Genomic DNA, 47,634 nt, shown 5'->3' on the forward strand with positions numbered 1-47,634 from the left:
CAGCCACCCGGCGCGGCCGACCGCCCCGCCACCGACGGGTAGGCGGCCCGTCCCACCGCGGCGCTGGCATTCGGTCCCGCGTCAACGGAGGATCGCCGTCACCCGCTCACATCAGCCCGGTGCGCCAGACGTGGCGGGACGGCAACCACCACTGGGATCCGACGCGCCACCCCGGGAGCGGATCGTCGCGTTCCTCGACGCGGTGCTCACCGTCAAGCCGCACCACCGCCACCTCACGCCGCGCACGCGGTGACCGCCACCGTGCCGCGCTGACGCGTCCGGCCGCATCCCGCAACCTACCCTGACGGTTCTGTACCTACTAGTTTGTACACTGCCCGGACACGACCCGGGGAACGCCCCACAGGAAGGAACCAGCGCGCCATGCACGTCCACGACACGCCCGCCACCGGCGACACCCCGCCGATCACCCGCTCGGTCCTGCTCGACCAACCACTGCCGGCGGCCCGCGCCACCCACCGGGTCGAGATCCGGCGCATCACCATCGCCCCCCACCACGCCGGGGGCCTGCACGTGCACAACTGCCCGGTGTTCGGCAGCGTCGAAACCGGGTCCGTGGTCTACCAGATCGAGGGCGAGCCGGCGTCCGTGCTCGGCCCGGGTGATGTCTTCTACGAACCGCAGGGCGTGCGCATCGCCCGCTTCGACGCCCAGGAGGACGGCGTCACCTTCCTCGGGTACTTCCTGCTCGACGCCGACGAGTCACCCGAGATCGACTTCCCGAGTCCGTGATGGCTTGGTCAGGCTCGGTGCCCGAGGCCGACTCGTTGGCCTGGTCGTAGTCGCGGCACAGGCGCAGGACCGTCGCCGGCGAAGGACGTTGGCTTAAAGGCGGACGACTGCCCGGCTCATTGCACGTTCCGGGTGTCGCCGGTGAGGGCTCGTCCGATGAACGAGGCGTACATCCGTACGAACAGCCGCCGGGGTAACAGATACTTCGCCATGAGGTCGGCGATGGTGTTGGCGGCTCCGGGGATGACGTGGGCGCGTCGGCCGAGACTGGTCAACGCGGTCCGCGCGACCCGGGAGGACGCCATCTTGGTACCCGGGATCTTGCTGAAGTCGATACCGGCCGCTTTGTCCAAGCCCTCGGTCTGTGTCTGCCCAGGGGAGACGACCAGGACGTCAACCCCATCCCTTTTCAGTTCATAGTTCAATGCCTGTCCCAGGGACAGGACGTAGGCCTTCACCGCGGCGTAGTTGGCCTCGAAGGGAACCGGGCCGGCAGCGATGACAGAGGACACCAGAATGATCGCTCCGCGTCCTCGCCGCGCGAACTGGCCGCCGAAGCGGTGCGCCAACTGCAGGGGCACCGCCCCGTGCAAGGTGAGGACGTCGAGTTCGGCGGTCAGCGTATTGGCTACCAGTGCGCCGCCGAAGTAGACCCCGGCGGCCGCGACGACGATGCCGACATCGAGGTCGGCGGCCTGCTGCCACAGGTCGTCGACGGCTCCGGAGGTAAGCAGATCGAGAGCGACGACTTTGTTGGTGGTGCCGTGTGTGCGGGAGAGTTCGGCCGCCAAGGCATCGAGGCGGTCCTTGCGGCGTGCCACCAGGACGACGTTGACGCCGGCTGCGGCCAGCTCACGGGCGAATTGTTCGCCGATGCCAGAGGAGGCACCGGTGACGACCGCATAGCGGCCGTAGGTGCTGCGCAGGTCCTTCATGGTGTCTCCACTTCCTCAGCGGCACACGTGGGAGCCGAGCCGTGGATCAGTGGCGATCTCGGCCAAGTTCTCCGGTGGTGAAAAGGGAGCTGTAGCTCGCGGGTGTCTGGTCAGCCGGCCGGCAACTCGGTCGGGAGGGTGAGGGTCAGGGGTGTGACGAGGGCCTGGTGGGCCTTCCGGAGACCGGTGGCGGTAGCGGTCGGCTCGCCGGTGCCGAGGTTGCGGTTGTAGTAGGGATGGGCGCCGCTGGCGACCAGCAGACGGAGCCGGTGGCCCGGGGCGAAGCGGTGGCCGGCCGGGCCGAGGTCGATCTCCACGGGTACGCCGTCGGCGAGGCCCGCGTCGGTGATGCGCAGGTAACCGTCGACCACGCTGCGCACCTGGCCGTCTTCGTGGACGTCCAGGAGTCGCAGGAAAAGGTCAGCGCTGACGGCGTCCGAGCAGAAGGTCGTGGCGGCGCGGACGCGACCGGCGAGGTCCATCGGCTCGGACAACGGCTCGCTGGTGAAGGCACGCACGTCGGGCCGTCGCTCAAGAGGACCGCTGTCCCAGACGCCGCCGACGTCACCCGCGCCGAGGGTGGCCATCGCGACGGAGGGGGTGGGGTCTGCCGGGTCGTAGGTCCATTCGACTCGGGAGAACGCATCGTCGGGGGTGTCGACCAGTCGGCCGCCTGCAGCGACGTGGAAGGTCGTGGTCCCGGGCTCTCGCCAGTCCGCGCACTCCACCCAGCCGGGCTCCGCGCCGGTGCGGTAGTAGCGCAGGACGCCGGAGCGGGCGCTACCGACGCCGCGTACGTGGGTGTTGAACCAGGCCAGCCTCTCGGCCATCGAGATCCGGGAGTCGAGGGCGGCGTGTGCCCACGGGCCGATGACGAACCGATGCGGCAGGCTGCTGCCGCTCTTGTTGAGGCGTTCGAAGTCCTGCCAACTGTAGGTGCGGTGGTAGTCGTACCAGCCGCCGATGTGCAGGACCGGCGCCGGCGGGTCGTCCAGCAGCGCGGAGTAGTCCAACGGGCGCCAGTGCGGGTCGCCGCCGTCGTGGGCGAGGCGCTCCTGGTAGAAGTCGAGCGTGGAGCCGGTGGCGGCAACGTCCGCCTCGTTGAGGGGCAGCCGGTTGTAGGGGTTCTGATCAACCCGGGTGCCTCCGGCTTGCTGCATGGCGGTCCAGCTCAGCGCGAGTTCGAGCGCGAATCCACCGCCCGGATACCAGGAGCTGACCCGGTCGGTGCTGTACATCGCGGTGGCGATCGCTTTCAGGCTGGTCGGCCGGGTGGAGGCGGTGGCCCATGAGCTGAAGGCGTGATAGCTGGCACCGGTGAGGCCGAGGGCCCCGTTGAACCACGGCTGCCGTTCGATCCACCGGACGGTGGCGGCGCCGTCGGCGGCCTCGTCGAAGTACGAGGTGCTGGTGCGGGTGCTTTGCACCAGGCAGGCGTATCCGTGGGACGCCCAGGCGATCACCTCGCCCAGGAAGAAAGCGGTGACCTCCGGCGGGAAGGACGCCGGGTCGTAGGGCGTGCGGATGAGTACGGCCGGCACCTTGGCCACGCCCACCGGGAGCGCCAGGATGCCGGTGAGTTCGAAGCCGTCGTCGGCGGCGACGATCACTGGGTCGGTGAGTTCGACGGTGTGTGGACCGAGTGGACCGTAATGCTGCTCGACGGTCTTCCGGCGCTGATCGTCGACGATCGTGACGGCCATCATTCTCCTTGCTGCGCTTTTGAGGGTCAGGCTCCGTCCGGGCCACTCAGGGGCGAGGCCCGGACGGGTTTCTTCGTTGCGGTGGCGTCAGTCGGCCGTGATGATCAGCTTGCCGCGCTTGCCGAGGCGTTTCTGTTCGAGTTCGGTGAGGGCCGGGATGGCCTGAGAGAGCGGGACCGTGCGGGCGATCGGCAGCTGCAACGTTCCTGCGGCGGCGGTCGCCACGACGGTTTCGAGGTCGGCCGCGTTCGGCTGGGTGGCAAAGACGTGGAAGGGTCCGGGCAACGCGCTCCGCAGGTAGTTGCCGAGTGAAGGGTGGACGCCGACGATCCGGCCGCCGGGCCGTAGCATTTTCCGCGCCTCGCCGAGCGGGAGCGTGCCAGGGACGCCCGCGGCGTCGAGGACGAGGTCGAATCGGCCGGCCAGCGCCTGGGGGTCGAAGTCGAAAGCGACGACCGGGTCGACACCGAGTTCATGCGCCTCGGTCGCCGCGGTGTCGCGGCAGCTGCCACCGACCTCTGCTCCACGCGCCAGGGCGAGCTGCACGGCGCAGCGGCCCACCGCGCCCAGGCAGCCGTGGATGAACACGGCCTGTCCCCGCTGAAGCTTCCCCCGCGTGACCAAGGCCTGCAGGGCGGTGACCCCCACGATCGGAAGCGTGGCGCCCTGTTCGAAGGACAGGTCTTCCGGTTTGCGCACGACGTCGTCCTCGTGCGCGACGATGACGTCGGCGAACGCGCCCGACGCCTTGATCCGGGTACCGCCGACGACCGGGTCCCCGACGCGAACCCGGGTCACCCGCTCACCGACCTCCTCGACGACACCGGCGAAGTCATAGCCGAGTGCCCGCGGGAATTTGCGACCGGTCACGAATTTCAGACGGCCGGCGCGGATGCCCCAGTCCATCGGATTGGCCGAGGCCGCACGCATGCGGACCAGGACCTCGTTCGCCCCAAGGGGTGCGGGCTCGAACTCCTCGAGCCGCATGACCTCCGGCCCGCCGTACTCGTGGTACTGGATGCGCTTCATGATCGTTCTCCGACCTCTGACGGGACTTAGTTCCATCAACGTAGCACGGGTGATGAAACCAAGTCCTGTAAGGTGGGTCTCATGCCTCGCTGGAAACCGAACGCCCGCGCGCGGCTCGCCGCGGCAGCGCTCGACCTGTTCGAGGAACGCGGGTACGAGAACACCAGCGTCATCGACATCGCCCAGCGCGCCGGATTAGGAAAAACCACGTTCTTTCGGCATTTTCAGGACAAACGTGAGGTGCTCTTCGGCGACGGGACGCTGGACGCGATACTCGTCGACGCCATCACGTCAGCGGCTGAGACCGCCACACCGCTTGAGGTCATGGCGCGCGCCCTGGAGATCGTTGGACAGTACGCGTTCACGTCGGAGCGCCGCGCGTTCGTCGCCCGTCGACAGAAGGTGATCGACGCCAACCCGGAACTGCGAGAGCGGGAGGCACTCAAGAACCTGGCCCTCACCGCAGCGGTCACCGACGCGCTCAAGCGACGCGGCGTATCGGACCTGAACGCCCGCGTCGCCGCGGAACTGGGCGCGCTGGCCTTGAGGATTGCCTACGAGCGATGGAGCGAAACCACCGGCGACGAGGAATTCGGCGTGATCGCCCGCCACGCTCTCGACGAGGTACGGGCGGCGACCCTGCGCTGACGCCCGAGGTGCGGGTGCCGACACCGACTGCTGATCGTTCACCCCGACGGACCGGATGCCGCTCGCCGGGTTGCCGCACCGGTTACCCGGCCGGCACCTGCGCCGGCTTGTGCCGCTGGTGCGGCCAGACACGATCCTCCGCTGGCACCGCGACCTGCTCAAGCGTCACCACGCCGCGACGTGTGCACCGAAACGGTGCGGGCGCCCACTCCCGTAGCCCGGTCGATTCGCGTCCTGCGCCTGGTTCGGGAGAGCTTGTCCTGGGGTGAGGGGGACTATCTTTTGTTGACACTGAAACTATAGTGGACAAGTCCCCATTTGAACGATCACCGGTTGCGGTCCCTGCCCTCGCCGCCACCAAGATCCGACCGCGTTTCCGGGCGGCGCCTCAGGCGCTGCCCGGGGACGGCTCGTCGAGCACGCCCAGCAGGGCCGAGGCGATGAGGGCGACCGCCCGGTCACCGTCGTCGGCCAGCTGCCGCAGGACACCCCGCGCGAGGGGCGCCGGCAGCTCAACGAGCGCCTGGGTCAGGCGTATCCGCACCGCCGTGTCCGCGGTGCCCGCCGCGAGTTCGGCGACCAGCGCGGCCGTGATCCGCTCCGCGCACCCCGGGTCCAGGGACAACGTGCCCAGGACCTCGGCCGCCTCGACGTCGTTGGTGCCCCCGACCACCATGTCGACGAGCGCCGGCACGGCCGCGGTCGCGCCACGCCTGCCCAGTGCCAGGGCAGCGTGCCCCCGCACCGTCGGGTCCGCATCCCCCAGCGCGTCCGCGAGCACCGCGGTCGCCTGGTCACCGGACATCTCGGCGATCGCCAGGACCGCGCGGCGCCGGATGTCGACGTTGTCCGAACGCATGCCGGGCGCCACGCTCGCCACGCCCTCGCCGCCGGTCCGCGCGAGCGCCCACCGCAGGGCGCCGGCGACGTTCGGGTCGGATTCGGCGAGGACCGCCCTGGCCAGCAGCTCGGTGGGAACCGGCCCGTCCTCGGTCGGCGCCAGGACGACCTGCTGACGACGCGCGGCCCGAGGCGAGTTGAGCCCGTGCAGGAGTTCGACCACACGCAGGACGCCCTGCCAGCCGAGGGGCGCCGAGGTTTCGATCGCACGGAGTCGGTCGAGCAGCTCCTGCTCCCGCCTCAGGCGGTCTTCGGTCCGTCGGATGAGGTCGCCGACCAGTGCCGACGGCGCGAAGTCGGGGTCTTCCAGCGCGCGTGCGATCTGCCGCAGCGACAACCCCAGCGACCGCAGGCCTTCCACGTGGAAGATCCGGCGGATGTCGTCCTCGGAGTACTCGCGGTAGCCCCCCACGGTGCGGCCGGTCGGCCGCACCAGCCCCAGGGAGTCGTAGTGCCGGAGCATCCGGGTGCTCACCCCGGAGCGCCGGGCCACCTCGCCGATCAGCACGCTGCTCCCCCACCCCCTTCCCCACCGAGCGCGACGATCCGCCTCGCCTCGTCGACGGCCGCGTCGAAATCCGCCTCCGGGTCGCGGAGCAGCCGCTCGGTGGCACGGGCGTGCGCGCGCACCGCCGGGTCCGCACTCGCCAGCCCGGCCCGCAGGGCGGGCTCGACCACGTCTCCCAGCGCGACCAGGGCCCGACTGAGGCTCAGCCGCACGTCGCGGTCGCCGCGGCCGAGCTGCGCGGCCAGGTCCTCAGCCAGCCCTGCCCGCTCCTGCGGCGGCACGAGCACCACAGCGGCACGCCACGCGCTGCGCGCGACCTCGTCGTCGGCGTCGTGCAGCAACGACCGGGTGATCGCGGGCCAGGCGCTCCTGTCCCCGATCTTGGACAGCGTGTGCAACGCCTGGCTGCGGGCCTGCGCGCGCTCGGACCGCAGCTCCGCGACGAGACCGGGCACCGTGATCTGCGCCGGGAGCCGGGTCAGCGCCCAGGTGAGCATGTCGCGGACGTAGAAGTCCGGCTCGATCGCGCACCGGGCCACGAGCGCGTCGACGAGACCGGGGTCGGCCTGGGTGCCCGCCGCCAGCGCCGCCCGCAGGCGCGTCGACGGGTTGTCCGCGCCCAACGCGTCCAGCAGGCGCGTGTCCTGGGAATTCCGGGGTGTCGAGTTGATGGGGACCACCTCCTGGAGGCAGTGAAGACCTTGTCACAGTGTCAAGGTCAAGCGCGTGCTGCCCCCGGAGGCGGCCCGAGAGTTGAGCAGCCCGGCCCGGGCCCGCGGCGGCCAGGAACGAGCCGGGCCCCGCGGGGGCTCAGCGCCTCCTGGCCAGCTTCGCGCGCAACTGCTCGGCGTCGGCGGTGCGGTGCTGCTCGTCCAACAGGGACAGCGCTGTCCGCCACGCCGCGCGGGCCTGCTCACCGCGGCCGGCGGCGGCGTGGCTGTCCCCCAGCCGCTGCAGGGTGTCCACGTAGTCGTAGGTCGCGCCCACCTCGACGAATCCGACCAGGGCCTGCTCGTAGCGCTCCACCGCGTGGTCGTGCCGGCCCGCGCGGTGCGCCAGGTAGCCCAGGCTGTCCAGGGTGCGGGCCTCGGCGTCGCGGTCGCCGTGGCGCCGGGCCAACTCCAGGGCGGCCTCGCAGTAGCGGGCCGCCCGGTCCAGGTCGTTGAGCCTGGCCGCGTACCAGCCGGCCTGGTTGAGCGCGTGCGCCTCGCGCATGGGCACCCCCAACCCCCGCAGGATCTCCAGGGCACTGGTCGCGTGGTGCAGCGCGCGCGTGTCCTCGCCCCGCTGTTCGCACACCCAGGCCAGGGACTGGTGCGCGTTGGCCTGCCCGGAGGCGTCCCCCGACGCGCGGCTCTGCGCCAGGGCGAGGTCGAGGTGATCCGCCGCGCCACCGAGGTCGCCGACGCGGGCGAGCGCGGCCCCGAGCCGCCAGGCGGCCAGCGCACAGGCGGCGGCATCGCCCGCGCGCTCGGCCGCGGCCAGACCCGCCCGCCAGGCGGCGAGCTGGTCCTGCTGCAGGTGCCCCTGGCGCCGCTGGAACGTGTCCAGCGCCCAGGCCAGCTGCCACACCGGCGGGTGCCAGCCGCGCCGCGCCGCCGCCTGCTGGGCGGCCAGCACACCGGCGTACTCGGCGGTCAACCAGGCCAGCGCCGCGGTGTCGTCCGGCAGGTCCGGCACGGCCCCAGCCGGTTCACCGACGGCCGGGGGCGTCTCGTACGGGTAGAGGACGCGCTCCGCGGCGCGGCCGAACCGGACGTAGAAGTCGATCACCCGCCGCAGCCCCGCCTCGGCGCTGTCCGCGTGGTCGGCGCGCGCCCGCTCCACGGCGTAGACCCGGACCAGGTCGTGCATCCGGTACCGGCCGGGCACGTGCTGGCGCACCAGGTGTCCGGTCTCCAGGTGCCGCACCAGCCCCCGCAGCCGAGGCACCGGCACCCCCAGCAGGGCAGCGGCCGCCGGCACGCCGATGTCCGGGCCGGGTGCCACACCGAGCAGGGCGAACGCCTCCGCCGCCTCGGGCGGCAGGGCGCGGTAGGAGGCCGCGAACACCGCACGCAGGCTGGTGCTCAGCTCACCGGTGTCCAGCGCGTCCAGCCCGCTGTCCTCGGACAGCTCCTCGACGAGCGCGGACAGCGGGAAGTCCGGGTACACCGCGGCCCGCGCGGCGACGATGCCGACCGCCAGGGGAAGCCCGGCGCACCAGCGCAGCAGGTGCGCCACGGCCCCCGGCTCACCGCGCACCCGCTGCTCGCCCAGGTGGCCCACCAGCAGGTCCCGGGCCTCGGCGTCGGTCAGCACGTCCAGCGCCAGCGTGGGAACACCGTGGGTGGCGGCCAGCCCGGTCAGGCGCTGGCGGCTGGTGACCAGCACCGTGCAGGTGGGGCTGCCGGGCAGCAGCGGAAGGACCTGGTCGGTGTCGCGGGCGTTGTCCAGCACCACGAGCAAGCGCTTACCCGCCAGCAGGCTGCGGTACAGCGCGACCTGGCCGTCCTGGTCGGCCGGCGCCGAGTCCGCTGGCACCCCCAGCGCGTCCAGGAAACCCCGCACCACCGCCGCCGGGGACACCGGCGGCCCGGCCGGGTCGAACCCGCGCAGGTCGGCGTGCAGCTGTCCGTCCGGGAACCGGTCGACCGCCCGGTGCGCCCAGTGCAGCACCAGGGCCGTCTTGCCGGTGCCACCCGAGCCGACCACCGCCAGCACCGGCGGTGGTGCGTGCCCCGAGGCCAGCACCTTGTCGATGCGCGCGAGTTCGTCGGTCCGCCCGACGAACAGCCGGGGCGCCGCCGGGAGCTGCCGGGGCGTGGGAGTGCCGATCCGTGCGGTGGCGGGCGCGGTCAGCTCCCCGGCCAGCACCCGCTGGTGCAGTTCCCGCAAGCCCGGACCGGGGTCGGCGCCGAGTTCCTCGGCCAGCCGCCGCCGCACGCTCTGGTAGTGCGTCAACGCGTCGCCCTGTCGGCCGCACTGGTACAGCGCGAGGATGAGCTGTCCGGCCAGCCGTTCGTCCAACGGGTTCTCGTCGGCCAGTGCGGACAACTCGGCCAGCAGCGCGGTGTGGCGCCCCAGGCGCAGGGCGATGTCGTTGCGCTGCAACAGCGCCGTCCACCGCTCCTGGTCGAGCGCGCGGCGCACGGACTGGGCCCACGGCCCGTCCGCGCCGCCGAGCGCCTGGCCGCGCCACAGCGCCAGCGCCCGCTCCAGCGAGTCCAGCGCCTGCTCGTCGGGCTCGGCCTGGGCGCGCTTGACCACCAGCCGGAACCGGTGCAGGTCCACGGCGTGCTCGTCCACGGGCAGCAGGTAGCCGCCGGGCGTGCGGTCGATGCGCACCCCGGCGACACCGGCGAAGGCCTGCCGCAGCCGGTAGAGGTAGCCGTACAGGGTGTTGCGCGCCTGACGCGGTGCCCGGTCCCCCCACACCCGTTCGATGAGCAGGTCCAGCGGCAACGACCGGTTCGGCTCCACCAGCAGCGCCGCCAGCACACTGCGCTGCCGCGCGTGCCCGAGATCGATCGGCTCACCGGCCACGTGCGCCTGAATATCACCCAGCAACTCGAACGTCACCGACACCGGCACCCCGGTCCTCCCCAGCCCCCCTGCCCGGGGGTCGAGCCGAGCCCACCAGAAACAAGACGAATCCCAGATCTTCCCCAGATCGCGTCTGCACAATACGCCAGGTGCGCGGGTGCCGGCGGCGCCAACGAGCAGTGCGGATCGACCGCACCGCCCTGGCGACGCCCTCCCCTGCCACACCAGCACAACCCCGAAGGAGGCAGCAGATGAGGCGCCTGATCAGACCGGTGATGCGCAGGCTGGGTGTGGAACGCGGGGTGCGCCGCCTGGCGTGGAACCCGCAGTACACCTACTACTGATCCATGTCATTCGGCCCGATCCGCCGGACCGGCTGGCGGGGAATGCGGCAACTGCACCGCCGCTGCCTGCGGCAACCAGTGTTCCGCACGCTCGCCGGCAGCGTCGTGCTCTGTGATTCCCACCTGGCCAGGCGGGCCCTGGTCGACGTCGACGGACAACTCGACCACGTGCCCGCCTTCTGGCGTCCCGGCGGTGTCGCGTTGCCGCCGGCGGTGTGCGGTGCGCTCAACCGGTGGGTGCACCGCACCCTCGCCGCCGAGGACCCCGACGCCCTGGCGGCGATCACCGTCGACCAGCTCGGCGCCGCACGCGGTGACCTGCACCGCGCCTGCCTGCACGCGGTGACCGAGGCGAACAGCGGACCGCTGGGGCTCGACCGGGAGGCCGAGCTGCGCGCCACGGTCAGCGAGTTCCTGGACACCGTCTTCCACAGCATGCTCACCGGCTCCCGCCGCCGCGCCGACCACGGTGCCTTCCAGCGCCTGGCCGCGCGGGCCGGCACGACACTGGCCACCAGCGCGCCGCCGGGCTTCCCGGAACTGGACCCGGCCGTCCGCGGCGAGGTCTACCTGCGCGCGGTGACCGCGTTCGTCGGCGCGTCCTCGGCGGCGCTCACCTGGCTGCTCTGCGCCCTGCAGTCGCCCGACCTGGTGGCCGCGCGGCGCGCGGCCGACCCCACGGCCACCCGCACCGAGGCGGCGCCCGAGCACATCGCGCTGGAAACACTGCGGCTGTGGCCACCCGCCTGGCAGCACCGCCGCGTCGTGCTGCACGACCACCGCATCGGGCCGCTGTCGGTGCTGCGGGGCGACGACGTGGTCGTCCCGGCCTACGCGCTGCAGCGCCACCCCCGGTACTGGCCGGACGCGGACACCTTCGACCCCGACCGCTGGTCGCGGCTGCCGAGTCGGCCCGAGGCGTTCCTGCCGTTCGCGGTCGGGCCCGGCTCGTGCGTGGGCGCCGCGTTCGAGGTGCGCTGGCTGGCCGCGGTCGCCAAACACCTGGCCGCCGCCGCGCCCATCGCGATGACCCGACGCGGCACCGCGCCCTGCGTCACCGCCGTCTTCTCCGCGCCCGAGCACACCCTCGGCGCCGGCTGACCCCGGCCGGCCACCGCACTCGCCCACCGGCGCGCTGGGTATAACTCTCGGCGGCAACACCCCGAGCAGGCCCGCTCCCCCGCGCCCCGCGGCGGTGGCCGGCGCACCCCGAGAAAGGCGGCTCCCGTGCAGCTCCTCGTCCTCCCCGGAGACGGCATCGGCCCGGAGATCACCCAGGCCACGGTGGACGTGCTCGACACGGTGAACACGCTGCTCGACCTCGGGGTGGAAATCGAGCGCCACGACATCGGCCTGGCGTCGCTGGCCACCACCGGAACCACCCTGCCGGCGGCCGTGCTGCGGCGGGTCCCCGAGGTGGACGGCGTGCTGCTGGGGCCGGTCTCGACCTACGAGTACCCGCCGCGCGAACAGGGCGGCATCAACGTCTCCGCCGAGCTACGCCGGGTGTTCGAACTGTTCGCGAACGTGCGGCCGTGCCGGTCCCACCCGGACCTGTCGGTGCTGCGCAAGCCCATGGACCTGGTGATCGTGCGGGAGAACACCGAGGGCTTCTACGCGGACCGGAACATGCACGTGGGCAGCGGCGAGTTCATGCCCGACCCCGATCTGGCGCTGTCGGTCCGCAAGATCAGCGCGACCGCGTGTCGCCGGGTGGCCCGCGTGGCCTTCGACCTCGCCCGGGGCCGCCGCCGCAAGGTCACGGCGGTGCACAAGGCCAACGTGCTCGCCCTGTCCGACGGCCTGTTCCTGCGGGAGGTGCGCGCGGTCGCCGAGCAGTACCCGGACGTCGAACTGGACGAGCTGATCGTGGACGCGACCGCGGCGCTGCTGGTCCGCGACCCCGAGCGGTTCGACGTCATCGTCACCACCAACATGTTCGGCGACATCCTCTCCGACGAGGCCTCCGAACTGTCCGGGAGCCTGGGCCTCGGCGGCTCCATCAACACCAGCCACGACATCTGCCTCGCCCAGGCCCAGCACGGCTCCGCACCCGACATCGCGGGCCAGGGCATCGCCAACCCCACCTCGCTGATCCGGTCCGCCGCCATGCTGCTGGACTGGCGCGGCCGCCACGACGCCGATCACCGGCTGGTGGCGGCGGCGGACCGGATCAGCCGGGCCGTGGACACCGTGCTGGACAACCCCGCCACCCGCACCCGCGACATCGGCGGAACCCTGACCACCGACGCGTTCGCCCGCGCGGTGTGCGCCGCCCTGACCGAGGCCGACGACTGACAGCCCGCCCCAACTCTGTCCACCGAGGACCTCAGCGGTGGGAGCGCGCCACGGGCGGCGGCACCGTCAGCCGGCGTCGGCCTGGTCCGCTCGCCGCCACAGCAGCGCGATCGCGAGGAGACCGGCCAGACAGGGCACCATCCCGACCCAGCCCAGCACCGGCGGCAGGCCGGTGGCGCCGGAGGTGTCCTTGGTGAGCAGCCCGATCAGTCCGACGCTGGCGCCCAGCGCGAACATCACGGTCGCGACGGGTCGCGCCCACCGCTTGCCCGCCCTGACCGCCCAGATCGTCCCGAGCCAGGCGAGGACGCCCAGCGCTCCGATGGCGGACAGCAGGACCAGGTAGGTGCTGACGGCCGAGTCGACCTGCGTCCGGGCGTACCCGGGATACCCAGCCTGGATGTGGTCGGCCAGCAGGTGGGTGGTGGCGCGGTCGACATACGGCACGATCGTCGCGACGACGGTGAGACCAAGCCCCACGCACATCGCCGCGATCGCCCTTCGCTCCTGGATTGTTGTGGTCATCAGAATGCGTTCCCTTGCGTCAGTCCAGCCGCGCGGCGCCGGCGGCCTTGAGGATCTCGACGATCTCCGCCCGCACCGCCTCGGCCTCCGGTCTCACTGGTCGATCATGCGGATGCCGTGCTCGCCGTATCGGGCTCCCCGGGCGCCGGTGGCGGGGACGGCGGCGTCGATGGCGCCGAGGTCGGCCGCGGTCAGGTGCAGGTCGAGAGCGGCCAGGTTGTCGCGCAGGTGGGGACGGCGCGAGCTGCCGGGAATGGGGATGACGTCGCTGCCGCGGGAGAGCAGCCAGGCGAGGGCGACCTGGGCGGCGGTAGCGCCCTTGGCGGCGGCGAGTCGGGTGATGGCGTCCACGATGGCCAGGTTGGCCGTGAGGTTGTCGCCGTTGTAGCGGGGGGCGGTGGCGCGGAAGTCACCGGGCTCGTAGCGGGTGCTGGCGCGGACGGCCCCGGTCAGCACGCCGCGACCGAGCGGACTGTAGGCGACCAGGACGGCCCCGAGGTCCCGGATCGTGGGCAGCACGTCGTGTTCGACATGGCGCTCCCACAGCGAGTACTCGGTCTGCACGGCGCTGATCGGGTGGACGGCGTGCGCGCGCCACAGGGTGGCGGCGGAGACCTCGGACAGGCCGATCTGGCCCACCTTGCCCTGGGCGACCAGATCGGCCAGCGCCCCGACCGACTCCTCGACGGGGACGGCGGGGTCGATGCGGGCGAGGTAGTACACGTCGATGTGGTCGGTGCGCAGCCGGCGCAGCGACGCGTCGCAGGCGCGGCGCAGATCACTGGGTGAGCCGGCGGGGACCAGCCCCTCGGCGGTGCGCCGCACGCCCGTCTTGGTGGCCAGCACGACCCGGTCGCGGTGCGGTGCGAGGGTCCGGCCGAGGAGTTCCTCGTTCGCCCCGTCACCGTAGAAGTCGCCGGTGTCGAACAGGGTGACACCGGAGTCCAGGGCCGCCAGCAGGGTGGCCGCGGCCTCGCGCGGATCGGCGGGGCCGTAGCTGCCGGTCATGCTCATGCAGCCGAGGCCGAGCCGGGAAACTTCGGGGCCGGACGGCCCGAGAGCGGTGGTGTGCATCGCGTTCCCCCGTCACCCCGCCAGCGCCACGCGGAGGAATTGGCGGATCTCCGCCTGGGCGAGCACGGCCTGCGGCTCCACGCCCGGCAAGGTCAGGAACGCGTGCCGCGCTCCCGGGTACTCGGTCAGCCGCACGGACGTCCCGGCCGCCCGCAGGCGCTCGGCGTAGCGGCGGCCGTGATCAGCGACCGCGTCCCGGGTCGGCACCACGACCAGCGCGGGAGCCAGCCCGTCCAGATCGTCGGCGTACAGCGGCGAGAACGCGCGGGCGTCGGTCCCCGGTGGGATGGCGAGCCGCTGGATGAGCCGCAGTTGCGGCAGGGCGCGAGTCGGGCTGTAGGCGTACTCGGTGACGGAGGGGTAGTCGCACATCGTCTCCGTCACGTCGACCACGGGGTTGACCAGCACCTGCGCCCTGAGCCGCAGGCCGGCGTCCCGGGCCCGGATGGCCGCCAGGGCGCTGATCAGCGCGCCGCAGCTCTCCCCGAAGACGGCGGTGCGCGACGGGTCGGCGCCCCACCGCGCGGCGTGCCGCACCGCGTGCCGGAGCACGTCCCAGCCGTCGTCAACGGCCGCCGACAGCGGCGTGTGCGGGGCGATGAGGCGGTGTTCGACCGAGATCACGACCGCGGGCAGGTGAGCGGCGAGGTGGCTGTTGGTCCAGTCGCACTGCGCCGCGGTGCCCACGAAACCGCCTCCGTGCACGTGGACCACGAGCGGCAGGTCGGTTCGGGTGCCGGCCTCGCCGTCGCCCGTGGACGCCGGCCGGTACACCCGGACCGGCAGGTCGCGGCCCGGCAGCGCCAACTCCTGCCACTCGATGGCGGCGGCGGGGTCCGGTTCCCCGATGAGCGCCCAAGCCGCGCTGGACGCCCGGAAGCGGTTCTCCGCGTCGCGGTAGGCGATCAACTCCTCGATCGTCGCCGTCGAGAAGTCCGGCTCCGGCGGCCGGGTCATCGCAGTGGTCTCGCTCATGTCTTCTCCTTCGCTGTGTCAGCTCTCAGCGGTGCCAACACTGTTGCACGCACTGCGTGCAACGGCAAGTGCATAATAAGCTGAGCACCGACGAAAGGGGCGAGATGGCAGGTCGACGGCGTTGGGCGACCGAGGAGATCCTGGACACCGCGGCGGAACTGCTGCGCACGAGCGACGCCGAGTCGTTCAGCGTGCGCCGGCTCGCCTCGACACTCGGGACCGACTCCTCCAGCCTCTACCGGCACTTCCGCAACAAGACGGAACTGCTGCGCGCGGTCGCCGACCGGATCCTGCTGGCCGCGATGGACGGCTACCACCCCGAGGGCGACTGGAAACAACGCATCAGCGCCACGGCCCTACGCCTGCGGGAGACCTTCGGCCAACACCCCCAGCTCGCCCTGATCTGGGGACGCTACGGGTCCGGCGGCACCGGTTCCCGACTGGTCATGGAAGAGGTGCTGCAGGCCCTGCGCGCCTCTGGCCTGCCCGACGAGGCGATCCCGACCCGCTACCACCGGATCGTGGTCCTACTCGCCGCGCTGATCGCCGCCGAGGCCGGCGTCAGCACCCTCACCCCCGACGAGTACGACCAGGGCATGGAGCAGTTCCGCGTCGCGGTCCTGGGCGCCGACCCCGAGCGCTTCCCCGCCCTGGCCCACTTCGCCCGCGAGATCCGCCCCCTCGGTGTCGACCGCCACGCCGCGTTCGACGAGATCCTCGCCGCCCACCTCGCCCGGATCGAGACCGAGATCCCCTGACACACCCACCCGGCCTCCCGACCACGGAAGCCGCCGCGCACGTTCGCGCGGTCAGCCACGCGTGTCGAGCGGGGCGTGCAGCGAGAGGTACGGGGACAGGGCGCGGAGGAAGTCCTCGGCATCGAAGGCCGCACCCGCGGAGACGACACCCGTGGCCCTGGTCCGACCGGTGAGGATGCGCTCGACGGCCTCCACCGCGAGCGGCGCGCTGATGGCGTAGATGTCCTGACCGGAAGCGGCCACCCGCCGTTCGGCGTCGCCGGAGCGGACGAGGACGTCGACGACGAAGGTCTGCGCCGAGCGACCGCGCTCGTCCACCGCGGTCGGCGCCGAGGCGTCCGGAGCGGACAGGTCCGCCGCCGCCGTGGCGGTCATGTAGGTGCACACCTCCGGAACAGCCAGGTGGCTGGCAACGGTGACCACGTCGGCCATGGTGAACTCACCGATGACGCGCTGGGGACCGAGCGGAGCCGGGAAGTGCCACTCCAGGGTCGGCAGGGAGTCGTTGTGGTACTCCAGCCGCCCACCGCTGTAGCGGACCTGGCGGCCACCCCGCCGCTGCCGCGACACCACGCCCGAGGCGAGCGTCCCGCCGGTGGGGTGCCAACTGCTCAGGCCGTAGGCCACGTGCACCTCGTCCGCCGCCGTCCAGTCCCCCATCGCGGTGGTGACCAGCAGGTCGCCGAGGCCGCCGTAGAAGGCCATCGCCGGGACCACCACCACACCCGCGGCGCTGGCGCGCTCCGCGAAGTGCGTGAACGTGTCCTGGTTCGCCTCGATCTCGGCGGCCACGTCGACATACGGGATGCCCGCCCGCAGCGCCGCCTCCACCACCGGACCGGCGGTCGCCGCGAACGGCCCGGCGCAGTTGATCACCGCGGCCGCGTCGGCCAGCGCGCGGTCCAGCGAGGCCGGATCGTCGACCGACGCCGTCCGCGCCGCAGTCCCCGGCTGGGCCTGCGCCAGCGCCCGCAGCTTGTCCTGGTCGCGACCGAGGAGCAGCGGGTGGTATCCGCGCTCGCGCAACTCCGCGACCACGAACCGCCCGGTGTGCCCGTAGGCCCCGAACACCGCCACGTTCCGATTCGTTCCCATGTCCGCTCCTGTGTGTCCTGTGTGCTCGAAGTGATCGACTGGGGAAATCCTGTCCTGTTTGGACACCGCTGCCCAGTGTCTGTAACGACACGACCCGTACAATTCCGGACATGAGTCCTGACCCGCGCTCCGTCGCGGTCGCCGCCACCGACGGGATGCTGCACTTCGAGCTGGCCCTGGCCCAGGAGGTGTTCGGCTCCGCCCCGGCCGCCCTGCCCGGCCCCTGGTACGACGTCCGGGTGTGCGGCACCCACGCCGTCCAGGTCGGCCCGTTCCTGCTGGAGCCCGACTGCGGCCTGGAGCGGCTGGCACACGCCGCCACCGTGATCGTTCCCGCCCTGGCCGACGTCGACGAGGACCCGCCGGCCGACCTGGTCGAGGCGGTGCGCGTGGCCCACGAGTCGGGCGCGCGGGTGGTCTCCCTGTGCACGGGCGCGTTCGTGCTCGCCGCCGCCGGCCTGCTCGACGGGCTGCGCGCGACCACGCACTGGGCCCACACCGCCGAACTGGCCGCGCGCTATCCCCGGGTGCAGGTCGACCCGGACGTGCTCTACGTCGACAACGGCAACGTGCTCACCTCCGCGGGCAAGGCCGCGGCGATGGACCTGTGCCTGCACCTGGTCCGCCTCGACCACGGCTCCGCGGTCGCCAACGTGGTCGCCCGCCGCCTGGTCGTGCCACCACACCGCGCCGGCGGCCAGGCCCAGTTCGTCAGCACACCGGTGCCCGCCCAGGACGACCACCCCCTGGCCGAACTGCTCCCCTGGGTGATGCGGCGGCTGGACCAGCCACTCACCGTCGAGGACCTGGCCCGCCAGGCGAACATGAGTTCGCGCCACCTGACCCGGCACTTCCGCTCGGTAACCGGCACCACCCCACTGCAGTGGCTGCTGACCCAGCGGATCCGCCGCGCACAGGAGCTGCTGGAGACCACCGACGACAGCGTCGACACCATCGCCTCGGCCGCGGGCATGGGCACGGCGACGACGCTGCGCCGCCACTTCCACCGCACCCTCGGCGTACCGCCGGACGTCTACCGCCGCACCTTCCGCGAGTGAGGTCGTCGGGGCGGTTGTTGCGAGGAGTAGTACTTTTGGTTGACACTGAAATAATTGAGTAGGAAAAAATCGCGGTCGCCAGTTCACGTGATCGATCGTCTTTCTGGCGTATTCCTCCCCAGCGCGGCTTGGTGTTTGCTGAGTGGGGCCACGGAAAACGGTGTCCCGTCTGCCGGAGAACACGAAGAAGGGACGGGCTGCTGATGACCCCAACACGTGCCGTTGTCCTCGGTGGTGGTCTTGCCGGCATGCTCGCGGCGACCAGCCTGGCCGCGCAGGTGGACCAGGTGACCGTGGTGGACCGGGACCGGCTCCCCGACGACCCACGGCCCCGCAGCGGCGTTCCCCAGGCACGGCACACCCACCTGCTCATGTCGGGTGGCGCCCGCACCATCGACCGGCTGCTGCCCGGCACGCTCGACCGCCTCATCGCCCGCGGCGCCCGGCGCATCGGCATTCCCAACGAGATGGTGTCGCTGTCGGCCCAGGGGTGGATCCACCGCTTCCCGGAGATCCAGTTCATGGTCTCCTGCAGCCGCGGCCTGCTCGACTGGGTGGTTCGGACCCAGGCGCTGGCCAATCCCCGAATCACCGTGCGCGACCACACCGACGTCCTCGGGCTGGACGGCGACCGGACCAGGGTGACGGGCGTGCTGGTCGCGGACCGCGGCAGCGGGACGCAGGAGCGGTTGCCGGCCGACATCACGGTGGACGCCACCGGCCGCGGCTCGAAGATGCGCCGGTGGCTTGAGCCGCTCGGCCTGCCCGCCGCCCGCGAGGAGACGGTCGACTCCGGACTCGCCTACGCCACCAGGGTTTTCCAGGCACCGGCCGCCGCCGCGCGGCGTTTCCCGCTGATCAACATCCAGGCCAGCCCCCAGGACGCCGAGCCGGGCAAGACCGCGACGCTGCTGCCCATCGAAGAGGGCCGCTGGATGGTGACCCTGTCCGGCACCCGAGGCGGGGAACCGCCCACCGACGAGGACCGGTTCGTCGACTTCGCCCGGTCGGTGCGCCACCCCCTGGTCGGCGACCTGATCGCCACCGCACGGCCGCTGTCCGGCGTCTACAGCTCGCACAGCACCGTGAACCGCCGGGTCTACTACGAGCGCCTGCCGGTCTGGCCGGACGGGCTGGTGGTGCTCGGCGACGCACTCGCCACCTTCAACCCGGTGTACGGGCACGGCATGTCGGTTGCCGCGCACAGCGCCGCGACCCTGGGCGCCGGGCTGCGGCGGTACGGCCTGGCCACCCCCGGGACCACCCGGCGCATCCAGCGGGCCCTGGCGCGGACGGTGGACACGGCCTGGGTCATGGCCACCTCACAGGACATCCTCTACCCCGGGGCGGTCGGCAAGCCGCAGCCACGCCTGCTGCGGCTGTCCCGCCGCTACGTCGACCGGCTGTCCCGAGCCGCCACCCGCGAGCCGAGGGTCACCGCCGCCATGATGAACGCGTTCACCCTCTCGGCGCCGATGACCTCGCTGCTGCACCCCGCCGTGGTGCTGGCGACACTGCGCGGGCCTCGCCGCCCACCGCTCGCCGGGCCGACCATCACCCAGGAGGAACGGGACTTCTGCGTCGAGCAGCACCCCTCGGCCTGACCGGGTTGCCGGTTGCCGGTGCCCTCACCAGGCCACCGGCAACCGGTGCACCCCGTAGATCTGCCGGTCGGTGCGCATCGGCACCTCCTCGGCCGCCACCGCCAGCCGCAGCGTGGGAAAGCGGTCGAACAACGCGGTGAAGCCCAACCGCATCTCGATGAGCGCCAGCCCCTGCCCGAGGCACTGGTGCACCCCGTGCCCGAAGGACAGTTGACCGGCCGCGGACCTGGTGATGTCCAGCTCGTCGGGCTCGGGGAACCGGTTCGGGTCCCGGTTGGCCGCGGCGACGGAGACGGTGACCACCTCACCGGCCCTGATGAGCTGTCCCTCGAACTCGACGTCCTCGGTGGCGGTCCGGGTCAGGCCGTACTGCGGGATGCTCAGGTAGCGCAGCAGTTCGTCCACGGCACCGCGGATCAGCCCCGGGTCGGCGCGCAGGGCCGCCAGCTGGCTCGGGTTGCTCAGCAACGCGAACGTGCCCAGCCCGAGCATGTTCGCGCTCGTCTCGTGACCGGCGATGAGCAGCAGGAACGCGATGCTGGTCAGCTCGACGTCGGTCAGCTCGGCCTGTGCCACCAGGTCACCGAGCAGGTCGTCGGCCGGCTCGGCCCGCTTGCGCAGCACCAGCTCGTACAGGTAGGCGTTGATGTCGGCGAACGCCTGCCCCATCTCCGCCACCTCCAGGCTGACCAGCGCCTCGGACAGTCGGTGGAAGTGCGCCCGGTCGGCGTAGGGAACACCGAGCAGCGCGCACATCACCCTGGCCGGCACCGGCAACGCGAACTGCTCGACCAGGTCGACCGGGGGCCGCAGCCGCGCCATCTCGTCCAGCTGCTCGGCGATGATCTGGGCGATCTGCGACTCCAGTTCACGCATCCGCCGGGCGGTGAACCGTCCCGCGAGCAGCCGGCGGTACCGGGTGTGCTCGGGTGGGTCCAGCGCGAGGAAGTACCCGGGTGGCGTGGGCTGGACCTGGTCGGGGTCCACGGGGGGACCGACGGGCAGGCGCTTGAGTTCCAGTCGGGCGCTGAACGCGGGGTGGGACAGCAGCGCCCGCGCCTGGGCGTGGCCGGTGACCAGCCAGCCGCAGTGCCCGTCCGGGTAGCGCAGCCGGGTCACCGGGTGCCGCTCGCGCAGCAGGCGCAGCTGCTCCGGCGGGTCCAGCGGGTGCGGCCGGTGGGTGGACATGGTCACCGGGGCCGGCGGGGTCTGGGTCATCGCACGTTCTCCTCGCTCACGCTGGTGATCGGTGGCGTGGCGACCCGCCGCAGCCAGGCGTCCACCGCCGCGGCGGTGTGGTCCGCGTAGTCGCCCATCATGCTGAAGTGGTCGCCGGGCACGTCCACCACGCTGTGCGCGCTCTCCCAGGAGGTGCGCCAGTCCTCGTCCCTGGTCCACTCGATCAGCGGCACGGTCGCCCGCACCAGCAGGATCGGACTGGCCAGGTCCTGGATCTTCCAGGGGAACGCCACGTACCGGCCCATCGCGGTCAGCCAGTCGTCGTTGAACGCGTAGCCCATGCCCACGTGCACGTCGTAGAGCCGCACCGCGAACTCGGGGATCAACGCGTCGGTGATGTGCGCGAGGTGCGGCCCGAAGGTGTCCAGCAGCACCACGCCGCACGGCCGCACCCCCTGGGCTTCCAGGTGCCTGGCCAGTGTCTGCGCCACCAGCCCACCCGAGGACAACCCGACCAGCGCGAAGGGCCGGTCCGCGTAGTGGGCGAGCACGGTCCGCGCGTGCAGCCGGATCAGCGCGTCGATGTCGCTGGGCAGCAGCTCCCCCTCGGTGAACCCCGGGTGCTGGAGCACGGACACCTCGTGGTCGTCGCGCAGCGGCGCGGCGAACCGGGCGAACTGCTGGGGGCCGGGCATGCCGATGAAGCCGGGCAGGCACACCAGGGCGGGCCCGCTCCCCCCGGTGCTGATCCAGCTGATGTCGACGGTCCCGGTCAGGTCGGTGGGATCGTCGAAGGTGCGGCGGAACCGGGAGGCCATGTCCAGGAAGTCCATGAACTCGTTGGCCTTGCCCAGCTCGATGGCCCGCCCGAACAGCGTGTTGAACTGGCCGCCCTCGATCTGCTCCTCGGGTGGCCGCTGCTCGGCCTGGGCCGGCTCCCCCAGGAGCGCGTCGAGGTGCTCGGCCAGGTCGGTGGGCGTGCGGTGGTCGAACACGGCCGCGGTGGGCAGCTCCCGACCGATGGCCGCGCCCAGTCGCCCGACCAGCTCGGCCGCGGTGACCGAGTCGAAGCCCAGCTCCAGGAAGCCGCGGTCGACGCGCACCTCGTCGGCCGCGGCGTGGCCCAGCACCACCGCGGTCTGCGCGCGGACCAGGCTCAGCAGCTCGGTGCGCCGCTGGTCCTCGGGCAGCTCCGCGAGCCCACCGGGCAGGGCCGGCGTGGCCTCCTGCTCGACAGGCACCGCCGGCTCGGGCTGGCTGGCCTGCCGGAGTGCCTTGCCGGCCGCGTTCACCCAGAACCGCCTGGTCTGGAAGGCGTAGGTGGGCAGGTCCACGCGCCGGGCGCGGCGTGGCGCGAACAGCGCCGCCCAGTCCACCGCGCTGCCGCCCACGTGCAGCTGTCCCAGCGCGGTGGCCAGGGTTTCGGTCTCGGGCCGGCCGCCGCGCAGCACGGGCACGAACACCGCCCGGCCGCTGGCCGCGGTGGCCGGCGCGCCACCGGTGCCTGGAGTGCGGGCGCATTCCCTGGCCGCGGCGGCCAGCGTCCCGTCCGGACCGGCGTCGACGAAGGTCCGCACGTTGCGGGCGAGCAGCCAGCGCACCCCGTCCTGGAAGCGCACGGTCTGCCTGGCGTGCCGCACCCAGTAGTCCGGCGAGCACAGCTGCTGTTCGGTCGCGAGTTCTCCGGTCACGTTGGACACCACGGGAATCCGCGGCGCCTGGAACCGCAGTCCCCGTGCGACGCGGGCGAACTCGGCCAGCATCGGCTCCACCAGCGGGGAGTGGAACGCGTGGCTGACCGGCAACTCCCTGGTCTTGCGGCCACGCTCGCGCCACGTCGCGGCGATGTCGGCCACCAGGTCCGCCGGCCCGGAGATCACGGTCGCGCCCGGCCCGTTGACCGCCGCGACCGCCACCCTGCCCCCGTGCTCGGCGAGGCTGGCCAGCACTTCCTCCTCGGCCGCCCGGATCGCGGTCATCGCGCCGCCCGGGGGCAGCTCCTGCATCAACCGGCCGCGGGCGGCCACCAGCGTGCACGCGTCCGCCAGCGAGAGCACGCCGGCCACGTGTGCGGCGGTCAGCTCGCCGACGGAGTGGCCCAGCAGGTAGTCGGGCCGGACCCCGCAGGAGCGGACCAGGTGGAACAGCGCGACCTCGACGGCGAACAGGCTGGCCTGGGCCTGCCCGGTCTGCCGCAGCCCGTCCGGGCTGGCGAAGACCAGCTCCCGCACCGGGCGGTCCAGGTGCGGGTCCAGTTCGGCGCACACCGCGTCGAACGCCTCGGCGAACACGGGGAACGCCCGGTACAGCTGCTGGCCCATGCCGACCCGCTGGGCGCCCTGGCCCGCGAACAGCACCGCCAGCCGACCGGTGTCGCCGCGCGCGGCGCCCAGCACCACCCCGGGGCTGGCCTGGTTGCCGGCCAGTGCGGCCAGGCCGCGCCGCAACTGGTCGCGGTCGGTGCCGACCACCACGGCGCGGTGTTCGAACTGGGTTCTGGTCAGCGCCAGCGAGTACCCCACGTCCTCGGGTCGCGCCGCACCGCCCTCTCCGTCCACGAAGGACAGCAGGCGGTCGGCTTGGGCGCGCAGGGCTTCGGGCGTGTGCGCGGCCAGCGGCCAGGCCACGGCGACCGATTCGGTGTCGTCGGTGGCGGCACCGCCCGCCTCGGCCGGGGCGGGCTCGGGTGGTGCCTGTTCGAGGATGACGTGCGCGTTGGTGCCGCTGATACCGAAGGAGGACACCCCGGCCCGGCGGGGCCGGCCGTGCTCCGGCCAGGCCACCGGCTCGGTCAGCAGCCGCACCGCGCCGGTTGACCAGTCCACCTGGGACGTTGGCTGCTCGGCGTGCAGGGTCCTGGGCAGGACGTTGTGGCGCAGGGCCAGCACCATCTTGATCACGCCGGCCAGTCCGGACACGCCCTGGGTGTGGCCGATGTTGGACTTCACCGACCCGAGCCACAGTGGACGGTCCCGGTCCTGGCCGTAGGTGGCCAGCAGCGCCTGCGCCTCGATCGGGTCACCCAGGCGGGTGCCGGTGCCGTGCGCCTCCACCGCGTCCACGTCCGCTGTGGACAGTCCGGCACTGGCCAGCGCCTGCCGGATCACCCGCTGCTGGGCCAACCCGTTGGGCGCGGTCAACCCGTTGGACGCGCCGTCGGAGTTCACCGCGCTGCCCCGCACCACCGCCAACACCGGGTGGCCGTGGCGCTGCGCGTCGGACAGCCGCTCCAGCAGCAGCACGGCGACGCCCTCGGACCAGGCGGTGCCGTCCGCGGTGTCCGCGAACGACTTGCACCGCCCGTCCGGCGCCAGGCCGCGCTGCCGGCTGAACGCGACGAACGCCGACGGGGTGGCCAGCACGGCCGCCGCGCCGGCCAGCGCCAGCGAGCACTCCCCCTGCCGCAGCGCCTGGCTGGCCAGGTGCAGCGCCACCAGCGACGACGAGCACGCGGTGTCCACGGTCACCGCCGGCCCCTCGAACCCGAAGGCGTAGGCCAGGCGCCCGGACAGCACGCTGGCCGAACCACCGGTGATCAGGTACTCGTCGCCGCCCTCGCCGGCGGCGGCCAGCAGCACCCCGTAGTCCTGGCCGCTGGTTCCGGCGAACACCCCGGTCTGGCTGCCGCGCAGGGTGGCGGGATCGATGCCGGCCCGTTCGATCAGCTCCCAGGACGCCTGCAGGAGCAGCCGCTGCTGGGGGTCCATCATGTGGGCCTCCCTCGGGCTGATCCCGAAGAACTCCGCGTCGAACAGGTCCACCCCGTCCAGGAAGCCGCCGTGGCGGACGTAGGACCGGCCCGGCCGGCCGGGCACCGGGTCGTGGATGGCGTCCACGTCCCAGCCCCGGTCGTCGGGGAACGGGGTGATGGCGTCCCTGCCCTGGCTGACCAGCTGCCACAGCTGGTCGGGCGAGCGGACACCGCCGGGGAAGCGGCAGGTCATCGCCACGATCGCGATCGGTTCGGCGGTGGCGCTCCCGCCAGCGGACCCCGGCCCGGCGGTGGCGGCCGGGGCTGGCTCGGCGGTCCCGAGCAGTTGGGCCAGCAGGTGGTCGGCGAGCGCGCGTGCCGTGGGGTGGTCGAACACCGTGGTCGCCGGCAGCCGCAGTCCGGTCGCCGCGGCCAACCGGTTGCGCAGCTCAACCGCGGTGATCGAGTCGAAGCCCAGTTCCCGGAAGGCGCGGCCGTCCGGCACGGCCTCGGCGGAGTCGTGCCCGAGCACGGCCGCGGCGTGCCGCCGGACCAGGCCGAGTACCAGGTCGCCGCGGTCGGCGTCGGACAGGCCGGCCAGCTGCCCGGCCAGCCCCGCCGTAGCGGAGTGCTCGGCCTGGTCGGCCGGCGCGGCCGAGCGGACCGGTGTGGGCCGCGACCGCCGGCCGACCAGGGCCCGGAGCAGCACCGGCAGCTCGTCGGGCCGGTGCTGCCCGGCCGTGTGGTCGAGGCGGAACAGGACCGGGCCCGGGTCGCGGGCGGCCACCGCCAGGTCGAACAGGGCCAGGCCGTCCTCGGGCGACAGCGGCAGCACGCCCGCGGGCTCGGCCGAGGCTGCGCCCGCGGCCGGGGTGCTGGGCTGCCAGGGGCCCCAGGCCAGCGACACCGCGGGCAGCCCGGCCGCGCGCCGCTGGCGGGCCACCGCGTCGGCGACCGCGCCGGCCGCGGCCACGTCGGCCGGCGCGGCGCCGCCGAGCAGGGCCGAGGCCGAGGAGCACAGCACGAAGGCGGCCAGGTCGGCCTGCCTGGTCAACGCGTCCAGGTGCAGGGTCGCGGCGAGGGCACCGGCCGCCGGCGGGTCGGCCACGTGCACGACCGCGGTCACCGGCCGGTCGCTGGTCACCTCGGCCAGCAGCGCGGCCACGGCGGCGCGGTCGGCCAGCTCGCGGGTGACCAGGGTGACCTCGGCGCCCAGCTCGGCGAGCGCGGCCACGGGGTCGGCATCCGGGTCCGGTCGGTGCCGGGTGACCAGCACCAGGTGCCGCGCGCCGTGGCCGCGCACCAGGTGTTCGGCCAGCAGCCGGCCCAGTGGTCCGTCCGCCCCGGTGACCAGCACCGCCCCGGCCGGGTCCAGTCCGAGGCGGGTCGGCTCCGGCGGTGCCGCCCGGTCCAGCCTGGGCTGCCGCACCACCCCCGCCCGGATGGCCACCTGTGGGGCGCCGCCGGCCAGCACCGCGGGCAGGGCCCGCTGGGAGGCCTCGGTGTCGTCCAGGTCGACCAGCCCGAACCGGTGCGGATGCGCTGCCTGGGCGGCGCGCACCAGTGCCCACACCACCGCGGCGGCCGGTCGGGGTGGGGCGTCGGTCTCGGTGGCCGCGACGGCGTGGCGGGTGGCCACCACCAGCCGGGCGGCGGTGAACCGGTCCTCGGCCAGCCAGCCGCGCAGCAGGTCCCGCACGTGCTCGGTGACCGCCCTGGTCGCGGCGGCCTCGTCGGTGTCGCCGGGGCCGATCGGCACCACGACCGCGGTGGGGTGGTCCGCGGCGGGGGACGGGATCTCCCCCAGTGACGCGAACCTGGCCGGCCCCGCCTGGTGCGCCGGGCCCAGCACCCCGGTCGGGTCCGCGCCGAGCACCACCCAGTCCGCTCCGGACCGTGCCGGCGCCGGGTCGTCCGGCGCGGTGGGCCAGTTCAGGGTGAACACGGCGTCGCGCAGGCCGGCCGCGCGCAGCTGGTCGGATGCTGGTGGCCGCAGGGTCACCGAGTCGACCGAGACCACGGGCTGGCCGGTGTCGTCGGCCAGGACGACCGACACGGTGTCCGGCCCGGTGCGCCAGGCCACCGCGCGGGCCCGCGCCGCGCCCCGGGCGTGCCAGGACACGCCGCGCCAGGTCAGCGGCTGTAGGACCAGGTCAGCGGAGTCGGCCAGCACCCCGTGCAGGGCCGCGTCCAGCAGTACCGGGTGCACCGCGAACGCCCCGACCTCGGTCGCGGCCTCCTCGGGCAGGACGACCTCGGCGGCGGTCGCGGCGACCGGCGGCCGGCCCGGCTCGGTGACCGTCCACCGCCACAGCGCCCGCAGGCCGCGCAGGGCCGGCCCGTGGTCCAGGCCGGCCGCGCTCAGGCTCGGGTACACCGCCTCCGGGTCGGCCGCCACCGCCCGCTCCGGGGGCCAGTCCGGCAGGGGCCGCGGCCCGACCGGGTCACCGGCGGACAGCAGACCGGTGGCGTGCTCGACCCACCCGCGGTCAGCCGAGGCGTCGTCGCGCGCGTGCAGGCTGATCGGGCGCTGGCCGGACTCGGTGGGCGCGCCCACCGACACCTGGAGCCGCACGCCCCCCTGCTCGGGCAGCACCAGCGGGGTGTGGAGGGTCAGCTCGTCCACCCGGTCGCAGCCGAGCCGGGCGGCGGCGTGCAGTGCCAGCTCCAGCACGGCCGGGCCGGGCACCACGGCCGTGCCCAGCACCCGGTGCTCGCCCAGCCAGGGCTGGGCCGACAGCGACAGGTGTCCGGTGAGCAGCAGCCCGTCGGCGGCGGCCAGTTCGGTGGCGGCGCCCAGCAGGGGATGTCCCGCCGCCTCCAGTCCGGCCGCGCCCACATCGCCGGTCGGGCGGGCCGGGGGCAGCCAGTACCGCCGGCGCTGGAACGGGTAGGTCGGCAGCGGCACCCGCCGCGCCCCGCGCTCGGCGAACAGCGCCGTCCAGTCCACGGCCACGCCGTGCGTGTGCGCCTGGGACACCGACAGCAGGAAGCGGTCCAGGCCGCCCTCGCCGCGGCGCAGCGAGCCCACGGCGGCGACCGGGACGTCGTGGCTGTCCGCGGTCTGCTGGACGGCCAGGGACAGGATCGGGTGCGCGCTGGGTTCGACGAACACCCGGTGGCCGTCGGCGAGCAGCGCGCTCACCGCGCCCTCGAAGTTCACCGGTCGACGCGCGTTCCAGAACCAGTACTCGGCGCCCAGCTCCGCGGTGTCCAGCCGGGCGCCGGTCAGCGCGGAGTAGAACGGCACGTCCGAGGAGCGCGCGGGCACCTCGCCCAACAGCGTCAACAGCCGCTCGCGCAGCGGCTCCACCTGCGCGCAGTGCGAGGCGACGGTGGTGGGCAGGATCCTGGCCCGCACTCCCTGGGCCGCGCAGTCGGCGGTGAACTCCTCCAGCGCGGCGACCGCACCGGCCACGGTGACCGCGCCGGGCGCGTTGAACCCGGCGAGGGCCAGCGCGTCCCCCCAGCGGGCGATCCGGGCCGCCGCGTCCGAGGCGGACAGCGCGACCGAGGCGATCGCGCCCGCGCCGACCAGGGTCTCGGCGAACAGTTGGCTGCGCAGCACCACCACCCGGGCCGCGTCGGCCAGCGACAGCGCGCCGGCCACGCAGGCCGCGGCCACCTCGCCCTGGGAGTGCCCCACCACCGCGGCCGGCCGCACCCCGTAGGAGCACCACAGCTCGGCCAGCGACACCATCACCGCGAACAGGGCGGGTTGCAGCACCTCGATCCGGTCCAGGGTCGGCGCGCCGGCCGCGCCCCGCAGCACGTCGTGCAGCGACCAGTCCACGTGGGGTTCGATCGCCTCGGCGCACTCGGCCATCCGCTTGGCGAACACCGGCGCGGAGTCCAGCAGGTCCACGGCCATGCCGGCCCACTGCGCGCCCTGTCCCGGGAACACGAACACGGCGCCGCCGACCCCGTCGCCGGTCACGCCAACGCACACGTTGTCGGCGGCTTCACCGGCGGCCAGTGCCCGCAGGCCCCGGGTGAAGCCGGCGCGGTCGGCGGCCACCACCACCGCGCGGTGCGCCAGCGCCGCCCTGGTGGTGGCCAGGGAGTACCCGACGTCCACGGCACGGGGTTCGGGGTCGTCGCCGACCCGCGCCAGCAGCGCGCTGGCCTGGGCGCGCAGCGCCGCTGGCGACCCGGCGGACAGCACCCACGGCACGGGGCCGTCCCCGGCCGGCGCGGCGCCCACCCCGTCGTCGGGTTCGGCCGGTGCGCCGGGGGGCTGTTCGAGGATCAGGTGGGCGTTGGTGCCGCTGATGCCGAACGAGGACACGCCGGCCCGGCGCGGCCGGCCGCGCTCCGGCCAGGCCACCTCCTCGGTCAGCAGCCGCACCGCGCCCGAGGACCAGTCCACGTGCGGCGAGGGCTGGTCGACGTGCAGCGTCCGGGGCAGCAGCCCGTGCTGGAAGGCCAGCACCACCTTGATCACGCCGGCCACCCCGGCGGCGAACTGGGTGTGGCCGATGTTGGACTTGAGCGAGCCCAGCCACAGCGGCCGGTCGGCGGGGCGGTCCTGGCCGTAGGTGGCCAGCAGCGCCTGCGCCTCGATGGGGTCGCCGAGCGTGGTCCCGGTGCCGTGCGCCTCCACCGCGTCGACGTCGCCGGGCGTCAGGCCCGCGTTGGCCAGTGCCTGGCTGATCACCCGCTGCTGGGACGGCCCGTTGGGCGCGGTCAGGCCGTTGGAGGCGCCGTCGGAGTTCACCGCGCTGCCCCGCACCACCGCCAGCACCGGGTGGCCGTGGCGGCGCGCGTCGGACAGCCGCTCCACCAGGACCAGGCCGACGCCCTCGGCCGCGCCGAACCCGTCGGCGCGCGCGGAGAACGCCTTGCACCGGCCGTCCGGTGCCATCCCGCCCTGCCGGCTGAACTCGACGAACGCGTTCGGGGTGGCCATCACCGTCACCCCGCCGGCCAGGGCCAGCGTGCACTCGCCCTGGCGCAGCGCCTGCGCCGCCAGGTGCAGTGCCACCAGCGACGAGGAGCACGCGGTGTCCACGGTGACCGCGGGCCCCTCCAGTCCGAAGGTGTAGGCGACCCGCCCCGAGGCCACGCTGCCGCTGTTGCCGGTGACCAGGTAGCCGCCGAGGTCCTCGACGGTGCTGGCGCTGGCGGTGCTGCCCGCGCCGTACTCGTTGTACCCGGTTCCCACGTAGACGCCGGTGCGGGTGCCGCGCAGGCTGGTCGGGTCGATGCCGGCGCGTTCGAACAGCTCCCACGCGGTCTCCAGGAGCAGCCGCTGCTGCGGATCGCTGGCCAGGGCCTCGCGGGGGCTGATGTTGAACAGGGCCGCGTCGAACAGGGCCGCGTCGGGCAGGAACCCGCCGGTGCGCACGTAGGTGCGGCCGGCCCGGCCCCGGTCGGGGTGGTAGACGCCCTCGACGTCCCAGCCCCGGTCGGTGGGGAACGGGCCGACGCTCTCCCCGCCCCGCGCCAGCAGCCGCCACAGCTCCTCGGGGCTGCTGACGCCGCCGGGGAACCGGCAGCTCATCGCGACGATCACGATCGGGTCGTCGGTGGTGTCCGGCCGCGCCGCCGGGGTGCTCGGGGTGGCGGCCGGCTGGTCGCCGCTCAGTTGCGCCGCCAGGTGGGTGGCGAGCACGGCCGGGGTCGGGTGGTCGAAGACCAGGGTGGCCGGCAGCGTGAGTCCGGTGGCGGCGGTCAGCCGGTTGCGCAGTTCCACGCCGGTCAGCGAGTCGAACCCGAGGTCCTTGAACGGGCGGGCGGCGGGAACCGCGTCGGCGGACCGGTGGCCCAGGGTGGCCGCGGCGTGCGCGCGGACCAGGTCGACCAGGGCCCGCTCCCGCTCGGCCCTGGGCAGTGCGGCGAGCCGGTGCGGGCCGGGCTTGTCCGGACCGGCCGCGGGCGCGGCCACGGCCGACCGGTCGGGTCGGACCGGTCGGCTCACCAGTCCGCGCAGCAGGGGCGGTACCGGCTCGCCGCCGAGGCCGGCCCGCACCGCCGCGAAGTCCACCTTGGTGGGCACCAGCACCGGCTCGTCCAGGGCGAGCGCCGCGTCGAACAGGGCCAGTCCCTCGGCCGAGGACAGCGCCACCGCCCCGGCCCGGCTCATCCGCAGCCGGTCGGTCTGGTCGAGGCCGTCGGTCATGCCGCTCGGTTGCTCCCACAGGCCCCAGGCCAGCGCGGTCGCGGGCCGGCCGTGCGCGCGCCGGTGCTGGGCCAGCGCGTCCAGCAGCGCGTTGGCCGCCGCGTAGTTGCCCTGGCCGGAGCCGCCCATCGTGCCCGCGGCCGAGGAGAACAGCACGAACGCGGACAGGTCGAGATCACCGGTCAGCTCGTGCAGGTGCAGGGCGGCGTCGGCCTTGGGCGCCATGACCCGGTCGAGGCGCTCGGGGGTCAGTGATCCGAGCACGCCGTCGTCGAGCACCCCGGCCGCGTGCACGACGGCGGTGAGCGGGTGCTCGTCGGGCACCGAGGCGAGCAGGCGGGCGACGGCGTCCCGGTCGGACACGTCGCACGCGGCGATCCGCGCGTCGGCGCCGAGCGCGGCCAGTTCGTCGGTGAGCGCGGCGTCGCCGCCGGAGCGGCTGGCCAGCAGCAGGTGCCGGACGCCGTGCCGGGTGACCAGGTGGCGGGCCAGCAGCCGACCCAGGCCACCGGTGCCGCCGGTGATCAGCACCGTGCCGTCGGGGTCGAGGCTGGCCGGCAGGGTGAGCACCAGCTTGCCGGTGTGCCGTGCCTGGGTCAGGAAGCGCAACGCCTCGGGTGCCCGGCTGATGTGCCAGGTGGTGACCGGCAGGGGCCGCAGCACTCCCTGCTCGAACAGGTCGAGCAGCTCGGTGAGCAGCTGGCCGATCCGCTCGGGGCCGGCGTCGAACAGCTCGAAGGCCTGGTAGGTCACGCCCGGGTGCTGTGCGGCGACCTGCTCGGCGTCGCGGATGTCGGTCTTGCCCATCTCGACGAACCGGCCGCCGTCGGCCAGCAGCCGCAGCGAGGCGTCCACGAACTCGCCGGCCAGGCTGTTGAGCACGACGTCAACGCCGCGCCCACCCGTGCCGGCCCGAAACGTCGGCTCGAAGTCGAGGTCGCGGGAGGACGCCAGGTGCTGCTGGTCCAGCCGGGTCGCCGGCCACTTGTCCGCGCTGGCCGTGCCGAACACCTCGGCACCCCAGTGCTGGGCCAGTTGCACCGCGGCCATGCCGACCCCGCCGGCGGCGGCGTGCACCAGCACCGACTCCCCCGGCCGCAGCCGCGCCAGCTCGCGCAGCGCGTAGTGCGCGGTCAGGAAGACCACCGGCACCGAGGCGGCCTGCGCGAAGGTCCAGCCGTGCGGGATGCGGGCCAGCATGCGGTGGTCGGCCACGGCCAGGGGCGCGAACGCGCCGGGCAGGATGCCGAACACCCGCGTGCCCGGCGTCAGGTCGGGCACGTCGGGACCGACCTCGGTGACCACCCCGGCGCCCTCGACACCCATGACGGCCTCGCCCGGGTAGACGCCCAGCGCGATCAGCGCGTCGCGGAAGTTCAGGCCGGCCGCCCGGACCGCGACCCGGACCTGTCCGGGGGCCAGCGCGGTGGTGGCCTGCGGTGCGGGCACGAACGCCAGGTTGTCCACGCTGCCCGGGCTGGTCACGTCCAGCCGGCTGCCCGGCCCCGGGGTGGCCAGTCCGTCCACGCGCGCCAGCCGGGGCGCGTAGGCGGTGCCGGCGCGGACGGCCAGCTGCGGCTCGCCACTGGCCAGCGCGGCCGGCAGCGCCGCGCGGGACGCCTCGGTGTCGTCCAGGTCGACCAGCACGAACCGGCCGGGGTTCTCGGTCTGCGCGGAGCGCACCAGCCCCCAGACCGGTGCCGCGGCCAGGTCGGGCACGTCCTCACCGGGCAGCACCGCGATGGCGCCGCTGGTCAGCACCGCCAGCCGGGTGTGGGCGAAGCGCGGGTCGGTCAGCCAGGTCCGCAGCAGGTCGAGGACTCGCGTGGTCACCGCCCGCCCGGTCTGGCCCGGCCGTGACCGGCAGTCGGCGGTGACCACGCCGGTGGGGGGCGTGTCGGTGTCCAGCACCTGCTCCAGCGGCACGGTGGCCGCGGTGTCCGCGCCGGTGCTCAGCGCGGTCCAGTCGACGCGGAACAGGCTGTCCCGCCACGGTTCGGTCGGCTGCGGGGCGGGCAGTGGCCGCAACGCCAGTGCCGCCACCGACGCGACCGGCTGGCCGGTGGCGTCGGCCAGTGCCACGCGCACCGCGTCCGGTCCGGCCGGGGCGAGGTGCACGCGCAGCTGGGTGGCGTCGGTGGCCAGCACGCTCACCCCGCGCCACGAGAAGGGCAGCAGCGGCCCGTCGCCCGCCGCGACGAACTCACCGAGGCCGATCGCGTGCAGGGCGGCGTCCACCAGTGCCGGGTGGATGCCGAAGCCGGCGGCGTGCCCGGTCTCGGTCAGGGCGACTTCGGCGAACACCTCGCCGGCACGCCGCCACGCGGCGCGCAGCCCGCGAAACGCCGGCCCGTAGCCCAGGCCCGTCTCGGCCAGCCGCGGGTAGAGGTCGGTCACGTCCATCGGGTCGGCGCCGGGTGGCGGCCACGCGGTGCGGTCCGCCGATGGGACCGCGCCCGTGGCCAGCGTGCCGCTGGCGGTGCGGGTCCACGCCTGGCCGTCGGCGCGCGAGTGCAGCCGCAGCGGGCGGCGGCCGTGCTCGTCGGGGTCGCCGATCCACACCTGCACCCGGACCGCGCCGTGCTCGGGCACCACCACCGGGCTTTCCATCGTGAGTTCGTCCACCCGGTCGCAGCCGACGGCCTCGCCGGCCCGCACGGCCATGGCGAGTAGGGCGGTGCCGGGCAGCAGCACCCGGTCGTGCACGGTGTGGTCGGCCAGCCACGGGTGGCTGTCCAGGGACAGCCGACCGGTGATCAGGGTGCCGCCGGCCTCGGCCAGCTCGACCGGTTCGGCCAGCGGGGCCGGCTCGGCCTCGGCCGCCAGCCAGAAGCGTTCCCGCTGGAACGGATAGGTCGGCAGGTCCACGACGGCGGCACCGGGGAACAGCGGGCGCCAGTCCACGGGCACGCCGTGCACGTGGGCCTCGGCCAGCGCGGTCACGAACCGGGCGGGGCCGTCCTCGTCGCGCCGCAGGGTGCCCAGCACGGCCGCGTCGGCGCCGGCCGCGTCAATGGTCTCCTGCACCCCGACGGTCAGCACCGGGTGCGGGCTGATCTCGATGACCACCGCGTGGTCCAGCAGGGTGCTGACCGTCTGCTCGAACCGCACGGTCTGGCGCAGGTTGCGGTACCAGTAGGCGGCGTCCAGCTCGGTGGTCGGCTCGCCGGTCACGGTGGAGTGGAACGGGATCCGGCCCGGCCGGGGTGTCACCGGCGCGAGGTCGGCGAGCAGGCGTTCGCGGATCTCCTCGACCTGCGCGGAGTGGGAGGCGTAGTCCACGGGCACGCGCCTGGCGCGCTCGTGGCTGGCGAGCAGCTGCTCCAGCGCGGCGGGTTCGCCGGACACCACGGTGGAGCGCGGCCCGTTGACCGCCGCCACCGACAGTCCCGCGATCGGCGGCAGCTGGTCGGGCGGCACCGGCACCGACACCATCCCGCCTCGGCCGGCCAGGCTCGCCAGTGCCCTGCTGCGCAGCGCGGCGACGCGGGCACCGTCGGCCAGCGACAGCACGCCGGCCGCGCAGGCCGCGGCGATCTCCCCCTGGCTGTGCCCGATCACCGCCGAGGGCGTCACGCCGTGGGCCCGCCACAGTTCGGCGAGGCTGACCAGCACCGCCCACAGCGCCGGCTGCACCACGTCGACCCGCTGCAGCGCCTCGGCGTCGCCGAGCACGTCCAGCAGCTCCCAGTCCACAAAGGACCGCAGCGCGGTGGCGCAGTCGGCCATGCTGGCCGCGAACACCGGGGACGCCGCGAGCAGGTCGACGGCCATCCCGGCCCACTGCGAGCCCTGGCCGGGGAAGACGAACACCACCGAGGGCGGGTCGGCGGGGGCCAGGCCACGCACCAGACCCGGATCCGGGCGCGCCTCGACCAGCGCGCGCAGCCGGTCGCGGGTGGGCTCCAGCAGCACGGCCCGGTGCTGGAGGGTGGCCCGGGTGGTGGCCAGGGACAGCCCGACGTCGGCCGGGTGCGCCCCGGTGTCCACAAGGGACATCAGGGAGCCGGCCTGGTCGCGCAGGGCCTGCTCGGTGTGGCCGGACAGCACCCACGGCACCGGCCCGGTCCGCGCCCAGGGCTGGGTGTGCTCGGGTTCGGCCGGCCCGTCCTGGCCCGGCCGGTCGTCCTCGGCCCGGTCGGGGTGCTGTTCCAGGACGACGTGCGCGTTGGTGCCGCTCACCCCGAACGAGGAGACCGCGGCCCGCCGCTGGCCGTCCCGCTCCGGCCAGGCCACCGCCCGGGTGGCCAGCGACACCGCGCCGGCGCTCCAGTCCACCTCCGGGGTCGGCTCGTCGGCGTGCAGGGTGCGCGGCACCACGCCGTGCCGCATGGCCAGCACCATCTTGATGACGCCGCCGACCCCGGCCGCGGCCTGGGTGTGCCCGATGTTGGACTTGAGCGAGCCCAGCCACAGTGGACGGTCCCGGTCCTGCCCGTAGGTGGCGATGAGCGCCTGCGCCTCGATGGGGTCGCCCAGGGTGGTGCCGGTGCCGTGCGCCTCGACCACGTCCACGTCGGCCGGGCGCAGGCCGGCGCCGGCCAGTGCCTGCTGGATCACCCGCTGCTGGGCGGGACCGTTGGGCGCGGTCAGCCCGCTGCTCGCGCCGTCCTGGTTGACGGCCGAGCCGCGCAGCACCGCCAGCACCCGGTGGCCGTTGCGCCGCGCGTCGGACAGCCGCTCCAGCAGCAGCAGGCCGATGCCCTCTGCCCAGCCGGTGCCGTTGGCGTGGGCCGAGAAGGACCGGCACCGCCCGTCCGGCGACAGCCCGCGCTGGCGGCTGAACTCCAGGAACAGGGCGGGGCTGGACATCACGGTCACGCCGCCGGCCAGCGCGAGCGCGCACTCGCCCTGCCGCAGGGCCTGGGCGGCCAGGTGCATGGCCACCAACGAGGACGAGCAGGCGGTGTCGATGGTGACGGCCGGCCCTTCCAGACCGAGGGTGTAGGCGACGCGTCCGGATGCGACACTGCCCGCGCTGCCGTTGCCCAGGTAGCCCTCGAAACCCGGGGGCGGCTGCGGGAAGCGGGTGGCGTAGTCCTGCACCATGACACCGGTGAACACGCCGGTGCGGCTGCCGCGGATCGCGTGCGGGTCGATGCCGGCGCGCTCCACGGTTTCCCAGGCCACCTCCAGCAGCAGCCGCTGCTGCGGGTCCATGGCCAGCGCCTCCCTCGGCGAGATCCCGAAGAACTCCGCGTCGAAGCGGTCGGCGTCGTGCAGGAAACCGCCGTGCCGGGTGTAGGTGCGGCCGGGCCGGTCCGGGTCGGGGTCGTAGATTCCCGCGACGTCCCAGCCCCGGTTGGTGGGGAACTCCGAGATGGCGTCGGTGCCGTCGGCCACCAGCCGCCACAGGTCCTCCGGCGAACGAACGCCGCCCGGGTAGCGGCAGCCCATCGCGATGATCGCGATCGGCTCCCCCGCCCGGTCCTCGACCTCCTTGAGCCGGCGCCGCGCCTGCCTGAGGTCGACCGTGGCCCGCTTGAGGTATTCCCGAAGCCGCTGTTCATTGTCCACCTGCGGTCACCCTCTTGGCGTTTCGAGTTCGTCGTCAAGGATGTCGAACAGTTCGTCGTCGGTGGCCGCGTCGACGTCGGCGTCCTGGTGGTCGGGCCGGCCGGTCAGCGCGGCGAGCATGCGCTGCAGCCGGTCCGCGACGGCCGCCCTGGTCGGCTCGTCCGACGCGAGCGTGGCGACGGTGTCGGCCAGCCGGTCCAGGTCGGCGAGCACCGGTTGCTCGGCCGGCCCCAGACGCGTGCCCAGGTGCGCGGCCAGCGCGGCGGGCGTGGGGTGGTCGAAGATCAGCGTGGCCGACAGGCGCAGCCCGGTGGCGGCGGTGAGCCGGTTGCGCAGTTCGACCGCGGTGAGCGAGTCGAAACCCAGTTCCAGGAAGCCGCGTCCGGTGGCCACCGCGGTGGGCGTGGCGTGCCCGAGCACGGCGGCGGCGTGGCCGCGCACCAGCTCCAGCAGCGCCCGGTCCCGGTCCGGCCCGGACAGCCCGGCCAGGTCCGGTCCGTGCTGCGGTGCGGCCGGCCGCACCAGCTCGCGCAGCAGCGGCGGCACCGTCCCACCCGCCGGCGGTGCGGCCAGGTCCAGCCGCACCGCGGCCACCACCGGTTCCCCGGCCACCAGCGCGGCGTCCAACAGCGACAGTCCCTGCTGGACGGACAGCGCGCGCATGCCCGAGCGGGACATGCGCTCGACGTCGGCGCCGGTGAGGTGGCCGGTCATGCCGCTGCGTTGTGCCCAGAAGCCCCAGGCCACCGACACCGCGGGCAGGCCAAGGGCGCGGCGGTGCCCGGCCAGGGCGTCGAGGAAGGCGTTGGCCGCCGCGTAGTTGCCCTGGCCGGGCGTGCCGAACAGCCCGGCCGCCGCCGAGAACAGCACGAAGGCCCGCAGGTCGCGGTGGCGGGTCAGCTCGTGCAGGTGCCAGGCGGCGTCCACCTTGGGCCGCAGCACCGCGTCGATGCGTTCCGGGGTCAGCGAGGTGAGCACGCCGTCGTCGAGGACACCGGCCGTGTGCACGACTCCGGTCAGGTCGGGGATGTCGGCGAGCAGGTCAGCCAGGGCCGGCCGGTCCGCGGCGTCGCAGCGCACCACCCGGATCCGGGCACCCAGCTCGGCGAGATCGGCGAGGTCGGCCGGGTCGCCGCCGCCGCGGCTGGCCAGCACCAGTGACCGCACCCCGTGCGCGGTGACCAGGTGTTCGGCCACCAGGCGGCCCAACGTGCCGGTGCCGCCGGTGATCAGCACGGTGCCGTCCGGCCCGAACACCGGTTCCGCCGGGTCGTCGGCCGCCGGGTCGAGGGACGCCAGCCGAGGCGCGTAGGCCTGGCCGGCGCGGATGGCCACCTGCGGTTCACCCGTGCTGAGCACCCTGTCCAGCAGCGGCGCGGGAATGTCGTCGGTGTCGGTGTCCACCAGGACGAACCGGCCCGGGTGCTCGGTCTGCGCGGAGCGGACCAGCCCCCAGACGGCGGCGCCGGTGAGGTCGGGCACGGCCACGTCGGGGCCGGCGGCGCCGCGGGTGAGCAGCACCAGCCGGGACGGCCGGTCCGCGTCGAGGTGCTCGCGCAGCGCCTCGACCGCCCGGTGCACGCCGCGGTGGGTCGCCACCACCACATCGTCCACTTCGGACGCCACCGGGTGGGTGGTGTGCTCCTCGCCGTGCCGGCTGTCCTGTTCCGGGAGCGGCCGCCACGCCACGCGCCAGAGCGCCCGCGGCGGCAGTGCCCGCGCGGTGACCGGGCGCAGCGCCAGCGAGTCCACGGTCACCACCACCGCGCCGGTGTGGTCGACCGCGGTCAGCGACACGCCCTCGGCCACCCGGGACAGGCGCACCCGCAGCGCTGTCGCGCCCGCCCGGTGCACGGTGACTCCCCGCCAGGAGAACGGCAGCAGCGGCCGGCCGTCCGCGTCCAGCAGGCAACCGGCCGCGATCGCGTGCAGTGCGGCGTCCAGCAGCGCGGGGTGCAGCCCGAAGCCGTCCGCGCGGGTGCCTTCCGGCAGCGCCACCTCGGCGACCACGTCCTCGCCCGCGCGCAGCACCGTGCGCAGCCCCTGGAACACCGGCCCGTACTCCAGTCCGGCCTCGGCCAGCGCCGGGTAGAAGTCGGTGGTGTCCACGGCGCTCGCGCCGGCCGCGGGCCAGGTGACGGTGTCCGCCGCGGCCCGCGCCGGACCGAGCAGGCCGTCGGCGTGGCGGGTCCAGTCCACGGCGCCGACCGTGCGGGAGTGCACGCTGACCGGCCGCCGGCCCTCGGTGTCGGCCGCGCCGACCGACACCTGCACCTCAACCCGGTCCTGGTCGGTCAGGCTCACCGGGGTGTGGATGGTCAACTCCTCGACCCGCGCGCAACCGACCTCCGCGCCGACCCGCGCCACCGCCTCCACGAACGCCGCGCCCGGCAGCAGCACGGTGCCCCGCACGGCGTGATCGGCCAACCACGGGTGCGTCCGGCAGGACAGGGTGCCGGTCAGCAGCGCGCCGTCGCCGTCGGCCAACGCGACCACCGCGCCCAGCGGGTGCCCGGTCTGGTCGGGGACCGCGGCGCGCTGACCGGTTTCCAGCCAGAACCGCTGGCGCTGGAAGGGGTAGGTGGGCAGCGGCACCGGTCGGCCCGGTGACACCGCCGGTGCCCAGTCCACCGGCACGCCGTGCACGTGTGCCTCCCCCACCGAGGTCAGCATCCGGTCCAGTCCCCCGTGGTCGCGGCGCAGCGAGGTCAGCACCACCGCGTCGGCGGCAGCCGCGTCGACGGTCTCCTGCACCGCCGAGGTGAGCACCGGGTGCGGGCTGACCTCGATCAGGAACCGGTGCCCGTCGGCCAGCAGGGCTCGAACGGCCCGCTCGAACCGCACGGTCTGCCGCAGGTTGCGGTACCAGTACTCGGCGTCCAGTTCGGCCGGTCGCGTGCTGACCGTGGAGTAGAACGGCACCGCGGGCGGGCGCGGGGCCAGCCCGGCGAGGTCGGTCAGCAGCCGCTCCCGGATGGCTTCCACGTGCGCGGAGTGCGACGCGTAGTCCACCGGGATGCGGCGGGCCCGGTCGTGGACGGCCAACAGCACCTCCAGCGCCTCGGGGTCGCCGGACACCACCGTCGACTGTGGACCGTTGATCGCCGCGACGGCCAGCCCGTCGACGAGCCCGGACACCTGGTCGGCCGGCAGCGGCACCGACACCATGCCGCCGCGGCCGGCCAGCGCGGCCAACGCGCGGCTGCGCAGCGCGACCACCCGGGCGGCGTCGGCCAGCGTCAGCGCGCCGGCCACGCACGCCGCCGCGATCTCGCCCTGGCTGTGCCCGACCACCGCGTCCGGTTCGATCCCGTGCGCCCGCCAGACCTCGGCCAGCGAGACCATCACGGCGAACAGCGCCGGCTGCACCACGTCCACCCGCCGCAGCGCGTGCTCGTCGCGCAGCACGTCGAACAGGGTCCAGTCGACGTGCGGGGCGAGCGCGACCGCGCAGTCGCGCATCCGCTCGGCGAAGACCGGTGACGCGTCCAGCAGGTCCCCGGCCATGCCCACCCACTGCGAGCCCTGGCCGGGGAACAGGAACGCCACCTTGCCCGGCGCGCCCGCCTCGGCGCGCACCACCGCGGGGGCGGGTTGGCCGGCGGCCAGCGCGGCCAGGCCGCGCCGGAACCCGTCGGGTCCGTCCGCGACCACCACGGCCCGGTGCCGCAGCGGGGTTCTGGTCGTGGCCAGCGAGAACGCCACGTCCACGTGGTCGGGGTGGTCGTTGTCCAGGCAGGCCAGCAGTTGCCCGGCCTGGTCGCGCACGGCCTGCTCGGTGTGCCCGGACAGCACCCAGGGCACCGCCCGCCCACCCGTCGCGGCCGGCGCCGGCTCCGCGTCCTCGGCACTGTCCGGTGTGGACGGCTGCGGGGGTTCCTGGAGGATGACGTGCGCGTTGGTGCCGCTCATGCCGAACGAGGACACTCCGGCGCGGCGGGGGTGGCCGCTGCTCGGCCAGGGCTGGTTCTCGGTCAGCAGTTCCACCGCGCCGGCCGACCAGTCCACGTGCGGTGAGGGGTCGGCCGCGTGCAGGGTGCGCGGCAGCAGGCCGTGGCGCATGGCCATGACCATCTTGATCACCCCGGCCACCCCGGACGCCGCCTGGGTGTGGCCGATGTTGGACTTCACCGACCCGAGCCACAGTGGACGGTCTCGGTCCTGGCCGTAGGTGGCGATGAGCGCCTGCGCCTCGATGGGGTCGCCCAGGCTGGTGCCGGTGCCGTGCGCCTCGACCGCGTCCACCTCGCCCGCTTCCAGTCCCGCGGTGGCCAGCGCCTGGCGGATCACCCGCTGCTGGGCGGGCCCGTTGGGCGCGGTCAGCCCGTTGGAGGCGCCGTCCTGGTTGACCGCGCTCGCGGCCACGACCGCCAGCACCGGGTGGCCGTTGGCCCGCGCGTCGGACAGGCGTTCCAGCAGCAGCAGGCCCACGCCCTCGCCCCACCCGGTGCCGTCGGCCGCCGAGGAGAACGCCTTGCACCGGCCGTCCGCGGCCAGTCCGCGCTGGCGGCTGAACGCGACGAACGCGTCCGGGGTGGCCATGACCGTGGCGCCGCCGGCCAGCGCCAGGTCGCACTCGCCCTGCCGCAGCGCCTGCGCCGCCAGGTGCAGCGCGACCAGCGAGGACGAACAGGCCGTGTCCACCGTGACCGCGGGGCCTTCCAGCCCGAAGGTGTAGGCCAGCCGGCCGGACACCACGCTGGTGGCGTTGCCGGTCAGCAGGTGGCCCTCCAGCCCGTCTGGCGCGCCCTGCAACCGGGCGCCGGCGTAGCTCTGGTAGCCCGCGCCGACGAACACACCGGCGCGGCTGCCCCGCACCGAGTGCGGCGCGATGCCGGCGCGTTCGAACGCCTCCCACGCGGTTTCCAGCAGCAGCCGCTGCTGGGGGTCCATGGCCAGCGCTTCCCTGGGTGAGATCCCGAAGAAGTCGGCGTCGAAGTGCGCCGCGTCGTGCAGGAACCCACCGGCGCGCGCGTAGGAACGCCCCGGCCGGTCGGGGTCGGGGTCGAACAGCTCGTCGAGGTCCCAACCGCGGTCGGTGGGGAATTCCCCGATCGCGTCACCACCGTCGGCCACGAACCGCCAGAACCGCTCCGGGGTGTCCAGGCCGCCGGGGTAGCGGCAGCTCATCGCCACGATCACGATCGGGTCGGCGTCCACGTCCACTGTGGACAGGCGTGCCGGTCGCGCCGCCGGGTCGGGCGTACCGAGCAGCCGCTGCCCCAGGTAGCTCGCGAGCGCGCTCGGCGTGGGGTGGTCGAACACCAGGGTGGCCGGCAGGCGCAGCCCGGTCTGCTCGGCCAGTCGGGTGCGGATCTCCAGCGAGGTCAGTGAGTCCACGCCGAGTTCGGCGAGGGCGCGGTCCGCGGGGACCGCCGCTGTCGAGCGGTGGCCGAGGACGGCGGCCAGGGTGGTGGTGACCAGCTCCACCAGTGCCTGGTCCCGCTCCGCGCCCGCCAGTCCGGCCAGTCGCCCGCGCAGGTCCGACCGGTCACCGGTGGGCTCTTCGTTCGGGGCGGCCTCAGCGATCTCGCTGATCAGCGGCCGGGGTCGGGCCGAGGTGAACAGCGGCGCGAACCGCGCCCAGTCCACATCGGCCACGACGAGCGTGCTCTCGTCGCGGTCCAGCGCCCGCCGCAGTTCGGCGATGGCCCGGTCGGGCGGCATGGCCGGCAGTCCCAACCGGCGCAGCCGGTCCTCAGCCCCCTGGTCGGTCACCATGCCGGCACCGGCCCACGGTCCCCACGCCACCGACGTCGCCGGGAGCCCGAGTGCCCTGCGCCGCTCGGCGAGCCCGTCCAGGTAGGCGTTGGCCGCCGCGTACGCGCCCTGCTCGCCACTGCCCCACACCCCGGCCACCGAGGAGAACAGCACGAACGCGTCGAGCCGCCGATCGGCGAGCAACTCGTGCAGGAGGGCGGCGCCGCGCACCTTCGCGCCGGTCAGCTCCGCGAACGCGTCCGGATCGGTGTCCGCCAGCGGCGCGGTCGTGCTGGTGCCGGCGGTGTGGAACACGGCGGTCAGGTCGGGCAGGTCGGCCAGCAGCGCGGCCAGGGCACTGCGATCGGTGACGTCGCAGGCCACCGCGGTCACCGCCACACCCAGTTCGTCGGCCAGTTCCGCGCCGCCCCCGCCGCGGCTGACCAGCACCAGGTGCTCGGCCCCGGATCGGGCCAGCCAGCGGGCCAGGTGCCGGCCGATCCCGCCGGAACCACCGGTGACCAGCACCGTGCCCCGCGCACGCCAGGTCCGGTCGGCCGGGGCGGCCACGTTCGCCCGCAGCAGCCGGCGGGCGAAGACACCCGAGGACCGGATCGCCACCTGGTCCTCTCCGTCCACACCGGACAGCACGGCCTCCAGCCGGTCGAGGGTGGCCGCGTCCACGGTGTCGGGCAGGTCGACCAGGCCACCCCAGCGCTCGGGCTGTTCCAGACCGAACACCCGGCCCAGGCCCCAGACCATCGCCTGGTCGGCGTCGACCGGGCCGTCCGACCGGTTCACCGCGACGGCGGACTGCGTCGCCAGCCACACCGGCGCGGTCAGGCCGACCCGCCCCACCTGGTCGATCACGGCCAGTGCGGCCGCCGCGCCCGGGCACAGGCCGAGCACACCAGCCGGCTGCTCCCGCCCCAGCACATCGGCGTCGATCCGCGGCACAACGCGCGCCCCGCGCCCGGCCAGCGCCGCCGCCACCGCGGTGTCCGAGGCGGCCACGACCAGCCACCCGGCCAGCGACGCCGGGCCGCGCCGCTCCGGCAGCGCCCGCCAGCCGATCCGGTACCGCCACCCGTCCCCTGTGGACTCGCGGCGGGGTTCGAGCCAGTACCGCTGCCGCTGGAAGGGGTAGGTCGGCAGCGGCACCCGCCGCGCCGGGCCGATCAGCTCGGTGAAGTCGACCGGCACGTCCCGGACGTGGAGTTCGGCCAGTGCGGCGAGCAGCGTGTCGGCCTCGGGCCGGTCCCGACGCATCAGCGGGACCGTGACCGGCTCCTGCTCGGCGTCGGCCACGCAGTCCCGCACCATGGCGCTGAGCACGGCGTCGGGGCCGAGTTCGACGAAGGTGGTCACGCCCTGGTCCGCCAGCCACCTGGCCGCGTCGAGAAAGCGGACGGTGTCCCGGGCGTGCCGCACCCAGTAGTCGGGTGCGGTGAAATCAGCGGGCTCGCCGGTGAGATCACTGATCACCGGGATGCTCGGCGGTTGGCTGGCCAGGCGCGCGGCGATCGCACCGAACTCGGCGAGCACCGGGTCCATGCGCGGCGAGTGGAACGCGTGGCTGACCCGCAGCCGTCGGGTTCTGCGGCCCTGCTCAGCCCAGTGCCTGGCCACCCGCAGCACGGCGTCCTCGGCACCGGAGACCACCGTGGCCTCGGGCCCGTTGACCGCCGCGATCGCGGCCGCCTCGGTCATCCCGGTCAGCGAGGCGGCCACCTCGGCTTCGGATGCCTGGATGGACACCATCGCCCCACCCTCGGGCAGTTCCTGCATGAGCCGGCCCCGCGCGGCGACCAGCGCGCACGCGTCGGGCAGCGACAGCACGCCCGCGACGTGTGCCGCGGTGATCTCCCCGACCGAGTGCCCGAGCAGGTAGTCCGGTCGCAGCCCGCACCGCCAGGCCAGCCGGAACAACGCGACCTCGACGGCGAACAGGGCGGGTTGGGTGAACTCGGTCTGGTCGATCCGCTGGTCGCCGGGGTCCAGCACCACCTCCCGCAGTGGCAGGTCCATGTGCTGGCAGACCTCGTCGAACGCCTCGGCGAAGGCGGGGAAGCGGTGGTGCAGTTCGCGGGCCATGCCGGGGCGCTGGGCGCCCTGTCCGGTGAACAGCACCGCGAGCCCACCCCTGCGACCGGGAGCGGCCTGGATCACCGTGCTGGCCGGGTTCCCGTTGGCGAGGGCGGCCAGTCCCTGCCGGAACTCCTCGCGATCCGCGCCGAGCACGACCGCGCGCCGGTCCAGCCGAGGACCGAACGCGGCCAGGGAGAAGGCCACGTCACCGAGATCCAGCTCCGGATCGGCGTCCAGATGCGACAGCAGTTGGGCCGCCCTGGCGCGCAGCGCCGGCTCGGTCCGCGCCGAGAGCGGCCACGGCAGCGGCCGCGGTGCGGCGGCCCGCGAGGGCACGGGCTGGTCTCGCGGGCCCTGTTCCAGGATCACGTGCGCGTTGGTGCCGCTCACCCCGAACGAGGACACCCCGGCGCGGCGGGGCCGGTCACCGCTCGGCCACGGCTGGTTCTCGGTCGCCAGTTCCACCGCGCCTGACGACCAGTCCACGTGCGGGGAGGGTTCGTCCACGTGCAACGTCCGGGGCAGCACACCGTGGCGCATGGCCATGACCATCTTGATCACCCCGGCCACCCCCGCCGCCGCCTGGGTGTGCCCGATGTTCGACTTGACCGACCCGAGCCACAGTGGACGGTCCCGGTCCTGGCCGTAGGTGGCCAACAGCGCCTGCGCCTCGATCGGGTCACCCAGCCGCGTGCCGGTGCCGTGCGCCTCCACCGCGTCCACGTCCGCTGTGGACAGTCCGGCACTGGCCAGCGCCTGTCGGATGACCCGCTGCTGCGACGGTCCGTTGGGCGCGGTCAGGCCGTTGGAGGCGCCGTCGGAGTTCACCGCGCTGCCCCGCACCACCGCCAACACCTCGTGCCCGTTGGCCCGCGCGTCCGACAACCGCTCAAGGACCAGCACGCCGACGCCCTCGCCCCAGCCGGTGCCGTCCGCCGCGGCGGCGAACGGCTTGCACCGCCCGTCCGGGGCGAGCCCGCGCTGCCGGCTGAACGCCAGGAACGCCGTGGGCGTGGCCATCACCGAGACACCACCGGCCAGCGCGAGCGAGCACTCCCCCTGCCGCAGTGCCTGCGCGGCCAGGTGCAGCGCCACCAGCGAGGAGGAACACGCGGTGTCCACGGTGACCGCCGGCCCCTCGAACCCGAACGCGTAGGCGGTCCGCCCGGACAGCACGCTCGCCGAGTTCGCGGTGGTCAGGTAGTCCTCACCGCCCGTGCCGGCCGCGGCCACCAGGGTGCCGTAGTCCTGGCCGTTGGTGCCGGTGAACACCCCGACCCGGCTGCCGCGCAGGGTGTTGGGGTCGATCCCGGCCCGTTCCAGCGCTTCCCAGGTGGACTCCAGCAGCAGCCGCTGCTGCGGATCCATGGACAGCGCTTCGCGGGGGCTGATGCCGAAGAAGTCGGCGTCGAACCGGTCCGCGTCCTGGATGAACCCGCCCTCGCGCACGTAGGTGCGGCCCGCGCGGCCGGGCTCGGGGTGGTAGATGCCGTCCACATCCCACCCCCGGCTGGCCGGGACCTCCCCGATCGCGTCCCTGCCCTCGGACACCAGCTGCCACAGGTCTTCCGGCGTGGCCGCCCCACCCGGGAAGCGGCAGGCCATCGCCACGATCGCGATCGGCTCGCCCGGGGACGCGCTCGGTGCGGCCGTGATCGGCGCGGTGCCGGCCGGGTGGCCGAGCAGTTCGGCACGCAGGTGGTCGCCGAGTTCGGCCGGGGTGGGGTGGTCGAACACCAGGGTGGCCGGCAGCCGCAGCCCGGTGGCGGCGCCCAGCCGGTTGCGCAGTTCCACGGCCATCAGCGAGTCGAACCCGAGATCCCGGAACGCCCGCCTGGCGTCCACTGGCGCACCCTGCTCGTAGCCAAGCACGGCGGCGGTGTGCGCGCACACCACGTCCAGCAGTCCCGCCGCGTCCACGGCCGGCGGCTGCTCGTCCACCGCGGGCACCAGGTCACGCAGGACCGCCGGCACCACACCGGACACGGCTGACAGCTGGAACCGCGCCGAAACCAGCACGGCCTCGTCCCTGGCGACGGCGGCGTCGAACAGCGCGTGACCGTCCTGCTCGGACAGTGCGACCAGGCCGGCACGGCGCACCCGCTTGCGATCGGTTTCGGTGAGTCCGCCGGTCATGCCGCTGTCCCGTGCCCACAGCCCCCACGCCAACGCGGTCGCTGGCCGGCCAGCCGCCCGCCGGTGCTGGGCGAGGGCGTCGAGGAACGCGTTGGCCGCCGCGTAGTTGGCCTGACCGGCACTGCCCAGCGTGCCCGCGGCCGAGGAGAACAGCACGAACGCGGACAGCTCGCGGTCTTCGGTCAGCTCGTGCAGGTTGACCGCACCGTCCACCTTGGACTTGAACACCCGGTCCAGCGTGTCCTCGTCCTGCGCGGCGAGCACCCCGTCGGCCAGCACACCGGCCGCGTGGACGACCGCGCTCAGGTCGGGGATGCCAGCGAGCAGCCGCGCCAGTTCGACCCGGTCGGCCACGTCGCAGGCGACCGCGGTGACGGTGGCGTCGAGATCAGCGAACGCAGCGGGGTCACCGCCACTCCGGCTGACCAGGACCAGGTGTTCCACCCCGTGTGCGGTGACCAGGTGCCGCGCGATCGACACCCCCAGGGCACCCGTTCCGCCAGTAATCAGCACCGTTCCGCGCCCGAAGTCCGGTGTGCGGTCCAGTCCCCTGGCTACGGCGGCGAGCCGGGGCACTCGGGCTGCACCGCGACGCACCGCCACCTGCGGCTCACCCGTGGCCAGCACCGCCGCGAGCGCGTGGCGGGACTCGTCGGTTCCGTCGAGGTCGACCAGCACCACGCGGTCGGGATGTTCCTGCTGCGCGGCCCTGGCCAGGCCCCACACCGCGGCCAGTGCCGGGTCGGGGGCGCGGTCGCGGTCATCGGTGGCCACCGCGTTGCTGGTGACCAGGACCAGTTTGGCCGCGCCCCGGTCGGTGGCCACCCAGTCGCGCAGCAGCCGCAGCGCGCGCGACGCGGCCGAGCGGGCCGCCGAGGCCAGGTCCCCGGTCGGCGTGGTGAGGTGTTCGAGCACGAATCCGGGCGGCACGTCGGGCGTCCGATCGGTGGCGGTGGCCAGCCGGGTCCAGTCCACTCGGAACAGTGCGTCGTGCCGGTCGGGCGCCACCGCGTTGCCGGTCCGCAACCAGTACCGCTGCCGTTGGAAGGCGTAGGTGGGCAGGTCGTTGATCCGACGGGCCGCGGGAAGCACCGCGGTCCAGTTGATTTTCGCGCCGTGGACGTGTGCTTCGGCCAGTGCGGTGAGGAAGCGGTCCTGTCCGCCGTCGTCGCGGCGCAGGGTACCCAATGTCACCGCCTGCGCGCCGGTGTCATCGATGATGTCCTGGATGCCCGGGACGAGCACGGGGTGGGGGCTGGCCTCGATCACCACCCCGGCACCAGCATCCAGTGCCTGGCGGATGGCCTGATCGAACCGCACCGTCTCCCGCAGGTTGCGATACCAGTACTCCGCCGTCAACTCACCAGTGTCCAGACGCTCACCCGTCACCGTCGAATAGAACGGCACCCCACCCGAAACCGGCTCAAGCCCCACCAACCCGCTGAGCAACTCCGCACGCACCGCCTCCACCTG

Annotated in this window: 22 protein-coding genes (1 of these 22 running past the window's edge); 9 read left to right on the forward strand and 13 right to left on the reverse strand. The window is 74.2% G+C overall.

Going from position 1 to position 47,634, the window contains the following annotated elements; translation table 11 throughout:
- From LX83_RS22805 to LX83_RS22810, 3 genes are all read left to right on the forward strand, one after another.
- Window positions 1–42: the 3' end of a DeoR/GlpR family DNA-binding transcription regulator gene (locus LX83_RS22805; RefSeq protein WP_253774674.1), read on the forward strand. 774 nt of this gene lie to the left of the window's left edge; 42 of the gene's 816 nt are visible here — the last part of the coding sequence; the start codon falls outside the window, past its left edge; the stop codon is at window positions 40–42.
- Between the two features lie 88 nt (window positions 43–130).
- On the forward strand, window positions 131–253 hold the full coding sequence (locus LX83_RS37985; protein ID WP_301328687.1) for a hypothetical protein: 123 nt from the start codon (window positions 131–133) through the stop codon (window positions 251–253).
- 128 nt (window positions 254–381) lie between these two features.
- Window positions 382–750, forward strand: coding sequence for a cupin domain-containing protein (locus tag LX83_RS22810; protein WP_253774675.1), 369 nt, complete (start codon window positions 382–384; stop codon window positions 748–750).
- A gap of 116 nt (window positions 751–866) precedes the next feature.
- Here LX83_RS22810 and LX83_RS22815 read toward each other — a convergent pair whose 3' ends face one another.
- The 3 genes from LX83_RS22815 to LX83_RS22825 form a co-directional block, all read right to left on the reverse strand.
- On the reverse strand, window positions 867–1,685 hold the full coding sequence (locus LX83_RS22815) for an SDR family NAD(P)-dependent oxidoreductase (RefSeq protein ID WP_253774677.1): 819 nt from the start codon (window positions 1,683–1,685) through the stop codon (window positions 867–869).
- Window positions 1,686–1,795: 110 nt separating this feature from the next.
- Complete coding sequence (locus tag LX83_RS22820; RefSeq protein WP_253774679.1) at window positions 1,796–3,388, reverse strand: CocE/NonD family hydrolase; 1,593 nt, start codon at window positions 3,386–3,388, stop codon at window positions 1,796–1,798.
- Between the two features lie 87 nt (window positions 3,389–3,475).
- Window positions 3,476–4,417 carry an NADP-dependent oxidoreductase gene (locus LX83_RS22825; RefSeq protein ID WP_253774681.1) on the reverse strand — a complete coding sequence of 314 codons (942 nt, stop codon included), beginning with the start codon at window positions 4,415–4,417 and terminating at the stop codon, window positions 3,476–3,478.
- 81 nt (window positions 4,418–4,498) lie between these two features.
- On the opposite strand from LX83_RS22825, the gene LX83_RS22830 reads away from it, so the two are divergent.
- Complete coding sequence (locus LX83_RS22830) at window positions 4,499–5,065, forward strand: TetR/AcrR family transcriptional regulator (RefSeq protein ID WP_253774682.1); 567 nt, start codon at window positions 4,499–4,501, stop codon at window positions 5,063–5,065.
- Between the two features lie 388 nt (window positions 5,066–5,453).
- Here the strand turns inward: LX83_RS22830 and LX83_RS22835 are convergent, their stop codons facing one another.
- The 3 genes from LX83_RS22835 to LX83_RS22845 all read right to left on the reverse strand — a co-directional run bounded on the left by LX83_RS22835 (window position 5,454) and on the right by LX83_RS22845 (window position 10,034).
- On the reverse strand, window positions 5,454–6,473 hold the full coding sequence (locus LX83_RS22835) for a MerR family transcriptional regulator (protein ID WP_253774684.1): 1,020 nt from the start codon (window positions 6,471–6,473) through the stop codon (window positions 5,454–5,456).
- On the reverse strand, window positions 6,467–7,153 hold the full coding sequence (locus LX83_RS22840) for a HEAT repeat domain-containing protein (protein ID WP_253774686.1): 687 nt from the start codon (window positions 7,151–7,153) through the stop codon (window positions 6,467–6,469). The genes LX83_RS22835 and LX83_RS22840 overlap by 7 nt, the downstream gene beginning before the upstream one ends.
- A gap of 130 nt (window positions 7,154–7,283) precedes the next feature.
- Entirely contained in the window at window positions 7,284–10,034 is a 2,751-nt protein-coding gene (locus LX83_RS22845; RefSeq protein ID WP_308204027.1) for an AfsR/SARP family transcriptional regulator, read from the reverse strand.
- A 311-nt stretch (window positions 10,035–10,345) separates the two neighbouring features.
- Between LX83_RS22845 and LX83_RS22850 the strand changes: the two genes are divergently transcribed.
- On the forward strand, window positions 10,346–11,443 hold the full coding sequence (locus tag LX83_RS22850) for a cytochrome P450 (protein WP_253774688.1): 1,098 nt from the start codon (window positions 10,346–10,348) through the stop codon (window positions 11,441–11,443).
- 126 nt (window positions 11,444–11,569) lie between these two features.
- On the forward strand, window positions 11,570–12,640 hold the full coding sequence (locus LX83_RS22855) for an isocitrate/isopropylmalate dehydrogenase family protein (protein WP_253774690.1): 1,071 nt from the start codon (window positions 11,570–11,572) through the stop codon (window positions 12,638–12,640).
- 66 nt (window positions 12,641–12,706) lie between these two features.
- Here the strand turns inward: LX83_RS22855 and LX83_RS22860 are convergent, their stop codons facing one another.
- From LX83_RS22860 to LX83_RS22870, 3 genes are all read right to left on the reverse strand, one after another.
- Window positions 12,707–13,165: a hypothetical protein gene (locus LX83_RS22860; protein ID WP_253774692.1), complete on the reverse strand. Its 459-nt coding sequence runs from the start codon at window positions 13,163–13,165 to the stop codon at window positions 12,707–12,709.
- 93 nt (window positions 13,166–13,258) lie between these two features.
- Window positions 13,259–14,239: an aldo/keto reductase gene (locus LX83_RS22865; RefSeq protein ID WP_253774694.1), complete on the reverse strand. Its 981-nt coding sequence runs from the start codon at window positions 14,237–14,239 to the stop codon at window positions 13,259–13,261.
- A gap of 12 nt (window positions 14,240–14,251) precedes the next feature.
- Window positions 14,252–15,214, reverse strand: coding sequence for an alpha/beta hydrolase (locus tag LX83_RS22870; RefSeq protein ID WP_253774696.1), 963 nt, complete (start codon window positions 15,212–15,214; stop codon window positions 14,252–14,254).
- 104 nt (window positions 15,215–15,318) lie between these two features.
- On the opposite strand from LX83_RS22870, the gene LX83_RS22875 reads away from it, so the two are divergent.
- Window positions 15,319–15,972: a TetR/AcrR family transcriptional regulator gene (locus tag LX83_RS22875; protein ID WP_253774698.1), complete on the forward strand. Its 654-nt coding sequence runs from the start codon at window positions 15,319–15,321 to the stop codon at window positions 15,970–15,972.
- Between the two features lie 51 nt (window positions 15,973–16,023).
- Here the strand turns inward: LX83_RS22875 and LX83_RS22880 are convergent, their stop codons facing one another.
- Window positions 16,024–17,067: a saccharopine dehydrogenase family protein gene (locus LX83_RS22880; protein ID WP_253774700.1), complete on the reverse strand. Its 1,044-nt coding sequence runs from the start codon at window positions 17,065–17,067 to the stop codon at window positions 16,024–16,026.
- Between the two features lie 110 nt (window positions 17,068–17,177).
- Here LX83_RS22880 and LX83_RS22885 point away from each other — a divergent pair, with 110 nt between their 5' ends.
- Entirely contained in the window at window positions 17,178–18,125 is a 948-nt protein-coding gene (locus tag LX83_RS22885; RefSeq protein WP_253774702.1) for a helix-turn-helix domain-containing protein, read from the forward strand.
- Window positions 18,126–18,328: 203 nt separating this feature from the next.
- Window positions 18,329–19,729, forward strand: coding sequence for an FAD-dependent oxidoreductase (locus tag LX83_RS22890; protein WP_253774704.1), 1,401 nt, complete (start codon window positions 18,329–18,331; stop codon window positions 19,727–19,729).
- Window positions 19,730–19,753: 24 nt separating this feature from the next.
- On the opposite strand, the gene LX83_RS22895 is transcribed toward LX83_RS22890, so the two are convergent.
- Genes LX83_RS22895 through LX83_RS22905 form a run of 3 tightly spaced genes read right to left on the reverse strand, consistent with a single transcriptional unit; the run spans window position 19,754 to window position 47,631 of the window.
- Entirely contained in the window at window positions 19,754–20,947 is a 1,194-nt protein-coding gene (locus LX83_RS22895; protein WP_253774706.1) for a cytochrome P450, read from the reverse strand.
- Entirely contained in the window at window positions 20,944–36,237 is a 15,294-nt protein-coding gene (locus tag LX83_RS22900; protein ID WP_253774708.1) for a type I polyketide synthase, read from the reverse strand. The genes LX83_RS22895 and LX83_RS22900 overlap by 4 nt, the downstream gene beginning before the upstream one ends.
- Window positions 36,238–36,243: 6 nt before the next feature.
- Window positions 36,244–47,631 (reverse strand): SDR family NAD(P)-dependent oxidoreductase, encoded by an 11,388-nt coding sequence (locus tag LX83_RS22905; RefSeq protein ID WP_308204028.1) that lies wholly within the window; start codon window positions 47,629–47,631, stop codon window positions 36,244–36,246.
- Window positions 47,632–47,634: the final 3 nt, after the last annotated feature.

Origin of the sequence: Goodfellowiella coeruleoviolacea (assembly GCF_024171785.1) — a bacterium.
Classification (GTDB): Bacteria; Actinomycetota; Actinomycetes; order Mycobacteriales; family Pseudonocardiaceae; genus Goodfellowiella; species Goodfellowiella coeruleoviolacea.

Coding starts and splice junctions, on each gene's coding strand:
- LX83_RS22810 (WP_253774675.1), top strand. CDS start 382: ATGCACGTCCACGACACGCCCGCCACCGGCGACACCCCGCCGATCACC.
- LX83_RS22815 (WP_253774677.1), bottom strand. CDS start 1,685: ATGAAGGACCTGCGCAGCACCTACGGCCGCTATGCGGTCGTCACCGGT.
- LX83_RS22820 (WP_253774679.1), bottom strand. CDS start 3,388: ATGGCCGTCACGATCGTCGACGATCAGCGCCGGAAGACCGTCGAGCAG.
- LX83_RS22825 (WP_253774681.1), bottom strand. CDS start 4,417: ATGAAGCGCATCCAGTACCACGAGTACGGCGGGCCGGAGGTCATGCGG.
- LX83_RS22830 (WP_253774682.1), top strand. CDS start 4,499: ATGCCTCGCTGGAAACCGAACGCCCGCGCGCGGCTCGCCGCGGCAGCG.
- LX83_RS22850 (WP_253774688.1), top strand. CDS start 10,346: ATGTCATTCGGCCCGATCCGCCGGACCGGCTGGCGGGGAATGCGGCAA.
- LX83_RS22860 (WP_253774692.1), bottom strand. CDS start 13,165: ATGACCACAACAATCCAGGAGCGAAGGGCGATCGCGGCGATGTGCGTG.
- LX83_RS22865 (WP_253774694.1), bottom strand. CDS start 14,239: ATGCACACCACCGCTCTCGGGCCGTCCGGCCCCGAAGTTTCCCGGCTC.
- LX83_RS22870 (WP_253774696.1), bottom strand. CDS start 15,214: ATGAGCGAGACCACTGCGATGACCCGGCCGCCGGAGCCGGACTTCTCG.
- LX83_RS22875 (WP_253774698.1), top strand. CDS start 15,319: ATGGCAGGTCGACGGCGTTGGGCGACCGAGGAGATCCTGGACACCGCG.
- LX83_RS22880 (WP_253774700.1), bottom strand. CDS start 17,067: ATGGGAACGAATCGGAACGTGGCGGTGTTCGGGGCCTACGGGCACACC.
- LX83_RS22885 (WP_253774702.1), top strand. CDS start 17,178: ATGAGTCCTGACCCGCGCTCCGTCGCGGTCGCCGCCACCGACGGGATG.
- LX83_RS22890 (WP_253774704.1), top strand. CDS start 18,329: ATGACCCCAACACGTGCCGTTGTCCTCGGTGGTGGTCTTGCCGGCATG.
- LX83_RS22895 (WP_253774706.1), bottom strand. CDS start 20,947: ATGACCCAGACCCCGCCGGCCCCGGTGACCATGTCCACCCACCGGCCG.